The organism is Kitasatospora misakiensis, from assembly GCF_042656005.1.
In the GTDB taxonomy this organism is placed as follows: Bacteria; Actinomycetota; Actinomycetes; order Streptomycetales; family Streptomycetaceae; genus Kitasatospora; species Kitasatospora misakiensis.
This window is the reverse complement of sequence record NZ_JBHSOF010000008.1, coordinates 111370-168576: the sequence shown is the minus strand read 5'-3', so window position 1 is coordinate 168576 and position 57207 is coordinate 111370. Positions and strand designations below refer to the sequence as shown.

Here is a 57207-nt window from a genome sequence, read left to right as displayed (position 1 = left end):
CGGCCGTGCTGACGGCGGCGGTCAGTATCGCGCTCAGCGCGGCGGGAGTGGCCGTGGCCGGCCTGCGGGCCTACCGCCGGCGCTTCCTCTCCGCGACCCGCTGGTTCGCCGTCGCGCTGCTGCCCGTCGGCCTCTACCTGACCGGCCTGTTCCCGGTGGCCCGGACCATCGGCGACGAGCTCGCCGACTGGGCGACCAAGCTCGTCCTCGATCCCCGGGTGTGGACCGGCATCGTGCTGCTGGCCGTCTCGGCCGGTCTGCTGGTCACCACCCGCTGGGTGGGCCGCCGCGGAGCGGTGACCGGCGGGAGCGGGGCCCGTCCGGCCGCCGGGCCCGCCCCGGCCCGTCCGGCCGTGGCTCCCGCCGCCGAACCGGCCCCGCAGCGCACCCGCGAGGCCGCGCAGGCCAAGCCGGCCGAGCAGGCCGCGGCGGGCAAGGCCGGGAAGGCAGGGAAGGGAGGCAAGGGAGGCAAGGGCGGCGACGGTCTCGACGAGTTCGCCGACATCGAGGAGATCCTGCGCCGGCGCGGCATCTGAGCGCCCCGCCCCGGCCCCCGTCCCCGGCGGCTCAGGCCGGTCAGGCCGGGGTCACCGCGTCCGCCGAGCGCTGGCGGGCCCGGTACGCGGCCACGTGCAGCCGGTTCCCGCAGGTCCGGCTGTCGCAGTAGCGGCGTGAACGGTTGCGCGAGAGGTCGACGAAGATCCGCGCGCAGTCCGGTGCCTCGCAGCGGCGCAGCCGCTCGCGCTCGCCCGCGGTGAGGATGAACGCCAGCGCCATGCCCAGTTCGGCGGCCAGGTGGTCGCCGAGGGCGGCGTGCGGCGCGAAGTAGTGGATGTGCCACCCGTGGTGGTCGTGGTTGGTCAGCCGGGGTGTCGTCCCGGCCGCCGCGACCAGGGCGTTCACCAGCTCGGCGGCCTCCTCGGTGGAATCGGTGCCGAAGACCTCGCGCAGCCGGGAGCGCAGTTCCTGCACCTGGCGCAGGTCGTCGTCGGTGAGCGAGTCGACCTCGCTGATCTCCTGCCGGACCACGAAGGCGTCGAGCGCGGCGGTGTCGGGCAGCAGCTCGGTGCCGCACACCTCGGGTGCGGTGTTGAGCAGCTCGACGAGGATGCTGAGGGCGCACTCGGTGTCATGGGTGATCAGCACCTGGAGGCTCCTCGTGCGGAGGCGTAGGGGGCCGTGGGCACCCCGCGACTACGGGTCATTCCCAGACCCTACCGGGGCGGCGAGGGGTCCGGTGGTGGCTTGCTTCGAAGATACGTACGGATTTCGTCAGTTCGTACGGAGCTTCCTCCAGGATGCCGTGCTCCGGTGCCGTCCGCCCGGGAAAGCGGTCGAGTCCGGCAAAGGTCGAGCCCGGCAAAGGTCGAGCCCGGTAAAAACGGTCGCGCCCGGCAGCGAGGCCGGCCACCCGTGGGATGGCCGGCTCCGATGCCGGGCGCGTGCGGTGCTGCGGGCCCACCCCGGTACGGGTGAACCGTTTCATCACCGGCCCCGAGACCGCGTCGTACGCGGCTGAGTCTGCTGCCGTGCCCCCGAGTAGGACGGCTGCGGTGACGGCAGGGGCTACGACCCCGCCGACAAGCGGGGCGTGACCGCCTCCCTGGCGGGGTCAGCTTTCGGCGAGGATGTGGGACAGCTCCCGGTCGAGGTCGAAGTGACGGTGTTCGGTGCCGGGGGGCACGGCGGCGTCCGTCCGCTTGAGGAACGACTCAAGCGCCCGGGCCGGGGCCTCCAGCAGGGCTTCTCCTTCCGGAGAGCTCAGGGCGATGCAGACCACCCCTTGCCCGTGGCTGCGCGACGGCCAGACCCGGACGTCGCCGGTACCGGTGGGTCGGTGCAGCCCCTCCGCAAGGAGATCTCGGGCGAACACCCACTCCACGGTCTCGTCGGCGCCGGTGTGGAACGTGGCGTGCACGGCATAGGGGTCGGCGGTGTCGTAGCGCAGGCCCGCGGGGACGGGCAGTGAGGACTCGCTGGACACGATGAGGCGCAGGTGCAGCTCGCAGCTGACCGTGGTGTTCATAAGCGCCATGGCCTTTCGCTCAGTGTGCGCTCGGGGAATCGCACGTCGGCGAACGGACCATCCCACCTCTACGACCGATGTAAACCCCTCTGTCCCGATTCGGGCGCGAGTCGTACCCCTTACGGCGCATTGCGGAATCGCCACAGACCGGCCGCCGGGCGATTACCTGGGCCCTTCTCGGTTAGTTTCCTGGCATGACTGTGCGAAGCGACAAGGCACGCGGTGACGCGGCCGGGAACACCGGAACGGAGGACGGGATCGTGCCGGACGACACGGGGGTGCCGACGGGGGCGGACGACGGGGGCGGGGAGCCCGGCGGGGAGGGGGCGGACGGCGGCAAGCCGCTCGGCTCGCGGGCCCCGCTCTTCATCCGCCGCTCCCGCCCGCTGCACCTGAGCTGGCAGGTGGCCGTCTTCCTGGTCGGCCTCGCGGTCGTGGTGCTCGGCGTGATCATGCTGCCGCTGCCCGGCCCCGGCTGGGTGGTCATCTTCCTCGGCATGGGCGTCTGGGCCACCGAGTTCGTCTGGGCCCAGCTGGCGCTGCGCTGGACCCGCCGCAAGGTGGCCGAGGCCGCCCAGAAGGCCCTGGACCCGAAGGTCCGGCGCCGCAACCTGACCCTCACCGCGATCGGCCTGGCGCTGATCGCGGCGCTCGGCGGCTGGTACCTGTGGAAGTACGGGCTGGTCATGCCCTGGAAGATCCACGAGGACTGAGCCGTCCGCCGGTCCTCCGGGCGGGGCCGTCCGGGTGACGGCGTCGCCGGGGGAGCGGGTGCGGTGCCGGGGGCGGAGCGGGTTCGGAGCACCCTCCGGGATGCGGTAATGTTTTCCCTGCACCCGGGCGATTAGCTCAGCGGGAGAGCACTTCGTTCACACCGAAGGGGTCACTGGTTCGATCCCAGTATCGCCCACCGGAATGCATTGTGATATGTGAGGCCCAGCCGATTATCGGCTGGGCCTCACATGTATTTCCGCAATCCGGTGAAACAGTGTCGGGGAATACGCTGAGGCTCAGTCACCTTCCGTGCGGAGCGCGAGTTCTGCGGATGCGTCGGGTGGCGCTCCCCGAACGAGTTGTACGACACCCCCCGAATGGTGCTACAGTTCTTCTCGTTGCCCGGGCGATTAGCTCAGCGGGAGAGCACTTCGTTCACACCGAAGGGGTCACTGGTTCGATCCCAGTATCGCCCACCGGACAGCACGCAGGCCCTGATCGGGATACCGGTCAGGGCCTGCGGCGTTCGTGGACGTCGAGGCCGCGTCGGACCCCGGACCGCCTACGCCGCCACCTCGCACTCGTGGTCCGGCGACAGCCGACGCCCGCAACCGCACCGGGCCGGCCGCATCGGCCAGGACAGGTCCACCCGCTCGTCCGCCCCCGACCGGTCGAACCAGGCCTGCAACCCCCGCGCCTGCGCCGCGTGCCAGACCGCCTGCCGCAGATGCAGCTCCGCCGCCGTCAGCCCGCCCAGCGCCCCCGGGTACCGGGCGCCGATCGTCCGCACCACCTCCAGGGCCGCCGTCGCGTCCGCCGCCGCGTCGTGCGCCCCGGTCAGCTCCACCCCGTAGTGCCCGCACAGGTCGGTCAGCGTCCGCCGGCCCCGGCGGTAGCGGTCCACGTGCTTGTCCAGCACCCGCGGGTCCAGCACCAGCAGCGCCGCCGGGCCGGTCACCTCGGCCAGCGACGTCCCCCGGTGCCGGCGCAGCTCGCGGTCCAGCAGCGTCAGGTCGTACGGCGCGTTCATCACCACCACCGGCCGCCCGGCCCGGGCCTGTTCGGCCAGCGCGGCGGCCACCTCGGCCACCACCGCCGGCGCCGGGCGTCCGAACGCCCGCACCCTCGCGTCGTCGATGCCGTGCACCGCGCGGGCGCCGTCGGGTATCGGCACGCCCGGGTCGGCGAGCCAGCTGGTCGCCATCGGGGCGGCGCCCGGGGCGGGTTGGACGACCAGGGCGGCCGAGACGATGCGATCGGTCTCGACGTCCACGCCGGTGGTCTCGGTGTCGAAGGAGGCGAGCGGGCCGGTGAACCAGTGCTGCTGCATGACTGCCCCTCGAAAACAGCGCGTTCCCGACCGGGTGATACCCGCCCCTGACGCCCCCTCAACCGTTTGGCGCGACACCGGCCGGGCACCCTGCCCACGGGTGCCGTGTTCGAGTCCGGACCGGCCCGGGGGACGGGGGAGGACGGACGGTCATGGCGCTGACGCAGCCGCAGCCCGAGGGGGCGGCGGCCGTCCTGCGGGGCGATCTGGCGGTGACGGCCTGCATGGAGACGCTCCAGGTCGGCTATCTGCACGCGGTCGCCGCCGCGGCCGGCTGCTCGCTCTCCCAGCCGTTCCCCGACAACGGCATCGACTGGCACGTCAGCCACGGCTCGCGCAGCCACGAGGTCGACGACGAGGTCACCGTCAAGATCCAGCTGAAGGCCACCCAGCAGATCGCGCCCGATCCGCGCGGCGTGTTCTTCTCCTTCACCCTGGACAACGACCACCTGCGCAAGCTCGCCCGCCCCCGGGTCGCCGTGCCCCGGATCCTGGTCGTGATGCTGCTGCCCCGCCGGGTCGACCGCTGGCTCGCCGCCCGGCCCGACGCCCTGGAACTGCGGCACTGCTGCTACTGGGTCAACCTGGCCGGCCACCCCGTCACCGGGCAGCGCCGGACCAACGTCCGTGTCCCCACCGCGAAGGTCTTCGACGACCGCGCCCTGTGCGACATCATGGCCCGGGTCGGCGCGGGCGGCAGCCCGTGACGGCCCGGCCCCCGGCCGGGAGGAGCCCCGCCCCATGACACTGCCCCACCGGCCGCCGCCGGTCCCCGCGCTCAGCGGACCGCTGCCCGACCCGGCCGCCGTCGACCCGGCGGTGCTCGCCACCCTGCTCGCCCGGCACGGCTGGGTCCGGCGCGGCGGACCCTCCGCCCGCTACGGGCGCTGGACGCCCCCCGAGGGCACCGACCCGGGCGTCAGCCTGCTCGTCCCGGCCGGCGACGGCTTCGACGACGCGGTCGACCTGCTCACCGACGCCGTCACCGCGCTCTCCCGCTCCGCCAGCCCGTCCGCCCGCGCCATCCTGCTCGCCCTCGCCGTCCCCGGCGACGAGCTCCAGTGGCGCCGCGACCCGGCCGGACCGCCCGGGGCCGCCGCCTCCGGCGCCACGCCCTGGGAGGACGCCGAACGGCTCCGGCTCGCCGCCCGTGCCATGCTCGCCGCCGGCGCCAAGGCCGGCCGCACCCGGGCCGCCTACTTCGGCGCCCGCCTGGACGCCTGGGCCGGCGACTTCCTCGACCGCGTCCTGGTCGTCGCCGACGGCCCCGGCCTCACCGCGTACAGCCCCGCCCCCGAGGGCCGGGCGGCGATCACCACCCTGGTCCGCGCCCTGGAGGCGCTGCGCGACGCCGTCGACTACCGCCGGGTGAGCGGCGGCGCCGAGGCCTTCGAGAACGCCGTCCTGTCCGGCGTCAGCCGCGAGCTGGTCGACGCCGTCCGGGAGCTCGTGCGCGGCGCCACCGCCGGCCGGTTCGCCGTCGCCTGGTCGGCCGCCGCCGGCACCCCGGGCGGCTTCGGCGACCGCCGGATCGCGGTCGAGTTCTCGCCCGGCGACCTGCCCGCCCTCGCCGAGGCCGCCGAGCTGCTCGAACGCCTCGAACCCGCCGTCGCCGTCACCGTCGTCGGCCTCGTCGTCCGCCTCAAGCGCGCCGACCTTGCCGGGCCCGGCAGCGTGCGCCTGCGGGTGCTCGGCGGCGCCGAGGTCGACGAGGTCAGGGTCCGACTGCCCGACGCCGCCTACCGGCTGGCCGCCGAGGCCCACCTGGCCGGCAGCCCCGTGCGGGTCAGCGGTCGGCTGGAACGGCGCGGCGGCTTCCGCAGGCTCACCCGGCCCACCGGTCTGGAGCCCTGCGGACTGGAGGACGCCGAGCGGGAGCGGCTGCTGAAGTCGCTGGGGGAGGGGCGGGAGGCGTAGTCGGGGTACGGAGGTGACGGTGGGGCCACCGGTCTCGGTACCATCGTCAGGCGCAGCGCAGTGCTGCGTCCTCTGAATCCAGCACGTCAGGAGAGACCGGTGACGGACGTCCGGGTAATCATCAACCGCGAACCCGATCGGGAAGAGCGCGTGGTGACCACGGGCACTACGGCCGCCGAGCTCTTCGCCGACGACCGCTCGATCATCGCCGCCCGGGTCGGCGGTCAGCTCAAGGACCTCGCCCACGTCGTCCAGGACGGCGAGGAGGTCGAGGCGGTCGCGATCGGCAGCCCCGACGGTCTGGACATCCTGCGCCACTCCACCGCGCACGTCATGGCCCAGGCCGTGCAGCAGCTCTTCCCGGAGGCCAAGCTCGGCATCGGCCCGCCGGTCAAGGACGGCTTCTACTACGACTTCGACGTCGAGAAGCCGTTCCACCCCGATGACCTCAAGGCCATCGAGAAGAAGATGCAGGAGATCATCAAGCGGGGGCAGAAGTTCTCCCGCCGGGTGGTCACCGACGAGGCCGCCCGCGAGGAGCTCGCCGGCGAGCCGTACAAGCTGGAGCTGATCGGCCTCAAGGGCTCCGCCGCCACCGCCGGCGAGGGCGCCGACGTCGAGGTGGGCGCCGGCGAGCTCACCATCTACGACAACCTGGACCCGAAGTCCGGCGAGCTGTGCTGGGGCGACCTCTGCCGCGGCCCGCACCTGCCGAGCACCCGGATGATCCCGGCGTTCAAGATCATGCGCTCGGCCGCCGCCTACTGGCGCGGCAGCGAGCGCAACCCGATGCTCCAGCGCCTCTACGGCACCGCGTGGCCGAGCAAGGACGAGCTCAAGGCGCACCTGGAGTTCCTGGAGGAGGCCGCCAAGCGCGACCACCGCAAGCTCGGCAACGAGCTCGACCTCTTCTCCATCCCCGAGGAGATCGGCTCCGGCCTCGCCGTCTTCCACCCCCGGGGCGGCATCATCCGCCGCGCCATGGAGGACTACTCGCGCCGCCGGCACGAGGAGGAGGGCTACGAGTTCGTCTACACCCCGCACGCCACCAAGGGGAAGCTCTTCGAGAAGAGCGGCCACCTGGACTGGTACGCGGACGGTATGTACCCGCCCATGCAGCTCGACGAGGGCGTGGACTACTACCTCAAGCCGATGAACTGCCCGATGCACAACCTGATCTTCGACGCGCGCGGCCGCTCGTACCGTGAACTGCCGCTGCGTCTGTTCGAGTTCGGCACGGTGTACCGGTACGAGAAGTCCGGTGTGGTGCACGGTCTGACCCGCGCCCGCGGCTTCACCCAGGACGACGCGCACATCTACTGCACCCGCGAGCAGATGGCGGACGAGCTCGACTCGACCCTCACCTTCGTGCTCAACCTGCTGCGCGACTACGGCCTGACCGACTTCTTCCTGGAGCTGTCCACCAAGGACCCGGAGAAGTTCGTCGGTGACGACGAGACGTGGGAGGAGGCCACCGCCGTCCTCGCCGCCGTGGCCGAGAAGCAGGGCCTGCCGCTGGTCCCGGACCCGGGCGGCGCGGCCTTCTACGGCCCGAAGATCTCGGTGCAGGCGCGGGACGCCATCGGCCGCACCTGGCAGATGTCGACCATCCAGCTGGACTTCAACCTGCCGGTCCGTTTCGACCTGGAGTACACGGCGGCGGACGGCTCGCGCCAGCGGCCGGTCATGATCCACCGTGCGCTGTTCGGCTCGATCGAGCGGTTCTTCGCGGTGCTGCTGGAGCACTACGCCGGCGCCATGCCGCCGTGGCTGGCCCCGGTCACCGTGACCGGCATCCCGATCACCGACGAGCACGTGCCGTACCTGCTGGAGGTCGCGGCCGAGCTGAAGAAGCGCGGGATCCGGGTCGAGGTGGACACCTCGGACGACCGGATGCAGAAGAAGATCCGCAACGCGCAGCGCAGCAAGGTGCCGTTCATGCTGATCGCGGGCAACGACGACGTCGAGGCGGGCGCGGTCTCCTTCCGCTACCGCAACGGCGAGCAGAAGAACGGTGTCCCGCTGGCCGCCGCGGTCGCCGAGATCGTGGACGCGGTGGAGCGCCGGATCCAGGTCTGACGCCGTCGCCGGTGCGCGGTTCGCGGGGTGGGCTCCTTCGGGAGTCCGCCCCGCGCGGCTTTGCATCCACGGTCGGGCGAATATGCTGATCAGCATGACGACTGAGCCGGAACTGCAGCGGGGCGTCGGGGAGCCGGACGGCTTCCGCCGCCTGTGGACCCCCCATCGGATGGCCTACATCCAGGGCGAGAACAAGCCCACCGGCCCGGCTCCCGACGACTGTCCGTTCTGCTCGATCCCGTCGCTGAGCGACGAGGACGGGCTGGTCGTCGCGCGCGGGAGCGCCGTGTACGCGGTGCTCAACCTGTACCCGTACAACGGCGGCCACCTCATGGTGGTCCCGTACCGGCACGCGGCGGACTACACCGAGCTGGACGAGGCGGAGACGGCCGAGCTGGCGGTGTTCACCAAGAAGGCGATGACGGCGCTGCGCGCGGCCTCGGGTGCGCACGGCTTCAACATCGGCATGAACCAGGGGACGGCGGCCGGGGCCGGTATCGCGGCGCACCTGCACCAGCACGTGGTGCCGCGCTGGGGCGGGGACACCAACTTCATGCCGGTGGTCGGCCACACCAAGGTGCTGCCGCAGTTGCTGGCGGACACCCGGAAGATGCTGTCCGAGGCCTGGCCGGCGGGCTGACCGGGTGGGCTGACCGGAAGGACGCCGAAGGGCCCCCGTCGACGCGAGTCGGCGGGGGCCCTTCCGTCTGTCGCGGGCCGGTCGGGCGCGGTCAGGCACGGTCAGGCGTCGTACTGGTCGACCTTGAACGGCCGGCTGCCCTGGGCCTCGGCCTTGAGGCCGGCGGCGCGGCCCTTGAAGGCGCGCTCGGTGTCGAGGTCGTGCTCGGCGAGGAACTCCATCGTCGCGGTGTGGACGGCGCCGATCACCGGGTGCGAGACGTTGAGCGCGTTGTCGGCCATGCTGCGGGTGCCCCAGGGCGGGCCGGCCCAGATGTGCCGGAGGCCGAAGGGCTCGGGCAGGCCGAGGCCGCCGCCGAGCCAGGAGAGCAGGCCGGGCATCCGGTAGAAGGGGGCGCGGACGGCCTGCCGGACGACCTCGTCGTTGTCGATCAGCGGGAGCTTGACCGTGCGCTCCTCCCAGAACCGCACGGTCTTGGCGACCGACTTCTCCTTGTCCTTGGGCTTGTCGAAGAAGTAGCCGTTGATCGGGCCGAGGGCGTAGCCGGCGACGGTGATGTTGAGGGTGTTGGCGAGCAGTATCACGGTGACGGTGAAGGTCAGCACGAGCTTGCCGTCGTGGGTGATGAACTGGGTGGCGAGGTAGTGCCGGGGGCCGCCGGTGAAGGTCTGCTTGTCGGCGATGGCCTGGACGGCGAAGTCGCGCATGTGGTCGCCGTCCATGTCGGCGCTGCCGGGGCGGCTGATCTCGTCGGCGCTCTCGCCGACCTCGAAGACCACCCACTGCTTGACCCGGACGTCGGGGATGCCGCTGGCGGCGACCTCGCTGATGCCGAGGGCCTTGAGGTGGCCGGAGATCTTGCGGACGAGGTCCCAGGGGTGGAACTGGCGGAAGTCGATCTGGCCCTCGGCGGGGCGCAGGGTGTCGATGAGCTTCCACTCGCCCCAGCGGCGGCCGGCGCCGAGGATGCCCTTGGGGCCGGCGTAGTGCTGGACGTTGGTCTCCTGCTCGGATTCCAGTCGGCCGAGTTTGGCCCGCAGGTCGGCGGCCTTCTTGTCGAGGTCGTCGCGGGGGACGGCCATCGGGACGGTCGCGGCGACGGCGTTGCCCTCGACGAGTTGCAGCCAGCGGGCGCGCAGGTCGACGGCGGTGCGGACGACGATGCGCTTCGCGAGGTACCAGCCGATGACCGGGGCGAGCATGACGACCCGCAGGTAGAGGCCGAGGATGCCGCCGGCCGGGGGCTTGATCGCGAGCAGGACGGCGAGGGCGGCGGCGAGGGCGAGGACGACGGCCCCGTACGCGCCGGCGTTCTTGGGGTTGTCGCGCTTGAGCCAGGCGCGGAGCTGGAAGGCGCCGAGCCAGATCAGGGTGCCGGGCAGGCAGAGCAGGCCGGTGACGACGGAGATGGTGGACAGCTGCCGGTCGCGGCCCTTGCGGACCTCCTCGGCGGCGAGGCAGTGCTCGACGACCTGGCGGGTGTCGACGCCGAAGGAGGGCACCAGGGGCTTGCGGTCGCCGCCGAGCGCGCGGGAGATGAGCGCCTTGCTGAAGGCCTCGCCGAAGTTGGGGGCGAAGAGGGCGAAGCGGCCCTTCTTCGCGGTGGCTCCGTCGAGCTTGCCGGCGTCCTCGGTGAGTTTGCCGTCCCGGTACGCGGCCGAGGAGAGCGCCTGGGTGCCGGCGGTCTGCGGGCCGGCGTCGGTCCGGGGTATCTGCGCACCCGGGGTCATGTCGAGTGTGGTCACGGTGGCGTCCCCTCCTCCCCTTGTCCTGCGGCAGGGTACCGCGCCGGGGTACCGGTGCGGGCATGATCGTCTGAAGTGCCGTCACGAACGGGCCACGCCGGGCCCGTGGGGCATGATGCCCACGTTTCGGCTGTTCGACGCGCCCCGGGGGCCGCCGGCCGGGCCGGATGGGGCACGATGGGCGGCATGGAGAGCGATGCGCTGACGGATCCGGTTCTGGTCTTCGACGGGGACTGCGCGTTCTGTACGACGTGCGCGACCTGGGCGGAGCGCTATCTGCGGCAGACGCTGGCCTCGGGCGGCTGGGAGGCGGTGCCGTTCCAGTTCGCGGACCTGGCGGGGCTGGACGCCGTCGCCGGGGGGCGCGGGGAGGTGTCCTGGGAGCGCGCGGAGCGCGAAGTGCTGTGGGTGACACCGGCGGGCCGGGTGTACGGCGGGGCGCAGGCGGTGGCCCGGCTGTTGATGCGGTCGGGCGGCGCGTGGGCGTACCTGGGCGGGGTGCTGGCGCTGGCGCCGGTGCGGCCGGTGGCGGCGTTGGCCTACCGGTGGGTGGCGCGGAACCGGCACCGGATGCCGGGCGGGACGCCGGCCTGCGCGCTGCCGCGGCGCTGACGGCCCGCGCGCCGAAAAGGCCCTAGTCCTGGTCGGCGTACCGGGCGGCGACTGCGGCGGGCATCGGTTCGTGGCGCAGGTGGGCGCGGCTGAACTCGGCGGTGCCGTGGGTGAGCGAGCGCAGGTCGACGGGGTAGCGGGCGAGTTCGAGTTCGGGGACCTCGGCGCGCAGCAGGGTGAGGCCGGTGCCGGCGGTCTCGGTGCCGAGGACGCGGCCGCGGCGGGCGGAGAGGTCGCCGAGGACGGCGCCGAGGTAGTCGTCGGGGAGCAGGACGCTGACGGCGGCGACGGGTTCGAGCAGCCGGATGACGGCGTGTCCGGCGGCGTCGCGCAGGGCGAGGGCGGCGGCGTTCTGGAAGGCGGAGTCGGAGGAGTCGACGGAGTGCGCCTTGCCGTCGGTGAGGGTGACCCGGATGTCGACGAGCGGGTGGCCGGTGGCGACGCCCTTGGCGAGTTGGGCGCGGACGCCCTTCTCGACGGAGGGGATGAAGTGCTTGGGGACGGCGCCGCCGACGACGTGCTCCTGGAACTCGAAGCCGGAGCCGGCGGGGAGGGGTTCGACCTCCAACTCGCAGATGGCGTACTGGCCGTGGCCGCCGGACTGCTTGACGAGGCGTCCGTGGCCGGCGGCGGCGGTGCCGAAGGTCTCGCGCAGGGCGACCTTGTGCGGCACGGTGTCGACGTGGACGCCGTGCCGGTTGCGGAGCCGGTCGAGGACGGCGTCGGCGTGGGCCTCGCCGGTGCACCAGAGGACGAGCTGGTGGGTGTCGGCGTTCTGTTCGAGGCGCAGGGCCGGGTCCTCGGCGGCGAGCCGGGCGAGGGCCTGGGAGAGCTTGTCGTCGTCGGCCTTGCTGTGGGCCTCGACGGCGATCGGCAGGAGGGGGTCGGGGAGGGTCCAGGTGTCGAGTTCGACGGTGTGGCCGGGTTCCTGGACGGTGTCGCCGGCGCGGGCGGTGGTGAGTTTGGCGGCGCAGACGAGATCGCCGGCGACGGCGTGCGGGACGGGGCGCTGGAGTTTGCCGAAGGGGCTGGTGAGGGCGGTGACGCGTTCCTCGGCGTCCTGGTCGGCGGGGTGCTCGGGGCCGGTGAGGCGGATGCGGGTGTCGGGGCGCAGGGTGCCGGCGTAGACGCGCAGCAGGCTGACCCGGCCGACGTAGGCGTCGCCGGTGACGCGGACGACCTGGGCGGCGAGGGGGGCGTCGGGGTCGCAGACGGGGGCGGGGCGGGTGCGTTCGGTGGGGTCGGGGAAGGCCGTGGTGATGAGGTCGAGGAGTTCGGTGGCGCCGAGGCCGTGCTCGCTGGTGGGGACGGCGGGGTGGAGGGTGCAGGCGAGGACTTCGCGGCGCATGCCGGCTTCGAGGGAGTCGGTGTCGGGGGCCTCGCCGGCCAGGTACTGCTCCATGAGGCTGTCGTCCTGGCCGGAGATGGCTTCGACGAGGCTCTCGCGGGCGGGCCCGGTGTCGGGGAGGGGCTCGGCCCGGCCGTAGGTGTGGCCGGTGAGGAGGTCGACGCTGCCGTCGGGGTGCCCGTCGTGGTGGACGGGGAGGAAGAGCGGCCGGAGGGTGTCGGGGCCCAGGTCGAAGGCGTCGTGGCAGGCGGTGAGGATGTCGTCGAGGCTGCCGCGGGCGATGTCGAGCTTGGCGACGGCGATGGCGCGCGGGATGTTCTCGGCGGCGCACTCGCGCCACAGGGCCCGGGTGGGGGCGGTGACGGGGTCGGTGGCGGAGACCACGAAGACGGCGGCGTCGGCGGCGTGCAGGGCGGCGCGCAGGTCGGCGGCGAAGTCGGGGTGGCCGGGCGGGTCGATCAGGTTGATCTTGACGCCGTGCCATTCGAGGGGGAGCACGGACAGCTGGACGGAGCGCTGCTGCTGGTGCTCGACGGCCTCGTGGTCGGAGACGGTGGTGCCGTCGGCGACCTTGCCGGGGCGGCCGACGGCGCCGGCGGCGAAGGCGAGGGACTCGGCGAGGGTGGTCTTCCCCACGCCGGCGCAGCCGATCAGGACGACGTTGCGCAGGTCGTGCGGTCCGGCGACGGCGGGGGCCTGGCCGGCCCGTGCGGTGCTGCGGTCGGGCATCGGGGTCTCCTCCCGTGGCGCCGAGGCTGTCGGTAAGAGTCTAGGTGCGGGGGATCGAGGGGGCGCGCGAGCCACGGCCGGGTGGTGCGTGGGCGAGGAGTGTCGGCGGGCGTGGCTACCATGGGTGCGCCGGATCGGCTGATCCGTCCGGTGGTCTGCCGCGCTCCGCGCCGCAGGCGGGTACCAGGGAGATCGGAGCGGTCAGGAAGGCCATGCTCAACAAATACGCGCGTGCCTTCTTCACACGTGTCCTGACCCCGTTCGCCGCGTTCCTGATCCGGCTGGGTGTGAGCCCGGACACCGTGACGCTGGTCGGCACGGCCGGTTCGGTGACGGGCGCACTGGTGTTCTTCCCGCGCGGGGAGTTCTTCTGGGGCACCATCACGATCACGCTGTTCATCTTCTCGGACCTGGTGGACGGGAACATGGCGCGGCAGCTGGGGCGGTCCAGCAGGTGGGGCGCGTTCCTGGACTCGACGCTGGACCGGGTCGCGGACGCGGCGATCTTCGGCGGCATGGCGATGTGGTACGCGGGCAAGGGTGACAACGACCTGCTGTGCGCCGTGGCGGTGTTCTGCCTGGCGAGCGGCCTGGTGGTGTCGTACACCAAGGCGCGGGCCGAGAGCCAGGGGCTGCCGTGCGACGTGTCGGGGCTGGTGGAGCGGGCCGAGCGGCTGGTGATCAGCCTGGTGGCGGCCGGTGTGGCGGGTCTGGCCACGTTCGGCGTGCCGTACGTGGAGTGGCTGCTGCCGGTGGCGCTGTGGCTGGTGGCGGTCGGAAGTCTGGTGACGGTGGTCCAGCGGATGGTGACCGTGCGCCGTGAGGCGTTCGAGGCGGACCGCGTGGCGGCCGGGAGCTGAAGGGGGCGGTTCCGCAGGTGAAGGACCGACTGGTGGATCGGCTGGTGGACCGGCTGGTGTATTCGGCGTACGCGGCGGGCTGGGCGGTGCTCAAGCACCTGCCCGAGTCCGCGGCGCGGGCGCTGTTCGACCGGCTGGCGGACTCGGCGTGGCGGCGGCGCGGCAAGCGGGTGCTGCAACTGGAGGCGAATCTGCTGCGGGTGTGCCCGGAGGCGGACGAGGCCCGGCTGCGGGAGCTGTCGCGGGCCGGCATGCGCTCGTACATGCGGTACTGGCAGGAGTCGTTCCGGCTGCCGGTGTGGGGTCGCGAGCGGGTGCTGCGGGACGTCCGGGTGGACGGCTTCGAGCAGCTGAAGGAGGCGCTGGACTCCGGTCGGGGCGCGGTGATAGCGCTGCCGCACATGGGCAACTGGGACCTCGCGGGGGCCTGGGTGGCCTCCCTGGGATACCCGTTCACGACGGTGGCGGAGCGGTTGGAGCCGGAGCGGCTGTTCGACCGGTTCGTGGCGTTCCGCGAGGGCCTGGGCATGGAGGTGCTGGCGCTGACCGGCGGCTCGGTGAACGTGGTGGGCACGCTGGCGCGGCGGCTGCGGGCGGGGAAGCTGGTCTGCCTGGTGGGGGACCGGGACCTCTCGGAGGCGGGCATCGGGGTGACGTTCTTCGGTGAGGCGACGCGGATGCCGGCCGGTCCGGCGGCGCTCTGCCAGCGGACCGGGGCGGCGCTGATGCCGGTGTCCCTCTGGTACGAGGGCCGGGTGCTGCGGGGCCGGATCCATCCTGAGGTGCCGGTGCCGGCGGAGGGCGACCGGGCGGAGAAGACCAGGGCGATGACGCAGGCGATGGCCTCGGTCTGGGAGGAGGCGATCCGGGAGCACCCGGAGGACTGGCACATGCTGCAGCGGTTCTGGCTTTCCGACCTTCCGGTCCGTGAGACGGTGGAGGCGGGGCGGGCCAAGTCCGGGAGCGCCGCCGGGCCGGTCGCGGGGGAGGCCGCCGCCCGGTCGGCGGAGGTGGCCGGCGAGCCGGCGGCCGAGGCCTCGGGGGCCTGAGCCCGGTCCGGCCCGTACCGCCGCACATGCCGTACGTACCGCCCGTAGCGGCGTCCGCACCGTCCGCAGGATTTCGAGGAGACCCGTGAAGATCGGCATCGTCTGCCCGTACGACTGGGACGTCCCCGGCGGCGTGCAGTTCCACATCCGGGACCTCGCCGAGCACCTGATCGGCCTGGGCCACACGGTGTCGGTGCTGGCGCCGGCCGAGGACGACGAGGCGCTGCCGCCGTACGTGGTCTCGGCGGGCCGGGCGGTGGCGGTGCCGTACAACGGCTCGGTGGCGCGGCTGAGCTTCGGGATCCTGTCGGCGGCCCGGGTGCGGCGGTGGCTGAACGACGGGCGCTTCGACATCCTGCACGTGCACGAGCCGGCCTCGCCGAGCCTGTCGATGCTGGCGGCCTGGTCGGCCTCGGGGCCGATGGTGGGCACCTTCCACACCTCGAACCCGCGCTCGCGGGCGATGATCGCGGCCTCGCCGATCCTCCAGCCGGGGCTGGAGAAGATGCGGGCGCGGATCGCCGTGAGCGAGTACGCCCGGCGCACCCTGGTGGAGCACCTGGGCGGCGACGCGGTGGTGATCCCGAACGGCGTGGACGTGGGCTTCTTCGCGGAGGCCGAGGCGGACGAGCGCTGGACCGGCGGCGCGGCCGAGGGCCGGCCGGGGACGATCGGCTTCATCGGGCGGATCAACGAGCCGCGCAAGGGGCTGCCGACGCTGCTGGCGGCGCTGCCGCGGATCCTGGCGGAGCGCCCCGGGGTGCGGCTGCTGGTGGCGGGCAAGGGCGACGAGGAGGAGGCGGTCGCCGGGCTGGCGCCGGAGGTCCGCGCGCAGGTGGAGTTCCTCGGCATGGTGAGCGACCGGGAGAAGGCCCGGCTGCTGCGCAGCGTGGACCTGTACGTGGCGCCCAACACCGGGGGCGAGAGCTTCGGGATCATCCTGGTCGAGGCGATGTCGGCGGGCGCGCCGGTGCTGGCGAGCGACCTGGACGCGTTCAAGCAGGTGCTGGACGGCGGGGACGCGGGGGAGCTGTTCCCGGTGGAGGACGCGGACGCGCTGGCGCGGACGGCGCTGCGGCTGCTGGGGGACCCGGCGCGGCTGGAGGAGCTGCGGAAGGCGGCGTCCCGGCACGTGCGGCGGTTCGACTGGTCGACGGTGGGCGCGGACATCCTGGCCGTGTACGAGACGGTGACGGCGGGCACGGCCGCGGTGGTCGAGGAGGACGAGCGCAGCCGCCGGCGGGGGCGCTTCGGGCTGGCCCGGGACTGAACGGCGGGGCGGCGCGGTTAGGGCCCGGCTAGGGTCGTACGGCTTTCCCGTTCGACCTCGACCTCGACGTCGTTCGACGCCCCGTGTCCCGACCGTGCCACCTGGAGGCCCCGATGCCGCAGATCTCCGTCGACTACTCGCCGAGCCTGGTCGGCTCCTTCGACCGCCGTGAGCTGGGCGTGGCGATCAACCGGCTCGCGGTGGAGACCATCAACGCCTCGCCCCAGGGCTGCAAGACGGTCTTCCGGCAGACCGATCCGGAGGTCGTGGTGGGCTTCGGCGAGCGCTCCGAGGCGCAGCTGTTCGTCCAGTTCCAGATCTTCCCGGGGCGGACCCCGGAGGCGAAGGCGGCGCTCACCGACGGGGTGCTGGCGCTGCTGGCCGAGCGGGTGAAGCCGGTCCCGGGGGAGCGGCTGCAGCTGGCGGTGGACGTCCGCGACATCGACCGTGAGGCGTACCGGACCACGGCGATCGTGGGGTGACCCGCGGGCACCCGGTAGCGTAGCGCCCCGTGACTACGTGGATCTGGGCCGGCGTGGCCGTGGTGCTGTTCGGTATGTACCTGAGCTGGACGGCCGGAAGGCTGGACCGGCTGCACGCCCGGATCGACGCCGCCCGGGCGGCGCTGGACGCGCAACTGGTCCGCCGGGCGTCGGTGGCGATGGAGCTGGCGACCTCCTCGCTGCTGGACCCGGCGGCCTCGCTGCTGCTGCTGGACGCGGCGCACGCGGCGCGGCAGGCGGAGGACGAGCAGCGCGAGGTGGCCGAGAGCCAGCTGAGCCTGGCGCTGCGGGCGGTGTTCGCGGAGCCGGAGCAGGTGGCGGTGCTGGTGGCGGAGCCGGGCGGCGAGGAGGCGGTGCGGGACCTCACGGCGGCGGTCCGGCGGGTGCCGATGGCGCGGCGGTTCCACAACGACGCGGTGCGGGCGGCGCGGGCGGTGCGGGAGCACCGGCTGGTGCGGTACTTCCGGCTGGCGGGCAAGGCGCCGTTCCCGATGGCCTTCGAGATGGACGACGCGCCGCCGCCGGCGCTCACTCCGGAGGGCGCGCCCGCGTAGCGTGGGCGTGCGTCCCGGGGCGGCACGTGTGCCCGTGGCGGGTGGGTCCCGATCCGGCCTGTTTGTCGTATCCCGTCACACGGGCTGGACTTGATGGCGCATGGATGGGCCGTTTCTTCCGCCTACCATAGGGCGATAGCACTGGTTCATCTTCGAGTGAGGTCTCACGTGTCCACCACCCCCACCACCGCAGACCAGCCGCAGATCGGTACCGCCCGGGTCAAGCGCGGCATGGCCGAGCAGCTCAAGGGCGGTGTGATCATGGACGTGGTCAACGCCGAGCAGGCGAAGATCGCCGAGGACGCCGGCGCTGTGGCCGTCATGGCCCTGGAGCGCGTGCCGGCCGACATCCGCAAGGACGGCGGCGTGGCCCGTATGTCGGACCCGAACATGATCGAGGAGATCATCGCCGCGGTCTCGATCCCGGTCATGGCGAAGTCCCGGATCGGCCACTTCGTCGAGGCGCAGGTCCTGCAGTCGCTGGGCGTCGACTACATCGACGAGTCCGAGGTGCTGACCCCGGCCGACGAGGTCAACCACTCCGACAAGTGGGCGTTCACCACCCCCTTCGTCTGCGGTGCCACCAACCTGGGCGAGGCGCTGCGCCGCATCGCCGAGGGCGCGGCCATGATCCGTTCCAAGGGTGAGGCCGGCACCGGCAACGTCGTCGAGGCGGTCCGCCACCTGCGCCAGATCAAGAACGAGATCGCCAAGCTGCGCGGCTTCGACAACAACGAGCTGTACGCGGCCGCCAAGGAGCTGCGCGCTCCGTACGAGCTGGTCAAGGAGGTCGCCGAGCTCGGCAAGCTGCCGGTCGTGCTGTTCTCCGCCGGTGGCGTGGCCACCCCGGCCGACGCCGCGCTGATGCGTCAGCTGGGTGCCGAGGGCGTCTTCGTCGGCTCGGGCATCTTCAAGTCGGGCGACCCGGCCAAGCGCGCCGCCGCGATCGTCAAGGCCACCACCTTCTTCGACGACCCGAAGATCATCGCCGACGCCTCCCGCAACCTGGGCGAGGCCATGGTCGGCATCAACTGCGACACCCTGCCGGAGACCGAGCGCTACGCCAACCGCGGCTGGTAATACGCGTCCGACGGCCCGCCGCGCGGTGTGATCATCGACGCGGCGGGCCGCTGCGCGTCGTCCGTTCGAGAGTCAAGAGGTACGAGAAGTGTCCACTCCAGTCATCGGCGTCCTGGCCCTGCAGGGCGATGTCCGCGAGCACCTGGTCGCGCTGGCCGAGGCCGACGCGCTGGCCCGTCCGGTCCGCCGGGTGGAGGAGCTGGCCGAGGTCGACGCGCTGGTGATCCCCGGCGGGGAGTCCACCACGATGTCCAAGCTGGCGCTGCTGTTCGGCGTGATGGACCCGCTGCGCGCGCGCGTGGCGGCCGGCATGCCGGTGTACGGGACCTGCGCCGGCATGATCATGCTGGCCGACAAGATCCTGGACGGGCGCGAGGACCAGGAGACGGTGGGCGGCATCGACATGACCGTGCGCCGTAACGCCTTCGGCCGGCAGAACGAGTCCTTCGAGTCCGGCATCGCCTTCGCCGGTCTGGACGACGCGCCGGTGCACGGCGTGTTCATCCGCGCCCCGTGGGTGGAGGCGGTCGGCGCGGGCGTCGAGGTGCTGGCCGAGCTGCCGGCCGCCGACGGCCCGGAGAGCCGGATCGTCGCGGTGCGCCAGGGCAACCTGCTGGCCACCTCCTTCCACCCGGAGCTCACCGGCGACCACCGGGTGCACGCCTACTTCGTGCGGATGGTCGAGGAGCACCTCGCCGCCGCGTGACGGTGCGCGAACGACCGTGTGCGGGCGAGCGTCGGCCGCACCGGTAAGATCTCATCTGTTCATTTCCCATTGGCGACGTAAAGGAGCTGGCGATGTCCGGCCACTCTAAGTGGGCTACCACCAAGCACAAGAAGGCCGTGATCGACGCCAAGCGCGGCAAGCTCTTCGCCAAGATGATCAAGAACATCGAGGTGGCGGCGCGCACCGGCGGTCCGGACCTGGGCGGCAACCCGACGCTGTACGACGCCGTGCAGAAGGCCAAGAAGGCCTCCGTCCCGATCGACAACATCAACCGCGCCGTCAAGCGCGGTGGCGGCCTGGAGGCCGGCGGCGCCGACTACCAGACGATCATGTACGAGGGCTACGGCCCGAACGGCGTCGCGGTGCTCATCGAGTGCCTCACCGACAACCGCAACCGCGCCGCCTCCGACGTGCGCGTGGCGATGACCCGCAACGGCGGCTCGATGGCCGACCCGGGCTCGGTCTCGTACCTGTTCAACCGCCGCGGTGTCGTGATCGTCCCCAAGGCGGACGGCGTGGACGAGGAGAAGCTCCTGGAGATCGTCCTCGACCACGGCGCCGAGGAGGTCAACGACCTCGGCGAGGCGTTCGAGATCGTCTCCGAGCCGAGCGACATGGTCGCCGTGCGCACCGCGCTGGTCGACGGCGGCGTGGACTACGACTCGGCCGACGCCAACTTCGTCCCGAGCATGCAGGTCGAGCTGGACGTCGACGGCGCCCGCAAGATCTTCAAGCTGATCGACGCCCTGGAGGACAGCGACGACGTGCAGAACGTCTTCGCCAACTTCGACATCAGCGACGAGGTCGGTGCGCAGCTCGACGCCGAGTGATCGTGCCGCTTCCCCGGCCCGGCGGTCCCCAGGACCGCCGGGCCGGTGTCGTTGGCGGCGCTGTCGGAGGCGGGCGGTAGCCTTCGCAGGTCGGATGCCAGGTCGGATGCCAGGTCGGACGGCTGGTCGGTTGACCGGTCGGATGGCTGGTCGCGGGTGATGGAGGGGTGGGAGCCGTGGTGCGGGTGCTGGGGGTCGACCCGGGGCTGACCAGGTGCGGGGTCGGCGTGGTCGACGGCGCGCCGGGCCGGCCGCTGCGGATGGCCGGGGTCGGCGTGGTGCGCACCCCCGCCGAGGCGGAGATCGGGCAGCGGCTGCTGCTGGTCGAGCAGGGCATCGAGGCCTGGCTGGACGAGCACCGGCCCGACCTGGTCGCCGTCGAGCGGGTCTTCGCCCAGCACAACGTGCGCACCGTGATGGGCACCGCGCAGGCCAGCGCGGTCGCGATGCTCTGCGCGACCCGGCGCGGCATACCGGTCACCCTGCACACGCCCAGCGAGGTCAAGGCCGCCGTCACCGGCTCGGGCCGGGCCGACAAGGCACAGGTCACCGCCATGGTGCAGCGGCTGTTGCGGCTCGACGCGCCGCCGAAGCCGGCCGACGCGGCCGACGCGCTGGCGCTGGCCATCTGCCACATCTGGCGCGGCGGCGCCACCAACCGCCTGGAGGCCGCGGTCAAGGCGGCCGCCGCCCGCACCATCTCCCCGCCCCGCACCATCTCCCCGCCCGGCTCGAAAGGAACCCTCCGATGATCGCCTTCGTGCAAGGACCCGTGGCGGCGCTCTCCGCCGGCCTGGCGGTCGTCGAGGTCGGCGGGGTCGGCATGGCCGTCCAGTGCACGCCGACCACGCTGGCCGGTCTGCGGCTGGGGGAGCCGACCAGGCTGGCCACCTCGCTGGTGGTCCGGGAGGACTCGCTGACCCTGTTCGGCTTCGCGGACGACGACGAGCGCGCCGTCTTCGAGATCCTCCAGGCCGCGCCCGGGGTCGGGCCGAAGCTGGCGCAGGCGATCCTCGGGGTCCACAGCCCGGACGCGCTGCGCGCCGCGGTGGCGAACGGCGACGAGAAGGCGCTGGTGGCGGTGCCCGGCATCGGCAAGGCCAAGGCGGCCAAGCTGCTGCTGGAGTACAAGGACAAGCTGGGCGCGCCGCACGGCGCCGTGCCGGCGCAGAAGCCGGTCGCGGCCGGGCCGGCGCCGTGGGGCGAGCAGCTGCACGCCGCGCTGGTCGGTCTCGGCTACGCGCCCCGCGAGGCGGATGAGGCGGTCGCCACCGTCACTCCGGAGGCGCAGGCCCAGACGACGCCGGACGTCGGCGCGCTGCTGCGGCTCGCGCTGCGCAGCCTCAACCGTTCTCGCTGAAGCCGCCTGTCTCGCCGAAGCCACCTGACGACCTGTCACTTTGTCGACACCGATGTGGGAGCCGCCTCCGATGAGCCCGTACGACTCCGAGCCCGCCGACCGGCTGGTGACCGCCGCCGCCGACGGCGAGGACCAGGCCGTCGAGGCGGCGCTGCGCCCCCGGCTGCTCGACGAGTTCATCGGCCAGGAGCGGGTGCGCGAGCAGTTGTCCCTGGTGCTCCAGGCGGCCCGTCAGCGCGGCACCGCCCCGGACCACGTGCTGCTCAGCGGACCGCCCGGGCTCGGCAAGACCACCCTGTCGATGATCATCGCGGCCGAGCTGGGCGCCCCGATCCGGATCACCTCCGGCCCGGCGATCCAGCACGCGGGCGACCTCGCGGCGATCCTCTCCTCGCTCGCCGAGGGCGAGGTGCTCTTCCTCGACGAGATCCACCGGATGTCCCGGCCCGCCGAGGAGATGCTCTACATGGCGATGGAGGACTTCCGGGTCGACGTGATCGTCGGCAAGGGGCCCGGCGCGACCGCCATCCCGCTGGAGCTGCCGCCGTTCACCCTGGTCGGCGCGACCACCCGGGCCGGTCTGCTGCCGCCGCCGCTGCGCGACCGGTTCGGGTTCACCGGCCACATGGAGTTCTACGCCCCCGCCGAGCTGGAGCGGGTGGTGCACCGCTCGGCCGCGCTGCTGGACGTGCGGATCGACCCGGCCGCCGCCGCCGAGATCGCCGGCCGCTCCCGGGGGACGCCGCGCATCGCCAACCGGCTGCTGCGCCGGGTCCGCGACTACGCGCAGGTCCGGCACGACGGCGCGGTCACCGCCGAGATCGCCGCCCGGGCGCTGGACGTCTACGAGGTGGACGCCCGTGGTCTGGACCGGCTGGACCGCGCGGTGCTGGACGCCCTGCTGAGGCTGTTCGGCGGCGGCCCGGTCGGGCTGTCGACCCTGGCGGTCGCGGTGGGCGAGGAGGCCGAGACGGTCGAGGAGGTCGCCGAGCCGTTCCTGGTCCGCGAGGGCCTGCTGGCCCGTACCCCGCGCGGGCGGATCGCGACCGCCGCGGCCTGGCGGCACCTCGGCCTCGTCCCCCCGGCGCAGCCCGGTCGCGGCGGGGTGCCCGCCCAGCCGGAGCTCTTCGCTCCCGACGGGGGCGTGGCCCCGGAGGCCTGACCGGTTCCCGGGCACGGGGCCGAACGGGTGGGGGCGGAGCGTGTGCGGAGGATGTGCGCCCGGGGTGGGGGCGGCCGGAGGAGCCGGGGGAGAAGTCCCGCGAAACTGTGCAGGCGGAGGGTCGCCACTTTCGGCGGCAGGATGCGATGCTTGGCGTTGTCCGATCAGTTCGGGGTCGCCTAGACTCCGCCGGACCGCCCCTCTCACCCGACGGGACGACCATTACCACACAGGCCGCCGGCCGGCGGCCCGTAAAGGACCCTGGCTGCAGTGAACCTCATCATCCTTCTCCTCCCGATCCTCGCGATCGTGCTCATGTTCCGGTCGCAGAAGAAGCGCCAGCAGCAGATGCAGCAGATGCAGACGGCGCTGGAGCCCGGGGCGGGTGTGCGGACCATCGGCGGTCTGTACGCGCAGGTGAAGGCGGTCAATGACGAGACCGTCGAGCTGGAGATCGCGCCGGGCGTGGTCGGCTACTTCACCAAGAGCGCGATCGCCGCGGTGCTGGAGCCCGCGGAGTACGACGCGATCATCAACGGCCGCCCCGCCGAGGACGAGCCGGTCGACGCCGAGGCCGTCGAGACCGCCGAGGCCGCGGACACCGACGCCGACGCCGAGACGACCGACGCCAAGCCGCTGTCGTTCAGCAAGGACGACGCCGACAAGGGCGATGCGAAGGCCGAGGACGGCGCTCCCGCGAGCAAGTAGTACGGTCGGGCATCCGCACGGCCGCGCGGCGTACCGCCGCGAGCCCCCAACAGGACTCAGGGCCGCAGTTCCGCCACACCCCGTCCAGCCACGAGCCGGACGGGGTCCGGTGGGGGAAGTGGCATGGACAGGGAGAAACGAGCAAGGTGGCAACACCCAAGTCGCGCCCGCGCGACGGCTACCCAGGGCGGGCGCTGGCCCTCATCCTGGTCGTGACCGTCGGACTGGTCGCCCTCATGTTCGGGACGGGCAACACCAAGCCCCGCCTCGGGATCGACCTCGCCGGCGGCACCAGCATCACGCTGAGCGCGAAGTCGAGCGACCCCAAGGCGATCAACAAGTCCAGCATGGGGATCGCCACCGGGATCATCGAGCAGCGGGTCAACGGAATGGGCGTCTCCGAGGCGGAGGTCCAGACCCAGGGCGACCGCAACATCATCGTGAACATCCCCAAGGGCGGTGACAAGCAGAGCGCGGCCGACCAGGTCGGCACCACCGCGAAGCTGTACTTCCGCCCGGTCCTCGCCCTCGCCCCGAGCGGCATCCAGGCCCCGGCCCCGGCCCCGAGCGCGACCCCGTCGGCGGGCGCGACCGGCACCCCGGGCGCCACCGGTACCCCGAGCGCCGCCGCCACGGCCGCCGCGACCGGCACGCCGAGCGCCACCGGCACGGCCGCCGCGACCGGCACCCCGAGCCCGACCGGCACCAAGCAGGGCCGGCCGGCCGGTGAGGCCCTCGCGGCCGACACCACCCCGTCGCCGGCCGCCACCACCGGCGCCGCCGCCTCCGGCACCCCGAGCGCCGCGGCCACGGCCGCCGCGACCGGCGCGCCGTCCGCCGCCGCCACCGCCCCGGTCACCCCGGACCTCTCCGCCGCGATGACCTCGGGCACCGTGCCGCCGGAGCTGGCCGCCCAGTTCGCCTCGCTGGACTGCAGCAAGCCGGACCAGCGGAACAAGAACTACCAGGGCGCCGACGGCGCGCCGACCGTCGCCTGCACGCAGAAGGACGAGAACGGCGCGTTCTACAAGCTCGCCCTCGGCCCGGTCGCGGTCTTCGGCTCGAACGTCTCCAAGGCGCAGGCCAGCATCGACACCCAGCAGGGCGCCGGCTGGCAGGTCCAGCTCCAGTTCGACAACAAGGGCACCGACGCCTTCACCGCCGTCACCGGCAAGCTGGCCGCCCAGCCCGACCCGACCAACCAGTTCGCCATCGTGCTGGACGGCCAGGTCGTCTCCCACCCGTCCGTCCGCCAGGCCATCCCCGGCGGCTCGGCCGTGATCACCGGCAACTTCGGCCAGACCGAGGCGCAGAACCTCGCGAACGTGCTGAGCTTCGGCGCGTTGCCGCTGGAGTTCACCACCAGCGACGTCACCACCGTCTCCCCGCAGCTCGGCGGCGACCAGCTGAAGGCCGGCCTGGTCGCCGGTCTGATCGGCATGGTCCTGGTGGTCCTCTACTCGCTGATCTACTACCGCGGCCTGGGCCTGGTCTCGATCGCCGGTCTGCTCGTCTCGGCGGCGCTGACCTACTCGATCATGAGCCTGCTCGGCGGCGGGATCGGCTTCGCGCTGAACCTGCCGGCGGTCTGCGGCGCCATCGTCGCGATCGGTATCACCGCCGACTCCTTCATCGTGTACTTCGAGCGCATCCGTGACGAGGTCCGCGAGGGCGCCCCGCTGCGCCCGGCCGTCCAGCGCGCCTGGCCGCGGGCCCGGCGCACCATCCTGGTGTCGGACTTCGTCTCCTTCCTCTGTGCCGCCGTGCTCTACGTGGTCTCGGTCGGCAAGGTGCAGGGCTTCGCGTTCACGCTGGGTCTGACCACGGCGCTCGACGTCGTGGTGATCTTCCTCTTCACCAAGCCGCTGATCACGCTGCTGGCCCGCCGGAAGTTCTTCTCCGACGGCCACCCGTGGTCCGGCCTGGACCCGAAGCGCCTGGGCGCCCGCCCGCCGCTGCGCAGCAGCCGTCGCCGTACCCCTTCGTCCTCCGCCGCTGTGAAGGGGGCCTGACACCGTGTCGCGCTTCTCCAATCTGGGCCACAAGCTCTACCGGGGCGAGGTCAGCTTCGACTTCGTCGGCCGCCGCAAGCTCTGGTACAGCATCTCCGGGGCGATCGTCCTGGTCGCCGCGATCGGCCTGGCGATGGGCCTGCACCTGGGCATCGAGTTCAAGGGCGGCTCGGTCTACACCGTGGCCAAGCCGGGGCTGTCGGTGTCGCAGGCCCAGGACGCGGTCGACAAGATCGTCTCCTCGCACCCGCTGGTGCAGTCGACCGACAACGGCAAGATCCGCATCCAGGTCTCCTCGGAGGACAAGACCACCTCCTCGGAGTTCACCGGCAAGCTGTCCCAGGAGATCGGCGTCCCGGTCGCGGACATCGACACCCAGGTGATCGGCCCCAGCTGGGGTGAGCAGATCTCCAACAAGGCGCTCACCGGCCTGATCATCTTCATGATCCTGGTGACGATCTACCTGGCGATCGCCTTCGAGTGGCGGATGGCGGTGGCCGCCCTGGTCGCCCTCATCCACGACCTCCTGATCACCATCGGCGTCTACGCGCTGGTGGGCTTCGAGGTCACCCCGGGTACCGTGATCGGCTTCCTGACCATCCTCGGCTACTCCCTCTACGACACGGTCGTCGTCTTCGACACCGTGAAGGAGAACGCCAAGGACCTCACCAAGCAGAACCGGCTCACCTACAGCGACGCGGCCAACGCGGGCCTCAACCAGACCCTGGTCCGCTCGCTCAACACCACGGTGGTCGCCCTGCTCCCGGTGGCGGCGCTGCTGTTCATCGGTGGCGGTCTGCTCGGTGCCGGCACCCTGAACGACATCTCGCTGGCCCTGTTCATCGGTCTCGCCGCCGGTGCCTACTCCTCGATCTGCGTCGCCACCCCGCTGCTCGCGCAGCTGAAGGAGGAGCAGCCGGAGATGAAGGCGCTGGCCAAGCGGGTCGCCCTGCGCAAGGCCGCCGACGCCAAGGCCGCCGCGGCCAGGGAGGCCGGCGAGTCCGGCGAGGATGAGGAGATCGCGGACGAGGACCTGCCGGCGGGTATGGTCGCTCCGCGCGGCCGAGCGGCCGGCACCACGCGTGCCAAGGGCCGTCCCTCGACCAAGCGCTGATCCCCACCGACCGTAAGGACCTTTCGTGACCACCGCCGACATCGCACTGGCCGAGCTGCTCACCAGCCGGATCCGGGACGTCCCGGACTACCCGAAGCCGGGCGTGCTGTTCAAGGACATCGCGCCGCTGCTCGCCGACGCCGAGGCCTTCGCCGCGCTCACCCGGGCGCTGGCGGAGCGGGCGCGGGCGCTCGGGGCGACCAAGGTGGTGGGCCTGGAGGCGCGCGGGTTCGTGCTGGCCGCCCCGGCGGCCTTCGCGGCCGGGCTCGGCTTCGTCCCGATCCGCAAGCAGGGCAAGCTGCCCGGCGAGGTGTTCCGCCGCTCGTACGAGCTGGAGTACGGCTCGGCGACGCTGGAGGTGCAGTGCGACGCCTTCGCGCCCGGTGAGCGGGTGCTGGTGGTGGACGACGTGCTGGCCACCGGCGGGACCATCGGTGCCTCGCTGGACCTCGTGAAGGAGGCCGGCGCCGAGCTGGCGGGCGTCGTGGTGCTGATGGAGCTGGGCTTCCTGCCCGGGCGCGAGCGGCTGGCCCCGCACCTGGGTGCGGCCCCGCTGGAGACGCTGGTCACGGTCTAGGTCCCGGCTGAATACGGGCCCGGGCGGGCGGCGGTCGGAGTGATCCGGCCGCCGCCCGTCGGCGTTCCGGGACGGGTTCGCGGTGTGTCCGGGGTGTGTCCGCCCGGTGTGCGGGCCCGGCCGACCGAACGCCCCGGCGCCGGGCTCGGTACCATGAAGATTCATCCCCTCCCGGTTGCACGAGGCGCGGCCCCCGCCGCGTGGTGCCCGCGAGGGGCAGGCCGAGCGCCCTGAGGAGTGTCCTTGCCCGACGAGGTTGTGCCCACGGCCGCTGCGGCCGCCCCCGAGAACCGGCCCGCGCCCTCGGGGGCCACCCCGGCACGTCCGGCGCAGACCCCGTCCCGCCCGCCCGCCGCGAGCGGCCGGGCCTCCACCGCCGGCGGCATGCGCGCCCGGCTCGCCCGCCTGGGCGGCCAGCGCTCCAGCGTCCTCAACCCGGTGCTGGAGCCGCTGTTCCGGTCCATCCGGGCCAACGACCCCAAGGCCGACCCGGCGCTGCTGCGGGACATCGAGAAGGCCTACGCGGTCGCCGAGAAGTGGCACCGCGGGCAGAAGCGCAAGAGCGGCGACCCGTACATCACCCACCCGCTGGCGGTCTCGACCATCCTGGCCGAGCTGGGCATGGACGCCCCGACCCTGATGGCCGGGCTGCTGCACGACACCGTCGAGGACACCGACTACGGCCTGGAGACCCTGCGCAAGGACTTCGGCGACTCGGTGGCCCTGCTGGTGGACGGCGTCACCAAGCTGGACCGGGTCAAGTTCGGCGAGGCCGCGCAGGCCGAGACGGTCCGCAAGATGGTCGTCGCGATGGCCAAGGACCCGCGGGTCCTGGTGATCAAGCTGGCCGACCGCCTGCACAACATGCGCACCATGCGCTACCTCAAGCGGGAGAAGCAGGAGAAGAAGGCCCGCGAGACGCTGGAGATCTACGCCCCGCTGGCGCACCGGCTGGGCATGAACACCATCAAGTGGGAGCTGGAGGACCTCGCCTTCGCGATCCTCTACCCCAAGATGTACGACGAGATCGTCCGGCTGGTCGCCGAGCGCGCCCCCAAGCGGGACGAGTACCTGGCGACCGTCATCGACCAGGTCCAGGGCGACCTGCGCGGCGCCCGGATCACCGCCTCCGTCACCGGCCGGCCGAAGCACTACTACTCGGTCTACCAGAAGATGATCGTCCGGGGCCGGGACTTCGCCGAGATCTACGACCTGGTGGGCATCCGGGTCCTGGTCGACACGGTCCGCGACTGCTACGCGGCGCTGGGCACCATCCACGCGCGGTGGAACCCGGTGCCGGGGCGGTTCAAGGACTACATCGCGATGCCCAAGTTCAACATGTACCAGTCGCTGCACACCACGGTGATCGGTCCCGGGGGCAAGCCCGTCGAGCTGCAGATCCGCACCTTCGACATGCACCGCCGGGCCGAGTACGGGATCGCCGCGCACTGGAAGTACAAGCAGCGCGCGGTGGCCGGCGCCTCCAAGGTGCGCACCGACACCCCGACCCAGACCCGCAAGGACGACAAGGCCGGCGCCGTCAACGAGATGGCCTGGCTGCGGCAGTTGCTCGACTGGCAGAAGGAGACCGCCGACCCCAGCGAGTTCCTGGAGTCGCTCCGCTTCGACCTGGCCAGCAACGAGGTCTTCGTCTTCACGCCCAAGGGCGACGTCATAGCACTCCCGGCCGGCGCCACCCCGGTGGACTTCGCCTTCGCGGTGCACACCGAGGTCGGCTACCGCACCATAGGGGCCCGGGTGAACGGGCGGCTGGTGCCGCTGGAGTCGACCCTGGAGAACGGCGACGCCGTCGAGGTCTTCACCTCCAAGGCGGAGAACGCCGGACCGTCCCGGGACTGGCTGGGCTTCGTCAAGTCGCCCCGCGCCCGCAACAAGATCCGTGCCTGGTTCTCCAAGGAGCGCCGCGAGGAGGCGATCGAGCAGGGCAAGGAGGCCATCGCCCGGGCGATGCGCAAGCAGGGCCTGCCGATCCAGCGGATCCTCACCGGCGACTCGCTGGTCACCCTGGCCCACGAGATGCGCTACCCGGACATCTCCTCGCTGTACGCGGCGATCGGCGAGGGCCATGTCGCGGCGCAGAACATCGTCCAGAAGCTGGTGCAGGCGCTGGGCGGCGAGGAGGGCGCCACCGAGGACCTCGCCGAGACGGCCACGCCCACCCACGACAACCGCCGGGCGGTGCGCCGCCGGGCCAAGGGCGACCCGGGCGTGATCGTCAAGGGCGTCGAGGACGTCTGGGTGAAGCTCTCCCGCTGCTGCACCCCGGTGCCGGGCGACGGCATCGTCGGCTTCATCACCCGCGGCAACGGCGTCTCGGTGCACCGCGCCGACTGCGTCAACGTCGAGGCGCTCAACCAGCAGCCCGAGCGGATGATCGACGTCGAGTGGGCGGCCACCCAGTCCTCGGTCTTCCTGGTGGCCATCCAGGTCGAGGCGCTGGACCGCTCCCGGCTGCTCTCGGACGTCACCCGGGTGCTGTCGGACCAGCACGTCAACATCCTGTCGGCGGCGGTGCAGACCTCCCGCGACCGGGTGGCGATGAGCCGGTTCACCTTCGAGATGGGCGACCCCAAGCACCTCGGCCACGTGCTCAAGGCGGTGCGCGGCGTCGAGGGCGTCTACGACGTCTACCGCGTCACCTCGGCCCGCAAGTAGGGCCCGCGAGTAGCGGCCGCCGGCAGCGTGAAGGGCCCCCGGGGAGTGATCCCCGGGGGCCCTTCACCGTCGTGCGGGGCGGCGGTCAGCCGCTGAACGGGCCGGTCAGCCGCTGAACTCCTCCTGGCTGCGGTGCGCCTGCTCCAGCAGCTCCTCGACGCCGGCCAGCTCGGACTCCAGCTTCGCCGTCCTGGACGCGTTGCCGGCCGCGCGGGCCTTGTCGAGGTCGGCGCGCAGCTTCTCGGCCTTGGCCTGGAACAGGCCGACCATGCCGGCCGCGCGGGCCTTCGCCTCCGGGTTGGAGCGCTTCCACTCGCTGTCCTCGGCCTCGCGGATCGCCCGCTCGACCGCGTTCAGCCGGCCGTCCAGCTTCGGACGGGCGTCGCGCGGCACGTGGCCGATGGCCTCCCAGCGCTCGTTGATCTCGCGCAGCGCGGCCTTGGCCGCCTTGAGGTCGGTGATCGGCAGGATCGTCTCGGCCTCGGCCGCCAGCTGCTCCTTGAGCTTCTGGTTGGCGACCTGCTCGGCGTCACGCTCGCTGAACACCGCGGAGCGGGCCTGGAAGAAGACGTCCTGGGCGCCGCGGAACCGCGCCCACAGCTCGTCCTCGATGTCGCGCTGGGCGCGGCCGGCGGCCTTCCAGCGCGCCATCAGGTCGCGGTAGCTCGCCGCGGTGTCGCCCCACTCGGTCGACGAGGAGAGCGCCTCGGCCTCGGCGACCAGCTGCTCCTTGGTGAGCCGGGCCTGCTCGCGCTCGGCGTCCAGCGCCGCGAAGTGCGACTTGCGGTGCTTGGAGAAGACCGAGCGGGCGTGCGAGAAGCGGTGCCACAGCTCGTCGTCGCTCTTGCGGTCCAGCCGGGGCAGGCCCTTCCAGGTGTCCACCAGGGCGCGCAGCCGGTCGCCGGCCTCCCGCCACTGGGTGGACTCGGCGAGCTGCTCGGCCTCGGCGACCAGCGCCTCCTTGGCGGAGCGGGTCTCGTCCTGGGCCTTGGCCCGGGCGGCCTTGCGCTCCTCACGGCGGCTGTCGATCTCTCCGGCGAGCGTCTCCAGGCGCTTGGCCAGCGCCGCCAGGTCGCCCACCGCGTGCGCCTCGGTGACCTGCTCGCGCAGGTGCTCCAGCGCGGTCTGGGCGTCCTTGGCGGCCAGGTCGGTGGTGCGCACCCGCTTCTCCAGCAGGCCGATCTCCACCTCGATGCCCTGGTACTTGCGCTCGAAGTAGGCGAGCGCCTCCTCGGGCGAGCCGGCCTGCCAGGAGCCGACGACGCGTTCGCCGTCGGCGGTCCTGACGTAGACCGTGCCCTGCTCGTCGACACGGCCCCACGGGTCGCTGCTCATAGCGCGTCCTCCACATGACGTCGCGCCCGCGCCGGGGCGGTACGCGTTCGTCGTCCACAGTTGATGTGCGGCGGACCGATGAGTCCGCCGTCCCCGTCCGCCGTGTGCTGCTGCCGAGGGTGACGGCCGGCGGGTCTGGGCACCCTATACAACGCCAACATAGGCGACCAGGCCCGGTGCTGTCCGCATCCGGGCCGGGCGATTTCGGGCCGGGGCCGCCCGGTGCGCCGTGACCGGCGGTACCGAGCGGCCCCGGAACAACCCCGGGGTGGCCCCGGGGTGGGTCAACCCTTGGCGGCGGTCACCGAGTTCAGGGTGACGTCGGCCATCGGGTGGCCGTCGCCGCCGCCCTCCAGGGTGCCCGCGGCGGCGATCTTCTGGAGTGCGTCCAGGCCGCCGGTGATCTTGCCGAAGGGGGTGTAGCTCGGCGGCAGCTTGGTGTCCTTGTAGACCAGGAAGAACTGGCTGCCGTTGGTGTTCGGGCCGGAGTTGGCCATCGCCAGGGTGCCGGCCGGGTAGGTCGCGCCGGTGAGGTTCTCGTCGGCGAACTTGTAGCCGGGGCCGCCGGTGCCGCCGGGGGCGGTGGCGCTGGCGGTCGGGTCGCCGCACTGGAGCACGAAGATGCCGTCGGTGGTGAGGCGGTGGCACTTGGTGTGGTCGAAGTACTTCTCGCCGGCCAGGAACGCGAAGGAGTTCACCGTGTGCGGGGCCTTGGCGGCGTCCAGCGCGACCGTCACCTTGCCGCAGTTGGTGTCCAGGGTCGCCGTGTAGGCGGCCTTGGGGTCGATGGTCATGGCCGGCTCGGCGGGCCACTGCTTGCCGTTCGGGGCGCCCGGGGCGGGGTCGACGCAGCCCTCGACGGCCTTGCGGACCGGCGCGGTCGGCTCGGCCTGGGTGGGGGCGTCCTGGGTGGGCGCGGCCTGGGCGGCGCTGTCCTTCTTCTTGTCGTCCGAGTCGAAGGCCCCGGTGGCGAACAGGCTGCCGCCGCCGGCCAGGACGACCACCGCGAGGGCGGCGCCGAGGACCGTGTTGCGGCGCTTGCGCGCCGTGGCGGCGGCGGCCCGGCGCTCGGCCTGGCGCTCGTACTTCTCCCGGGCGAGCTGACGCCGCCGCTGTTCGCTGCTGACCACCGGCTGTGTCTCCTACGGATGTGCTGGTCGCGGATGTCTGGGTTTCGTGGGGCTGGGCTTCGTGTGTGTGCGATGCCGATGCGGATCATCGCATCCATCGGCGGCCAAGTGTAGGGACCGCGACCGTAAGAACGGGGTGAACCTGTCAGGTCGAGGTGAACCTGTCACGTGGATCTGGTTCGCAACCGGACCCGGACCGCCGGTAGGCTGCCCCTACATTCACCGTTCCTAGCAGCAGCCGAAGCCGCCCGGGCGACCGACGGCCACGACCCGCAGACCGACCCCGAAGGACGCGCGTGTTCATCGCCGGATTCCCCGCAGGAGCCTGGGGCACCAACTGCTACCTGGTCGCACCGGGGCCGGGCGAGGAGTGCGTCATCGTCGATCCGGGCCACCAGGCCGCGGCCGGCGTCGAGGAACTGGTCCGCGAGCACCGGCTGAAGCCGGTCGCCGTGCTGCTCACCCACGGCCACATCGACCACGTCGCCTCGGTGGTCCCGGTCTGCGGCGCCAAGGGCGTCCCGGCCTGGATCCACCCCGAGGACCGCTACATGATGAGCGACCCGGAGAAGGCGCTCGGCCGCTCGCTGGGCACCCAGCTGATGGGCGAGCTGACCGTCGGCGAGCCCGACGACGTCCGTGAACTCACCGACGGCGCCCTGCTGGAGCTGGCCGGCCTCTCGCTCACCGTCGACCACGCCCCCGGCCATACCAGGGGGTCGGTGACCTTCCGGACGCCCGGTGCCGAGGACCTCCCCCCGGTGCTCTTCTCGGGCGACCTGCTGTTCGCCGGCTCCATAGGGCGAACCGACCTCCCGGGCGGGGACGGCGAGGCGATCATGAGCTCGCTGGCCCGGGTGTGCCTGCCCCTCGACGACGCCACCGTGGTCCTCTCCGGCCACGGCGGACAGACCACCATCGGCCGCGAGCGCGCCACCAACCCCTACCTCCGACAGGCAGCGGGGGCGGTCGGCGCCCCGGCTTTCCCGCGACGAGGAATGTGACGGAAGAGAAGTTGAGCACCTTCACCGCCCCCAAGGGCACCTACGACCTGCTGCCGCCCGGCTCCGCGACCTTCCTGGCGATCCGCGAGGCGATCGCCGCCCCCGCCCGCCGGGCCGGCTACGGGTACATCGAGACCCCGGTCTTCGAGGACGTCAAGCTGTTCTCCCGGGGTGTCGGCGAGTCCACCGACATCGTCTCCAAGGAGATGTACACCCTCACCACCAAGGGCGGCGACGAGCTCGCGCTGCGCCCCGAGGGCACCGCCTCCGTGCTGCGCGCCGCGCTCCAGGCCAACCTGCACAAGCAGGGCAACCTGCCGGTCAAGCTCTGGTACTCCGGCTCGTACTACCGCTACGAGCGCGCCCAGAAGGGCCGCTACCGCCAGTTCTCGCAGGTCGGCGCCGAGGCGATCGGCGCGGAGGACCCGGCGCTGGACGCCGAGCTGATCATCCTGGCCGACGACGCCTTCCGTACCCTCGGCCTGCGCGACTACAGCCTGCTGCTCAACAGCCTCGGCGACAAGCAGTGCCGCCCGGTCTACCGCGCCGCCCTGGTCGAGTTCCTGGCCGGCCTGGACCTCGACGAGGACACCCGCCGCCGCGCCGAGATCAACCCGCTGCGCGTCCTGGACGACAAGCGCGAGGCGGTGCAGGCCCAGCTCGGCGGCGCCCCGATGCTGCGCGACTACCTCTGCGAGGACTGCAAGGCCTACGACGAGAAGGTCCGCGAGCTGCTCACCGCGAACGGCGTCGCCTTCGTCGACGACCCCAAGCTGGTCCGCGGGCTGGACTACTACACCCGCACCACCTTCGAGTTCGTGCACAACGGCCTCGGCGCCCAGTCCGCGATCGGCGGCGGCGGCCGCTACGACGGCCTCTCCGAGATGATCGGCGGCCCGGCGCTGCCCTCGGTCGGCTGGGCGCTCGGCGTGGACCGCACCTTCCTGGCCCTGGAGGCCGAGGGCGTCACCCTCGACCTGCCGGGCGCCACCTCCGTCTACGCCGTCGCGCTCGGCGAGGAGGCCAAGAACGTCCTGTTCGCCAAGGTGGTCGAGCTGCGCCGGGCCGGCGTCGCCACCGACCTCGCCTTCGGCGTCAAGAGCATCAAGAACGCCATGAAGTCCGCCGACCGGTCCGGCGCCCGCTTCGCCCTCGTCGCCGGGGACCGGGACCTCGCCGAAGGCGTCGTCCAGCTCAAGGACCTCACCACCGGCGAGCAGAACCCCGTCGCCCTCGACGCACTCGTCACCACCCTGAAGGAGAAGCAGCTGTGATCCGCACGCACGACGCGGGCACGCTCCGCCCGGAGCACGCAGGCACCACCGTCACCCTGGCCGGCTGGGTCGCCCGCCGCCGCGACCACGGCGGCGTGGCGTTCATCGACCTGCGCGACGCCTCCGGCACCGTGCAGATCGTGGTCCGCGACCTCGACTCCGTTCACGGCCTGCGCGCCGAGTACTGCGTCAAGGTGGTCGGCGACGTCCGGGTGCGGCCCGAGGGCAACGAGAACCCGGACATCCCGACCGGCGCCGTCGAGGTCGTGGTCAGCGCGATCGAGGTCCTCTCCGAGGCCGCGCCGCTGCCGTTCCCGGTCGCCGAGTACGAGCCCGGCACGGTGAACGAGGAGGTCCGCCTCCGCTACCGCTACCTCGACCTGCGCCGCGAGGGCCCGGCCAAGGGCCTGCGCCTGCGCTCCAAGGTCAACAACATCATCCGCCGGGTGATGGAGGAGAACGACTTCCTCGACATCGAGACGCCGTACCTCACCCGCTCCACCCCCGAGGGCGCCCGCGACTTCCTCGTCCCGGTCCGCCTGCAGCCCGGCCACTGGTACGCCCTGCCGCAGTCGCCCCAGCTGTTCAAGCAGCTGCTGATGGTGGCCGGCATGGAGCGCTACTACCAGATCGCCCGCTGCTTCCGCGACGAGGACTTCCGCGCCGACCGGCAGCCGGAGTTCACCCAGCTGGACATCGAGGCCTCCTTCGTCGACCAGGAGGACATCCTGGCGCTCGGCGAGAAGATCATCGGTGCCGTCTGGCGCGAGGTCCACGGCTACGAGATCCCGAACCCGCTGCCGCGGATGACCTACGCGGACGCCATGGGCCGCTACGGCTCGGACAAGCCGGACGTCCGCTTCGGCCAGGAGCTCACCGAGCTCACCGAGTACTTCAAGGGCACCGAGTTCCGGGTCTTCCAGGCCCCGTACGTCGGCGCCGTGGTCATGCCCGGCGGTGCCTCGCAGCCGCGCAAGCAGCTCGACGCCTGGCAGGACTGGGCCAAGGCGCGCGGCGCCAAGGGCCTCGCCTACGTGCTCATCGACGCCGAGACCGGCGAGCTGCGCGGCCCGGTCGCCAAGAACCTCTCCGCGGAGCACCTGGCCGGCCTCGCCGCCGCCGCCGGCGCCAAGAACGGCGACGCGATCTTCTTCGCGGCCGGCAAGGAGCGCCCCTCCCAGGAGCTGCTGGGCGCCGCCCGCCTGGAGATCGGCCGCCGCTGCGAGCTCATCGACGAGTCCCGCTGGGCCTTCCTCTGGGTCGTCGACTTCCCGATGTTCGAGCCGATCGAGGACGACAAGGGCGCGTTCCAGGGCTGGCACGCCGTGCACCACCCCTTCACCGCCCCCACCGCCGAGTCGCTGGCGACCTTCGACACCGACCCGGGCAGCGCCCTGTCCAACGCCTACGACCTCGTGCTCAACGGTTCGGAGCTGGGCGGCGGTTCGATCCGTATCCACCAGCGGGACGTGCAGAAGCGGGCGTTCGACGCGATCGGCCTCTCCGAGGAGGAGGCCGCCTCGCAGTTCGGCTTCCTGCTGGACGCCTTCAACTACGGCCCGCCGCCGCACGGCGGTGTCGCCTTCGGCCTCGACCGGATCGTCACCCTGCTCGGCGGGTACGACACCATCCGGGACGTCATCGCCTTCCCGAAGACGTCCACCGGTGGCGACCCGCTGACCGGTGCCCCGACCCCGATCACCCCGGCGCAGCGCCGCGAGGCCGGCGTGGACGCCCAGCCGAAGGTCCGCGAGGACGCCAAGTCCGAGGCCCAGCCGAAGGCCTGACGGTCCGTCGGCCGACATCGGCCGGTATCGGCCAACCTTTCACGGCCCCGGACGGCACCTCGCCGTCCGGGGCCGGTCCACAACGGCGTGCGACAGAGAGAGGGTTCCTCCCGTGAAGGTGCGTACCAGAATCGAGTGTCCCGAGGACGCTCCCGCCACCAGGCGCGTCCACATGGCCGCCTTCCCCGGCCCCGACGAGGCCGATCTGGTCGACGCGCTGCGCCGCGACCCGGCCTGGCTGCCGGAGCTGTCGGTGGTCGCCGTGGACGACGGGGGGCTGGTGGTCGGCCACGCGCTGCTCACCCGGCTGCGGGTCGGCGAGGGCACCGCGCTGGCGCTCGCGCCGGTCGCCGTCGCGCCCGAGTGGCAGCGCAAGGGGGTCGGCGAACTGGTGGTCCGGGCCGCGCTGACGGCCGCCGAGGAGGCCGGCGAGAAGCTCGTCGTCGTGCTCGGCGACCCGGACTACTACCGCCGCTTCGGCTTCATCCCGGCCCAACGGCACGAGGTGAGCGGCCCGTTCGAGGTGCCGGACGGGTACTTCCAGACGCTCGCGCTGTCCGCGTACGACGGCTCCCCGCGGGGCGTGTGCCAGTACCCGGACCCCTTCGAGGCCGTTTAGGTCCTGTCTTGGGGCCTGTCTCCTGGATCCGCGCCGGGGGCCCCGGCGTGCTCCAGGACCCGCTTCCCGAGACCTACCGTGGCCCGGCAGCTGAGCACGAACGCGGCCATGGCAGGTGTCGGCGTCCGGTCCTTCGGCCAGTACAGCCCGACCTGGCTCGGGCTCAACCCCCGCACCGGCCGGTACGCGACATCCTCGCGCGGTGCCAGCCGGCTCATCGTCTCCGGGGCGAAACCGACGCCCTGGCCGCACACCACGGCGGCCAGCCACTCGTCGGTGTTGTGCGCCACCGCGCCGATCCGCACCGGTCGCCCGCCCCGCTCCCGGACCGCCAGCCAGTAGTCCCGCCAGTGCCCGGACTCGTGCGGGATCGCCACGAAGGGCTCGTCGAGCAGCTCCTCGAAGTCGATCACCGCACGGCCGGCCAGCCGGTGCCCGGCCGGCAGCGCCACGCAGCGCGGCTCCTCGCCCAGCGCGGCCACGCCGTACCGCCGGGCCAGCGAGGGCGGCGCGTGCCAGAGCGTCAGGTCGATCTCCCCGGTGGCCAGGCCCGAGGTCGGGTCGAACCAGTTGTTCTGCCGCAGCTCCACCTGCCAGCCCGGCATCCGCCGGGCGAAGTCCGCCACCGTGCGCTGGGTCATCACGTTGATGATGCCGCCCTCGAACCCCACCCGCAGCGTCGAGCCGTGCTCCGCCGCGGCCGCCCGGGTGGCGCGCAGCGCCTCCTCCCAGCCGGCCATCAGCGCGTCGGCGTGCGCGGCCAGCGCCAGGCCGGCCCGGGTCGGCGTCATGCCGTACCGCGAGCGTTCGAACAGCTCGACCCCGAGCAGGGTCTCCAGCTGGCGGATCTGCTTGGTCAGCGTCGGTTGGGAGACGAACAGCCGGGCCGCCGCCGCGGTCAGCTGCCCCTCCTCGCAGACCGCGGCGAAGCTGCGCAGCAGACGGGTGTCGACATCCATGCCGCAAGGTTATGGAACAGTAAATTGGACCGGCTCGGCAGGTCTGCGCCATGGTTGATCGTTCGGTCCTCGGACCGTCCCACGGGGGAGCCGGACAGCGGCGGTTCAGGGGGCTGCCGCTGTCCGGCCGGACCGCCTCCGGCCTGCGGAAACCGGGTCCGGGGCGTACGGTGAGGGGGCATCAGCACCCGCCGAACCCCGCCGAACGGAGGCACCAGGTGGCAGCCGAGGCCCAGCGCGAGCAGAGCGCCCCGGACGGGCGGAGCGGTCCGGCCGAGCGGCTGGCGAGGAAGCCCTACGAGCGCGAGCTGCTCCGGCTCCAGTACGAACTGGTGAAGCTCCAGGAGTGGGTGCGCGCCGAGGGCGCCCGGCTGGTGGTGGTCTTCGAGGGGCGCGACGCGGCCGGCAAGGGTGGCGCGATCAAGCGGGTGACGGAGTATCTGAACCCGCGCATCGCCCGGGTGGCCGCCCTGCCCGCGCCCACCGAGCGGCAGCGCACCCAGTGGTACTTCCAGCGGTACGTCGAGCACCTGCCGGCCGCGGGGGAGATCGTGCTCTTCGACCGGAGCTGGTACAACCGCGCCGGGGTGGAGAAGGTGATGGGCTTCTGCACCGAGGAGGAGTACTGGCAGTTCCTGCAGCAGTGCCCGACCTTCGAGCGGATGCTCACCGAAGCCGGCCTGCTGCTGCGCAAGTACTGGTTCTCGGTCAGCGACACCGAGCAGGAGCGGCGCTTCCGGGGCCGGCTGGAGGATCCGATGAAGCGCTGGAAGCTGTCGCCGATGGACGTCGAGTCGATCACCCGCTGGGAGGACTACTCGCGGGCCAAGGACGAGATGTTCCTCCACACCGACACCCCGGACTCGCCCTGGCACGTGGTGGAGAGCGACGACAAGCGGCGGGCCCGGATCAACATGATCGCCCACCTGCTCTCCACCGTCCCGTACCGCGAGGTGGGCCCGCGGCGGATCGAGCTGCCGGAGCGCCCGGCCTCCCGGGGCTACCGGCGGTCGCCGAAGGACCTCCAGAAGTACGTCCCGGACCACGCCGCGGGCCTCTGAGCCGCGTCCTCCGGATGGCCCTGCGGCGTTGCCGGAGCCGCCGCCGCGCCGTCCGATGGACGTGCTCGGCAAGGTACCGGCGGCCCGCAGGCGGCCGGACGACGTCAGGAGACCGGCCATGTTCGTTCGCACCGGCTATTTCACCGGCGATCCCGACCTCATCGGCGGGGCCCTCGACGGGCTGAGCGCCGAGGCGGTGGGGCTGCTGTCCGCGCAGCCCGGCTACCGGGGCTTCGGGCTGTTCGCCAACCGGGAGCTCGGCATCATCACGATGGGCTCGTGGTGGGACAGCCGGCAGGCCGAACGGGACAGCGACGCGGCGCTGCGCGGGCGGCGCGGCGAACTGCTGACGCCGTTCGCCGGCACGGTGACCGTCGACGTCTGGGAGGCCGTGGTGGCCGCCCGGCCCGCCGAGCCGGTGCCCGGTTCGTGGTTCCGGCTCGCCAAGTTCGACTTCGAGCGCTCGCAGGCGGAGCGGATCGTCACCGCCTTCCGGGACCAGGCGCTGCCCGCGCTGCAGCGGATCCCCGGCTTCCTCGGCGGCTCGATGCTGCTCAACGTCGAGGACGAGCGCGGCGCGGTCGGCGGCCTGTTCAACAGCCGGGAGACCCTGGACGCCTCGCGCGGCCCGGTCGCCGAGGCCCGGGCCAGGGCGGTGGCCGCCGGCGGGTCGACACTGCGCTCGCTGGAGGAGTTCGAGGTCGTCCTGCTGGACCTCCCGCGGCAGCCCTGAGCGACCGGCGGCGGGCTGGCGGCGGGCAGTCGGCGGGCTGTCGGTGGGCTGTCGGTGCGCTCGCATAGGCTTCCGGTGTGGACGAACCGGACCTCTTCACCGCCGCCGCCGAGGAACGCCAGGCCAAGGAGCCCGGCCGGGCGCCGCTCGCCGTGCGGATGCGCCCGCGCACCCTCGACGAGGTGGCCGGCCAGCGGAAGCTGCTCAAGGACGGCTCCCCGCTGCGCCGGCTGGTCACGGGGTCGCGCGGCCCGGCGGCGACCAGCTCGGTGATCCTCTGGGGCCCGCCCGGCACCGGGAAGACCACGCTCGCGCATGTCATCAGCCAGGCCGTCGAGGGCCGCTTCGTCGAGCTGTCCGCGATCACCGCCGGTGTCAAGGAGGTCCGCGCGGTCATCGACGGCGCCCGGCGCGCGGTCGGCATGACCGGCCGCGAGACGGTGCTCTTCCTCGACGAGATCCACCGCTTCTCCAAGGCCCAGCAGGACTCCCTGCTCCCCGCCGTGGAGAACCGCTGGGTCACCCTGATCGCGGCGACCACCGAGAACCCGTACTTCTCGGTGATCTCCCCGCTGCTCTCCCGCTCGCTGCTGCTCACCCTGGAGTCGCTGACCGACGAGGACGTCCGGGCGCTGCTGCGCCGCGCGGTGGCCGACGAGCGCGGCCTGGAGGGGGCGGTGGAGCTGACCGCCGAGGCCGAGGACCACCTGGTCCGGCTGGCCGGCGGCGACGCCCGCAAGGCGCTCACCACGCTGGAGGCGGCGGCCGGCGCGGCGCTGGAGCAGGGCGAGCCGAGCATCACGCTGGCCACCACCGAGACCGCCGTCAACCAGGCCGCCGTCCGCTACGACCGGGACGGCGACCAGCACTACGACGTGGCCAGCGCGCTGATCAAGTCGATCCGGGGCAGCGACGTGGACGCCACGCTGCACTACCTGGCCCGGATGATCGAGGCGGGGGAGGACCCGCGGTTCATCGCCCGCCGGCTGATGATCTCGGCCAGCGAGGACATCGGCCTGGCCGACCCGACGGCGCTGTCGACGGCGGTGGCGGCGGCCCAGGCCGTCGCGCTGATCGGCTTCCCGGAGGCGCGGATCATCCTCTCCCAGGCGGCCATCGCGCTGGCCCTGGCGCCCAAGTCCAACGCCGCCTACCTGGCGATCGACGCGGCGCTCGCGGACGTCCGGCAGGGGCTGGCCGGGCCGGTCCCGCCGCACCTGCGGGACGCGCACTACGGCGGCGCGGGCAAGCTGGGGCACGGCAAGGGCTACCAGTACCCGCACGACCTGCCGGAGGGCATCGCCACCCAGCAGTACGCGCCGGACGCGGTGCACGGCAGGGCGTACTACCGGCCGACCCGGCGCGGCGGCGAGGCCCGCTACGCCGACGTCGTGGAGTGGACCAGGGGGCGGCTGCGCGGCGAGCCGAAGGGCGGGGCCAAGGCCGGGACCGAAGGGGAGCGGAAGGGCGCGCCGCAGGGCGGGGCCGAGGGGGAGCGCGGGGGCGCGTCGGAGGCGGAGTGATCTGCCGGTATACTCGATCGGAGTGCCATGTCCCGGGACGGCGGCGGGGGAGACCCAACCGACCGGCCTCACCAGCGGGACCGTGGCCGTAGGCCTCCTTCGGGAGGTCCGCACCAGGAGCGTCGTGCACCGTTTCGGTGTCGCGGGCGACCGGTTTCCCGGTTCGACCGTGTGACCAGCACTTTCGTGCCCGGCCCCGGAGAGCGGCTGATCGCACTGCCCACGGGCGGTGGGGTTTTCTCCGGGCCGCGACATGCGACCTCCGTCAACACCTGGTGAAGCCGTATTCGTGAGCAAGGAAGGTTTGGTTCATGGCGAACCAGAAGCGCCCCAAGGTCAAGATCGCGCGTGCGCTCGGCGTGCCGCTGACCCCGAAGTCCGTCAAGTACTTCGAGGCCCGCCCGTACCCGCCCGGCCAGCACGGCCGTGGCCGCAAGCAGAACTCGGACTACAAGGTCCGTCTGGTCGAGAAGCAGCGTCTGCGCGCTCAGTACGACCTGAGCGAGAAGCAGATGGCGCGTGCGTTCGACCGCGCGAAGAAGGCCGAGGGCAAGACCGGTGAGGCGCTCGTCGCCGAGCTGGAGACCCGCCTCGACGCCCTGGTCCTGCGTTCGGGCATCGCCCGCACCATCTACCAGGCCCGTCAGATGGTCGTCCACGGCCACATCGAGGTCAACGGCGGCAAGGTCAACAAGCCGTCGTTCCAGATGAAGCCGGGCTTCGTCGTGACCGTTCGCGAGCGTAGCAAGGAGAAGGTCCCGTTCCAGGTCGCCCGTGAGGGTGGCAACGCGGGCGAGGGCCAGACCCCGAAGTACCTCGAGGTCAACCTGAAGGCCCTGGCCTTCCGCCTGGACCGTGCGCCGCAGCGCAAGGAGGTCCCGGTGATCTGTGACGAGCAGCTCGTGGTCGAGTACTACTCGCGCTGACCCGCGAGCGGTACGCCTGCGGTACCCAGCGAGCCCCCGTCGCCCTTGTGGCGACGGGGGCTCGCCCCTTTTTGCGCTTCCCTATCGGGGTGTCAGAGCTCCTCGCCGGTCATCGCGGCGGCCAGCCGCAGGTGCGGGCGGGCCTCCTCGGCGCGGCCCTGGCGCTCCAGGGTGCGGCCGAGCATCAGCCGGGCGTAGTCCTCGGCCGGGTCGGCGTCCAGCACCCGGCGCAGCTCGGCCTCGGCCTTGGACAGCTGCGCGGAGTGGAAGTAGCTGCGGGCCAGCAGCAGCCGGACGGAGAGGTTGGCCGGCTCCTCGGCGAGCACGCCTTCGAGCAGCTTGGCGGCGTCGCTGTACGCCTTGGACTCGAAGTAGAAGTTCGCCATGCGGTACTCGTCCGCGATGTTGATGGCCACGGGGTGCTCCTTCCGTACGGGCCGGGTGGTTCTGACCCCTCCAGCAAAGGAGAATCTTCAACTATTCCCCACCCACGAGGGGCGCGGAGCCGGCGGCAGCGGGCCAGGCCCGGGCCGCGGTCCAGGACCCTCCGGATGCTCGCCGCCGCCCAGGGCCCGGTGCACGGCGGCGTCCAGGTCGAGCCGGGTGCCGGTGGTGAAGAAGTCGGCGTACTCCTGCTCGGTCAGTCCGGCGACGGCGCGCTCCGCGCAGGCCCGGTGCGGGCCGTTGAAGGTGCGCGAGCCGAAGAACGGCTTGCCGACCGTCCGCCAGATCCGGTGCGCGGCGCCCTGCAGCACCCGGGCCTCGCGCAGGTCGCCCGGCTCGCCGGGGCCGGCCGGCTCGGTCGCCAGCAGCGCCAGCAGGTCGATCGCCAGCACGATGCCCAGCAGGTCGTGGAAGAGGTGGTTGAGCCGCACGCTCTCCCGGGCCAGCGTCCTGGCCGGCCGGACCTCGCCGTTCAGCCAGTGCGAGTACGCCAGCGCGTAGAGCCCGTACGCGTACGCCCACTGCTCGCCGTGCTCCTCGCACAGCTCGCGGACCTGGCCGAGCCACAGCTCGCCGCTCTCCTGGTCGCCCTGGAACAGGTAGGCGATGCCCAGCTCGAACATCGCCATCAGCACGTTGCTGTTGAGCTCGCCGATGGTCCGGTAGTGCCAGAGCGCCTCCTCGAACAGCTCGGCGGCGCGGGCCGGCTCGTCGCCGATCAGCGCCGCGCAGCCCTGCCGGTGCACGGCGTAGGCGAGCGCCCGGTCGTCCCCGGTGGCGAGCGCCTGGCGGCGGCACTCCTCCAGCGCGGGCCGGGCGGCCACCAGGTCGCCCTGGAGGGTGGCCATGTAGCCGGTCACCCAGAGCGCCTTGGCCCGGGCCTCGGTGGGCTCCGGGTCGAGGGCGAGCGCCCGGTCCAGCCAGTGCCGGCCCTCGCCGAGGTGGCCGCAGCCGACCCAGTAGAACCAGAGCGTGCCGGCCATCAGCAGGCCGATCTGCTCCTCGCCCGGTTCGGCCAGGCAGAACTCCAGGGCGGCCCGCAGATTGGCGTGCGCCAGCTCGGTGCGCTCGGCCGTCTCCGCCTGCCGGGGGCCGAACCACTCGACCTCGCCCCAGGTGGCCACGCCCAGGTACCAGTCGCGGTGCCGGCAGAGCAGCCGGTGCTCCTCGCCGGCCGCGCGCAGCCACTGCCGGCCGTACTCGCGCAGGGTGTCCAGCAGCCGGAAGCGGACGCCGAACGGGCTGTCCTCGCGCAGCACCACGGACTTGGCGACCAGCTCGGTGAGCAGGTCGAGCAGCTCGTCCGGATCGACGCCCTCGCCGGCGCACACGTACTCGGCGGCGTCCAGGTCGAAGCCGCCCGCGAAGACCGAGAGGCGGGCCCAGAGTAAACGTTCCTGCACCGTGCAGAGCTCATGACTCCAGCCGATCGTCGTCCGCAGCGTCCGATGCCGCGGCAGGGCCGCCGGGTCACCGCCGGTGAGCAGTCGGAACCGGTCGTCCAGCCGGGCGCCGAGCTGCTCCACCGACAGCGCCCGCAGCCGCCCGGCGGCCAGCTCCACCGCGAGCGGGATGCCGTCCAGCCGGCGGCAGAGCTGGGCGATCCCCTCGGCGTTCCCGGCGGTGACCGCGAACGACGGCAGCACCGCCCGGGCGCGGTCGGCGAACAGCACCACCGCGTCCGGCGGCGCCCCCGGGAGGATCGCGCCGGCCGTGCCGACCGGCAGCGGCGCCAGGTTCAGCAGGTGCTCCCCGGCCGTCCGCAGCGCCACCCGGCTGGTCGTCAGCACCCGCAGGCCGGGCAGCGCCCGCAGCAGCGCCACGGCCAGCTCGGCGCAGTCCGCCGCGAGGTGCTCGCAGCCGTCCAGGACGAGCAGCAGCCGCCGCCCGGCGAGGTACTCGGTCAGCACCTCCAGCGGGGCCCGCGCGGTGCCGTCGGTCAGCCGCAGCGCCTCCAGCACGGCGTGCCCGAGCAGCCGGCCGTCCTGCACCGGGGCCACCTCGACCAGCCAGATGCCGTCCGGGAACGCGCCGCCCGCCCGCGCCGCGCCCCGCAGCGCCAGCCGGCTCTTGCCGACCCCGCCCGGGCCGGTGACCGTCACCAGCCGCCGTTCGGCCAGCAGCAGCGCCAGCTCGGTCAGCTCGCCCCGCCGGCCGACGAAGCTGGTGACCTCCGCCGGGAGTCGGCCCGGCACCGGCCGGTCCGGCCGTGGTGTGGAATCCCGATCCAACGCCCTGCTCCCCGCTCCGAGGCCCGGGCGTGGTCGGCCCGGGCGTCCGTACTGAGACCGCGTGGGTGGCGGCACTCGGCCGCGTGGGTGGCGGCCCGCCTGGCAGAACGAGGTGACCGGCGGGTAGGTTACGCGCGCCGGTCGCACACCCGGTCGGTTCGCCGCGCGCCCCGCAGGGGAAACCCGGTCCGGAAACCCGGTGCGGTCGCGATAGGGTTCCCCCTGGGAAACAGCAAGGCGAGGGAGCGCGCAAAGGTGTCCGTGGGAGAGCTGGCCGGTCTGCTCGTCGCCGTGTTCTGGGCGGTCCTGGTCACCCTGCTCGCCGTCGTCCTGGTCCGGCTCTCGCGGGTGCTCAAGGAGGCCACCGTCCTGGTCTCCGCCGTCACCGAGCAGGCCGTGCCGCTGCTGACCGACGCCGGAGCCGCCGTGCGCAGCGCCAACGAGCAGCTGGAGCGGGTGGACGAGATCACCGCCAACGTGCAGGACGCGGCGGCCAACGCCAACGCGCTCTCCTCCACCGTCGCGGCCACCCTCGGCGGCCCGCTGGTCAAGGTCGCGGCGTTCAGCTACGGCGTGCGCAAGGCGGTCGCCAAGCAGCAGGGCGCCCTGACGGTGCCCACCCAGCCGACCGAGCGCGAGGAGCTGGCCCGGCTGATCCGGGCCGAGGTGCGCGCCGCGACCGCGCCCAAGGGCGGCCTGCTCGGCAGGGTCCGGCGCGCGGTGAGGGGCTGACGGCATGGTGCGACGCATCTTCTGGATGGCGGTCGGCGCCGGCGCCACCGTCTGGGCCATGAACAAGGCCAACGAGACGGTGCACCGGCTCACCCCGGACAGCCTCTCCGGCACCGCCGCGCGCGGCGCGCTGCACCTGGGCGACCTCGCCAAGCAGTTCGCCCAGGACGTGCGGGCCGGCATGACCGAGCGCGAGGACCAGCTGCGCGAGGACCTCGGACTGGACGGCACCGCCGTCGTCGAGCCCCGCCGCCGCAGGGTGACGCGGGGCGAGCCCCAGTACCGAGCTATCTCGGCGGCGCCCGGGAGTCCGGCCGCCGCCCTGCCTCCGCCCAGCCGTGCCCGCGCCTCGTCCGACGGCGCCGGCACCACCCCCCAAGCCATCGAGAAAACGCCCCGGCGCGCGCTTCCGCCGCGGGGCGGTACCAACCGGAAGGACCACTAATGGAGTCGGCAGAGATCCGCCGCCGCTGGCTGCGCTTCTTCGAGGAGCGCGGCCACTCCGTCGTTCCGTCGGCGTCCCTGGTCGCCGACGACCCCACCCTGCTGCTGGTCAACGCCGGCATGGTGCCCTTCAAGCCGTACTTCCTGGGCGAGGTGAAGCCGCAGTTCTCGCGCGCCACCAGCGTCCAGAAGTGCGTGCGCACCCTGGACATCGAGGAGGTCGGGAAGACCACCCGGCACGGCTCCTTCTTCCAGATGTGCGGCAACTTCTCCTTCGGTGACTACTTCAAGGAAGGAGCCATCAAGTTCGCCTGGGAGCTGCTCACCACTCCCGTCGCGGACGGCGGCTACGGCCTGGAGAAGGAGAAGCTCTGGATCACCGTCTACAAGGACGACGACGAGGCCGAGCAGATCTGGCGCGACGTCATCGGCGTCCCGGCGGAGCGCATCCAGCGCCTGGGCATGAAGGACAACTTCTGGTCGATGGGCGTGCCCGGCCCGTGCGGCCCGTGCTCGGAGATCAACTACGACCGCGGCCCCGCCTACGGCGAGGAGGGCGGCCCGGCCGTCAACGGCGAGCGCTACCTGGAGATCTGGAACCTGGTCTTCATGCAGTACGAGCGCGGCCACGGCGACGGCAAGGACGGGTTCGAGATCCTCGGCGACCTGCCGAGCAAGAACATCGACACCGGCCTCGGCCTGGAGCGGCTCGCCGCCATCCTGCAGGGCGTCGACAACCTCTTCGAGATCGACACCAGCCGGATGATCCTGGACCGGGCCGCCGAGCTCACCGGCCACAGCTACGGCGCCGACCACCGGTCGGACGTCTCGCTGCGCGTGGTCACCGACCACATCCGCACCGCGCTGATGCTGATCGGCGACGGCGTCACCCCGGGCAACGAGGGCCGCGGCTACGTGCTGCGCCGCATCCTGCGCCGCGCCATTCGCAACATGCGCCTGCTGGGCGCGACCGGCGTGGTGGCCAAGGACCTCACCGATGTCGCGATCAAGGCGATGGCCCCGCAGTACCCGGAGCTGGAGAGCGACCGCAAGCGCATCGAGACGGTCGTCGTCGGCGAGGAGGCGGCCTTCCTGCAGACCCTGAAGGCCGGCACCAGCCTGCTCGACGCCGCGGTCACCGAGACCAAGCAGGCCGGCGGCGCGGTGCTCTCCGGCGACCAGGCGTTCAAGCTGCACGACACGTACGGCTTCCCGATCGACCTGACCCTGGAGATGGCCGAGGAGCAGGGTCTCCAGGTCGACGAGTCCGGCTTCCGCCGCCTGATGCAGGAGCAGCGGGACCGCGCCAAGGCCGACGCCAAGGCCAAGAAGATGGGCCACGCCGACGTCGCCGCGTACCGCGAGGTCGCCGACAAGTCCGGCGCGAGCAAGTTCACCGGCTACACCCTCACCGAGGGCGAGGCCACCGTGGTCGGCCTGCTGGTGGACGGCGTCCCGGCGCCGGCCGCCTCCGAGGGCGACGAGGTCGAGATCATCCTCGACCGCACCCCGTTCTACGCCGAGGGCGGCGGCCAGCTCGCCGACCACGGCCGGATCCGGCTGGACTCCGGCGCGGTCGTCGAGATCCGCGACGTGCAGCAGCCGGTCCCGGGTGTCATCGTGCACTCCGGCGGGGTGCTGTTCGGCGAGGTCGTGCTCGGCGCCGCCGCCTACGCCACCATCGACGTGGACCGCCGCCGGGCGATCGCCCGCGCCCACTCGGCCACCCACCTGACCCACCAGGCGCTGCGCGACGCGCTCGGCCCGACGGCCGCCCAGGCCGGTTCGGAGAACGCCCCGGGCCGCTTCCGCTTCGACTTCGGCTCGCCCGCCGCCGTGCCCGGCAGCGTGCTGACCGACGTCGAGCAGAAGATCAACGACGTGCTGACCCGCGAGCTGGAGGTCACCGCCGAGGTCATGACGATGGACCAGGCCCGCAAGGCCGGCGCCATCGCGATGTTCGGCGAGAAGTACGGCGACGAGGTCCGCGTCGTCACCATCGGCGACTTCTCCAAGGAGCTGTGCGGTGGCACGCACGTCGGCAACACCGCCCAGCTGGGCCTGGTGAAGCTGCTCGGCGAGTCCTCGATCGGCTCCGGCGTGCGCCGGGTGGAGGCGCTGGTCGGCGCCGACGCGTACCGCTTCCTGGCCCGTGAGCACACCGTGGTCGCCCAGCTGACCGAGCTGGTCAAGGGCCGTCCGGAGGAGCTGCCGGAGAAGATCTCCGGGATGCTCGGCAAGCTCAAGGACGCCGAGAAGGAGATCGAGCGCTTCCGCGCCGAGAAGGTGCTCGCGGCCGCCGCGGGTCTCGTCGACTCGGCCGAGGACGTGCACGGCATCGCCGTGGTCGCCGCCCGGGTCGCCGACGGCGTCGGCGCGGACGAGCTGCGCAAGCTGGTCCTGGACGTGCGCGGCCGGCTGGGCTCGCGCCCGGCCGTGGTCGCCGCCTTCACCGTGGCCAACGACCGCCCGCTGACCGTGATCGCCACCAACGAGGACGCCCGCGGCCGCGGTATCAAGGCCGGCGAGCTGGTCCGCACCGCGGCCAAGACCCTCGGCGGCGGCGGTGGCGGCAAGGACGACGTCGCCCAGGGCGGCGGCACCAACCCGGCCGCGATCGACGAGGCCGTCGCCGCGGTGCGCGGCCTGGTCGCGGAGCGCGCCAGCTGATGGAGCCCGTCCAGGAGGAGCGCCCCTTCCGGCGTGGCCGGCGGATCGCCGTCGACGTCGGGGACGCCCGGATCGGGGTCGCGTCCTGCGACCCCGACGGGGTGCTCGCCACCCCGGTGGAGACCGTGCCGGCCGGGGTGAAGTCGCAGGCCAGGATCGCCGCGATCGTCGAGGAGTACGACGCGATCGAGGTGATCGTCGGGCTGCCCCGCTCGCTCAGCGGCAAGGAGGGCCCGGCGGCGGAGAAGGTCCGCGGCTACGCGACGCGGCTGGCCAACCGGCTCTACCCGGTGCCGGTCCGGCTGGTCGACGAGCGGATGTCGACGGTCACCGCGACCCACGGGCTGCGCGCCTCGGGGGTCAAGGCCAAGAAGGGCCGCTCGGTGGTCGACCAGGCCGCCGCGGTGGTGATCCTGCAGACCGCCCTTGAGTCCGAACGGGTGAGCGGACGCCCGCCCGGCGAGAGCGTCGAGGCGGCGGGCTGACCGGCCTGATCTAACGTCCCGGTGAGGGGTCCGTGCGGACGCGTCCGCACGGACCCCTCTGCCGTTGCCGTCGTGCCGCGAGCCGTGCGGACCGCCGAGGGGGCGTTGTGACCGACCTGGACCTCACACCGGGCCTCAGCCCCGGCCACCTCGGTGCGCCGGTGATCGAACCGGCGGGTCGACCGCCGGGCGCGCCCTCCCCTCGCCCCGGTGCGCCGGACCCGCACCCGCGGCGCACCGGACTGGCCTGTCTGCTGACCGCCCTGTCGCTGGTCGTCGTCTTCGGCGGGATCGGGCTGGCCGGGTTCAGCTGGATCCAGGGCCAGCGCAAGCCGCCGGCCGCCGCCGACTACGCGGGCGGCGGGTCCGGTTCGGTGCAGGTCTCGGTACCGGAGGGCGCCGGCCTCAGCCAGATCGCCTCGGCCCTGGTGCGCAACGGCGTGGTCGCCAGTTCGCTGGCCTTCACCCGGGCCGCCAAGGGCAGCGCGGCGGCGGCCGGGCGGATCCAGCCCGGCACGTACACGATGCGGCAGCGGATGTCGGCGGCCGCGGCGCTCGCCGTGCTGATCGACCCGGCCAACGCCAACGGCCTGACCATCCCCGAGGGCTGGCGCGGCAGCCAGATCTACGCGGCGATCGACAAGAAGCTCCAGCTGGCCGAGGGCACCACCGAGCAGACGGTCAAGGACCAGGCCGCCGAACTGGGCCTGCCGGAGACCGCCAACGGCAGCCCCGAGGGCTACCTGTTCCCCGCGACGTACAGCGTCACCGCCGACACCACCGCCTCCGACCTGCTGAAGCAGATGGTCGACCGGGCCGGGAAGGAGTTCGCCCGGGACGACGCGGAGGTCGTCGCGACCAACCTCGGGCAGAGCCTGTACGGGCTGGTGACCATCGCCAGCATGGTCCAGGGCGAGGCCGACAACACCGAGGACATGGCCAAGGTCGCGCGGGTGATCTACAACCGGCTGGCCAGGAACATGCCGCTCCAGCTGGACTCGACGATCAACTACGCGCTCGGCCGCTCCACGCTGAACACCAGCGTCACGGACACCCGGCTCGACTCGCCGTACAACACCTACAAGCACGCCGGGCTGCCGCCGACGCCGATCTCCAACCCGGGCCGGCAGGCGATCATGGCGGCGGTGGACCCGGCGCCGGGGGACTGGCTCTACTTCGTGACAGTCAAGCCCGGGGACACCCGGTTCACCGACAGCTTCGACGTGCAGCAGAAGAACGTCGCCGAGTTCAACGCCAACCGGGCGGCGAGCGCCTCCGCGTCGGCCTCCGCCGCGGCCTCGGCGTCCGCCTCGGCCTCCCCGACGGCGGGGGCGCCCTCGGTGGGGGCGGCCGGTCACTGACCGCAGTCGGCCGACGCCCGGGCCCTCGGCCGACTGCGGTACGGTAGCGTCTCCGTCCAGGTGTTGCGCTAGCACGCCGGTTCGACAAGCAGCCGGGACGCCGTCCCGGGCGACCGGGCCGATCCTCCGGTCGTCTCCGTCGGTATAAGGGGATCAATGACCGATCTGGGTCGGGGCTACGGCCCCCAGGGCTCCGAGCCGTGGCATCCGGGTGACCCCGGGTACGGCGGTCAGCAGCCGGTCCCCGGCCAGCAGGACGGGCAGTGGCAGCAGCACCCCCAGCAGCAGTACGGCGACGGCCAGCAGGGTTACCCGCAGCAGGGCATGGGTCAGCAGGGGATGGCCGGTCAGCAGGGTTATCCGCAGGGCGACCAGGGTCAGCAGCAGTACGGCGGCCAGCAGGGCTACCCGCAGGGCGACCAGAACCAGCAGCAATACGGCGGTCAGCAGGGCTACCCCCAGCAGCAGATGCCGCAGCAGGGGTACCCCCAGCAGCAGATGGGCTACCCGCAGCAGGGGATGGGCCAGCAGGGTTACCCGCAGCAGGGCATGGGTCAGCAGCAGGGGATGGGTCAGCAGCAGGGCTACCCGCAGGGCGACCAGAACCAGCAGCAGTACGGCGGTCAGCAGGGCTACCCCCAGCAGCAGCTGCCGCAGCAGGGCAGCCCCCAGCACGGCGGTCACCAGCAGGTCGGGCAGGGCGTCCCCGGCCAGGGTGCCCCCGCGCAGCAGCAGAAGCAGCCGCCGGTCGCCGCGCAGCCCGTCGGCCCCGGGCCGGACGGCATCGACTGGGAGGCGGAGGCCGCCGCGCTGGAGGCTGGCACGGACCTGGCCGGAGCCCATGACGCCGAGCCCGCCGAGGCCGAGTGGGACGTTCCCGAGGACGAGTACGCCGGGGACGAGCACCACGAGCACTCCGAGCACCACGCGGACGGCGTGGACGACGACGGGCAGGGAGGCTTCCTCGGTGAGGAGGACCAGTCCCGCGAGGCGAAGAAGAAGCGCAAGGAGAACGGCAAGAAGTCGGGCCGGCGCAACGGTGGCGCCTGCCTGGTGGTCGCCCTGGTGCTGCTCGGCGTCATGGGCGGCGCCGGCTGGTGGGGTTACGGCTTCTACAAGGACCACTTCGGCCCGCCGCCGGACTTCCCCGGCCCGGGCGCCGGCTCGGTCAAGGTGGAGATCAAGCAGGGTGCCGTCGGCAGCCAGATGGGTCTGGCGCTGAAGCAGGCCGGCGTGGTCAAGAGCGTCGACGCCTTCAACAACGCCTGCGAGAAGAACGTCAAGTGCACCACCATCCAGCCCGGCACCTACAGCATGCCGACGGAGATGTCCGCCGACGGGGCCGTGCAGTTCCTGGTGGACGCCAACGGCGGTGAGAAGCTGATCGTCCAGGAGGGCCTGACCGCCGCGGCCACCTACGTCAAGATCGACGAGAAGCTGAAGCTGCCCAAGGGCACCACCGCGGGCGTCGCCAAGGACCAGGTGGCAAGCCTCGGCCTGCCCCCGTACGCCAACGGCAACATCGAGGGCTTCCTCTGGCCGACCCGCTACTCGATCACCGAGGGCATGAAGCCCGAGGACCTGCTCAAGCAGATGGTCAAGAACGCCGTCGACCGCTACGCGAGCCTGGACGCGGACGCCTCGAAGATCGGTCTGAAGACCGGGTACGAGGTGGTCATCGAGGCCAGCATCCTGCAGGCCGAGGGCAACAACCCCGAGGACTTCGCCAAGATGGCCCGGACCATCCAGAACCGCCTGGCGGACAAGGGCAAGGTCAACGGCAAGCTCGGCATGGACACCACGCTGCAGTACGCGCTGGGCCGCAAGACGCTGGACAAGAAGGACATCAACGACGCGTCCAACAAGTACAACACCTACTACAACGCCGGCCTGCCGCCGACCCCGATCTCCAACCCCGGCGAGGCCGCGCTCAAGGCGACGCTGAACCCGGCGGACGGCAAGTGGCTGTACTTCATCGCGATGTCGCCGACCCAGACCCTGTTCGCCGAGACGGACGCGGAGCACGCCAAGAACGTCGAGTCGTACTGCACGGCGGCCGGCCAGAAGTTCGACGCGGCCTCCGTCCACTGCACCACCAAGTGACGGCCGCCAGGGCCTGAGGGAGAGCCACGTGACCAGCAAGCACCGGGCGGCCGTCCTCGGCTCGCCGATCGCCCACTCGCTGTCGCCCGCCCTGCACCGGGCCGCCTTCGCGGCGCTCGGTCTGGACGGCTGGCGCTACGACCGCTTCGAGGTCGACGAGGCCGGCCTGCCCGGCTTCGTCGCCGGGCTGGACGAGGCCGAGTGGGCGGGCTGCTCGCTGACCATGCCGCTCAAGCGCGCGATCCTGCCGCTGCTCGACGAGGTGAGCGACACCGCGCGGACCGTCGACGCGGTGAACACCCTGGTGTTCACCGCCGACGGGCGGCGCGAGGGCCACAACACGGACGTGCCCGGCCTGGTCAACGCGCTGCGCGAGCGCGGCATCACCGAGCTGCCGGCCGCCGCGGTGCTCGGCGCCGGGGCCACCGCCTCCTCGGCGCTGGCCGCGCTGGCCCGGCTCGGCGCCCGCGAGGTGACCGTCTACGTCCGCACCCCCGAGCGGGCCCGGGAGATGGCCGTGCTGGGCGAGCGGCTGGGCGTGGCGGTGCGGACCGCCGACTGGGCGCGCGGCGCCGAGGCGCTGACCCACCCGCTCACCGTGGCCACCACCCCGGCCGGGGCGACCGACACCTTCGCCGCGGAGCTGCCCGCCGAGCCCGGCGCGCTGTTCGACGTGCTGTACCACCCCTGGCCGACCGGGCTGGCCGCGGCCTGCGCGGAGCGTGGGGCGACCGTGCTCGGCGGGCTCGACCTGCTGGTGCACCAGGCGGTGCTGCAGAGCGAGCTCTTCACCGGGCGCGCCCCCGGGCCGCTCGCGGCGATCCGCGCCGCCGGCGAGGCCGCCCTCGCGGCGGTCTGACCTCCGGTCGCGGCGGGGGGCGCGACGGCGTCGCGACGCGGGTGGTGTACGGACGGTGTGCCTCCACGGTGCGCCCACCGTGCCCGTACGGTGCCCGGGGTGTGGCGGCGTCCCGTCGGCGGTCCCACGGCCGCGCGGGACCGGCCATTCCGGTCCGCCGGTCGGCCGAATGCTGTCCGGTGACCGGACTCCACGGCCGGTGGAGCGTCCGGCATGAAAGGATTCGGGGGAGAAGGCACGCCCGGACGGGTGCGGCAGCCCCGCACCGGTCCGCTGATGAAGGAGCTCCGTTGGGTACGTTGCGCTGGCTGACGGCGGGGGAGTCGCACGGCCCCGCACTCGTCGCGACGCTGGAGGGCCTGCCCGCCGGTGTACCGGTCACCACCGCCGTGGTGGCCGACGCGCTGGCGCGCCGACGGCTCGGTTACGGTCGCGGCGCACGGATGAGGTTCGAGCAGGACGAGGTGACCTTCCTCGGCGGTGTCCGGCACGGCCTCACCATGGGCAGCCCGGTCGCCGTCATGGTCGGCAACACCGAGTGGCCCAAGTGGGAGCAGGTCATGTCGGCTGACCCGGTCGACCCCGAGGTGCTGGCCGGTCTCGGCCGCAACGAGGCGCTGACCCGCCCCCGCCCCGGCCACGCCGACCTGGCCGGCATGCAGAAGTACTCGATCGACGAGGCCCGGCCGATCCTGGAGCGCGCCAGCGCCCGGGAGACCGCCGCCCGGGTCGCGCTCGGCGCCGTCGCCCGCTCCTACCTCAAGGAGACCTGCGGCATCGAGATCGTCAGCCACGTGGTCGAGCTGGCCGCCGCCAAGGCCCCCGCCGGTGTGCTGCCGCTGCCCTCCGACGAGGCCGCGCTGGACGCCGACCCGGTGCGCTGCCTGGACGCCGACGCGTCGAAGGCGATGGTCGCCGAGATCGACCAGGCCCACAAGGACGGCGACACCCTCGGCGGCGTCGTCGAGGTGCTCGCCTACGGCGTCCCGGTCGGCCTCGGTTCGCACGTCCACTGGGACCGCCGGCTGGACGCCCGGCTGGCCGCCGCGCTGATGGGCATCCAGGCGATCAAGGGCGTCGAGGTCGGCGACGGCTTCGAGCTGGCCCGGGTGCCCGGCTCGCAGGCGCACGACGAGATCGTGCCAAGCCCCGAGGGCGCCAAGCGCGTCTCCGGCCGCTCCGGCGGCACCGAGGGCGGCCTGTCCACCGGCGAGCTGCTGCGGGTGCGGGCCGCGATGAAGCCGATCGCGACCGTCCCGCGCGCGCTGCGCACCGTGGACGTGCGCACCGGCGAGGCGGCCAAGGCGCACCACCAGCGCTCCGACGTCTGCGCGGTGCCGGCGGCCGGCATCGTCGCCGAGGCGATGGTCGCCCTGGTGCTCGCCGACGCGGTGAGCGAGAAGTTCGGTGGCGACCACGTGTCGGAGACCAGGCGGAACGTGCGGAGCTACCTCGACCACCTGATCGTCCGATGACCACGCCGGTCGTCGTGCTGGTCGGCCCGCCCGGCAGTGGCAAGTCCACGGTCGGGCGGGCCCTCGCCGAGCGGCTCGGAGTCGGCTTCCGCGACACCGACGCGGACATCGAGGAAGGCGCCGGCAAGCCCATCCCGGAGATCTTCATCGACGAGGGCGAGCCGCACTTCCGCGCGCTGGAGGTGGCGGCCGTGCGGGCCGCCGCCGAGACCCACGGCGGCGTGCTCGCGCTCGGCGGCGGCGCGGTGCTGGCCGAGGCGACCCGCGCGCTGCTGCGGGACCTGCCGGTGGTGTTCCTGGAGGTCCCGCTGGCCGACGCGGTCAAGCGGGTCGGCCTGGACGCCCCGCGCCCGCTGCTGGCGGTCAACCCGCGGGCCCGCTGGCGCGAGCTGATGGAGGCCCGCCGCCCCCTCTACCTGGAGGTGGCCACCGCCGTCGTCGACACCGCCGGCCACACCCCCGAGCAGGTGGCCGACGCCGTACTGGAAGCACTGGAGCTGAAGACCCCCCATGACTGACAACGTCAGGATTCACGTCGGCGGCAGCGCCGGCCACGACCCGTACGACGTGCTGATCGGCCACCAGCTGCTCGGCGAACTGGCACCGCTGATCGGCCCCCGGGCCAAGCGGGTGGCGATCATCCACCCGGAGGCGCTCTCCGCCACCGCCGACGCGATCCGCGAGGACCTGGTCGGCGAGGGCTACGAGGCGATCGCCCTCCAGGTGCCCAACGCCGAGGAGGCGAAGAGCGCCGAGGTCGCCGCGTACTGCTGGTCGGTGCTCGGGCAGACCGGTTTCACCCGCAGCGACGTGGTGGTCGGCCTCGGCGGCGGGGCCACCACCGACCTGGCCGGCTTCGTGGCCGCCACCTGGCTGCGCGGCGTGCGCTGGGTCTCCATGCCCACCACGCTGCTCGGCATGGTCGACGCGGCGGTCGGCGGCAAGACCGGCATCAACATCGCCGAGGGCAAGAACATGGTCGGCGCCTTCCACCCGCCGGTGGGCGTGCTGGCCGACCTCTCGACCCTGGAGACCGTGCCCCTGCACGACTACGTCTCCGGTCTCGCCGAGGTGATCAAGTGCGGCTTCATCGCCGACCCGGTGATCCTCGACCTGGTCGAGGCCGACCCGGAGGCCGCCAGGACCCCGGCCGGGCCGCACACCGTCGAGCTGATCCGCCGGGCCATCCAGGTCAAGGCCGACGTCGTCTCCGGCGACCTCAAGGAGGACGGCCGGCGGGAGATCCTCAACTACGGCCACACCCTGGGCCACGCCATCGAGCGCAACGAGCGCTACAAGTGGCGGCACGGCGCGGCGATCTCGATCGGCATGGTGTTCGCCGCCGAGCTGGGCCGCCTCGCCGGGCGGCTGGACGACGAGACCGCCGACCGGCACCGCGCGGTGCTCGCCTCGGTCGGCCTGCCGCTCAGCTACCGGGCGGACGCCTGGCCCAAGCTGCTGGACGCCATGAAGATCGACAAGAAGTCGCGCGGCGACCTCATCCGCTTCATCGTGCTGGACGGCCTCGGCAAGACCTCCGTCCTGGAGGGCCCCGACCCGTCCCTGCTGGTGGCCGCCTACGCGGAGGTGTCCTCGTGACCCGGGTGATGGTGCTCAACGGCCCCAACCTGGGCCGGCTCGGCAGCCGCGAGCCCGACGTCTACGGCTCCACCTCGTACGCCGGGCTGGTCGAGCGCTGCACCGCGCTCGGCAAGGAGCTGGGCTTCGAGGTCGAGGTCCACGAGACCAACTCCGAGCAGCGGATGGTCGAGTGGCTGCACGAGGCCGCCGACGGCCGGGTGCCGGTGGTGATCAACCCCGGGGCGTTCACCCACTACTCGTACGCGATGCGGGACGCCGCCGCGCAGCGCACCGCGCCGCTCGTCGAGGTGCACATCTCCAACCCGTACGCCCGGGAGACCTTCCGGCACACCTCGGTGATCTCCGCGGTGGCCTCCGGCACGATCGCCGGGTTCGGGATCGGCTCGTACGAGCTGGCGCTGCGCGCGCTCGCCGAGCAGCTCGCGACGGGCTGACGGGGCTTCGGGGCCGGGCCCGGGGCGGACCGGGCCGGTGACCAGCGGCGGTGCGGCGGTGGACTGTGTCCACCGCCGCACCGCCGTGTAGTGTCCCCGCTGAAGGAAGTGGTCGGGAGGTGACCGTGACGCAGTACGCCGGGGGTGGAGCCGTCCCCCCTCGTCCCGTCGCCCCGCCGGTTCCGGGGTATCCGGGTGGCGCGACCGGTTCCGGTCCTGCTCCCGGTCCTGTGCAGGCACCCGTCTCCGCGCCCGCGCCCGTCGCCTCGTCCGGGCCGCCGACCGTCCCGGTGCCGGTGGTCCCGCCCGGTCCGCCGGCCCCGGCGCCCGGGCCGGCCCCCGTCCCGGTCGCGCCGCCCGTCCCGGTCGCGCCGCCCGTCCCGGTCGCGCCGCC

The 57207-nt window shown here is 72.8% G+C and carries 52 protein-coding genes and 2 tRNA genes; 44 read left to right on the top strand and 10 right to left on the bottom strand.

Going from position 1 to position 57207, the window contains the following annotated elements:
- Window positions 1-5: 5 nt before the first annotated feature.
- Window positions 6-536 carry a hypothetical protein gene (locus tag ACFP3U_RS09675; protein ID WP_380224894.1) on the top strand — a complete coding sequence of 177 codons (531 nt, stop codon included), beginning with the start codon at window positions 6-8 and terminating at the stop codon, window positions 534-536.
- Between the two features lie 40 nt (window positions 537-576).
- On the opposite strand, the gene ACFP3U_RS09670 is transcribed toward ACFP3U_RS09675, so the two are convergent.
- Together ACFP3U_RS09670 and ACFP3U_RS09665 are read right to left on the bottom strand one after the other, a co-directional pair.
- Window positions 577-1146, bottom strand: a complete 570-nt coding sequence (locus tag ACFP3U_RS09670; protein WP_380224893.1) for a CGNR zinc finger domain-containing protein — start codon at window positions 1144-1146, stop codon at window positions 577-579.
- A 466-nt stretch (window positions 1147-1612) separates the two neighbouring features.
- Window positions 1613-2026, bottom strand: coding sequence for an SsgA family sporulation/cell division regulator (locus tag ACFP3U_RS09665; protein ID WP_030056266.1), 414 nt, complete (start codon window positions 2024-2026; stop codon window positions 1613-1615).
- A gap of 194 nt (window positions 2027-2220) precedes the next feature.
- On the opposite strand from ACFP3U_RS09665, the gene ACFP3U_RS09660 reads away from it, so the two are divergent.
- The 3 genes from ACFP3U_RS09660 to ACFP3U_RS09650 all read left to right on the top strand — a co-directional run bounded on the left by ACFP3U_RS09660 (window position 2221) and on the right by ACFP3U_RS09650 (window position 3216).
- Window positions 2221-2739, top strand: a complete 519-nt coding sequence (locus ACFP3U_RS09660) for a TIGR02611 family protein (RefSeq protein WP_380224892.1) — start codon at window positions 2221-2223, stop codon at window positions 2737-2739.
- A 125-nt stretch (window positions 2740-2864) separates the two neighbouring features.
- A tRNA-Val gene (locus ACFP3U_RS09655) sits at window positions 2865-2936 on the top strand.
- 208 nt (window positions 2937-3144) lie between these two features.
- Window positions 3145-3216: transfer RNA gene (locus ACFP3U_RS09650), tRNA-Val, on the top strand.
- 86 nt (window positions 3217-3302) lie between these two features.
- Here ACFP3U_RS09650 and ACFP3U_RS09645 read toward each other — a convergent pair.
- Window positions 3303-4070 (bottom strand): exonuclease domain-containing protein, encoded by a 768-nt coding sequence (locus ACFP3U_RS09645; protein ID WP_380224891.1) that lies wholly within the window; start codon window positions 4068-4070, stop codon window positions 3303-3305.
- A gap of 152 nt (window positions 4071-4222) precedes the next feature.
- Here ACFP3U_RS09645 and ACFP3U_RS09640 point away from each other — a divergent pair, with 152 nt between their 5' ends.
- From ACFP3U_RS09640 to ACFP3U_RS09625, 4 genes are all read left to right on the top strand, one after another.
- Complete coding sequence (locus ACFP3U_RS09640; RefSeq protein ID WP_380224890.1) at window positions 4223-4777, top strand: DUF4365 domain-containing protein; 555 nt, start codon at window positions 4223-4225, stop codon at window positions 4775-4777.
- Between the two features lie 34 nt (window positions 4778-4811).
- Window positions 4812-5987, top strand: coding sequence for a hypothetical protein (locus ACFP3U_RS09635; RefSeq protein WP_380224888.1), 1176 nt, complete (start codon window positions 4812-4814; stop codon window positions 5985-5987).
- 99 nt (window positions 5988-6086) lie between these two features.
- Window positions 6087-8066: a threonine--tRNA ligase gene (gene thrS / locus ACFP3U_RS09630; protein ID WP_380224887.1), complete on the top strand. Its 1980-nt coding sequence runs from the start codon at window positions 6087-6089 to the stop codon at window positions 8064-8066.
- A gap of 82 nt (window positions 8067-8148) precedes the next feature.
- The gene (locus ACFP3U_RS09625; RefSeq protein WP_380224886.1) at window positions 8149-8706 is read left to right on the top strand and encodes an HIT family protein; all 558 of its coding nucleotides are present in this window, start codon (window positions 8149-8151) and stop codon (window positions 8704-8706) included.
- 101 nt (window positions 8707-8807) lie between these two features.
- Here ACFP3U_RS09625 and ACFP3U_RS09620 read toward each other — a convergent pair whose 3' ends face one another.
- Window positions 8808-10451, bottom strand: a complete 1644-nt coding sequence (locus ACFP3U_RS09620; protein WP_380224885.1) for a hypothetical protein — start codon at window positions 10449-10451, stop codon at window positions 8808-8810.
- Between the two features lie 186 nt (window positions 10452-10637).
- On the opposite strand from ACFP3U_RS09620, the gene ACFP3U_RS09615 reads away from it, so the two are divergent.
- Window positions 10638-11063, top strand: a complete 426-nt coding sequence (locus ACFP3U_RS09615) for a thiol-disulfide oxidoreductase DCC family protein (protein ID WP_380224884.1) — start codon at window positions 10638-10640, stop codon at window positions 11061-11063.
- Window positions 11064-11085: 22 nt separating this feature from the next.
- Here ACFP3U_RS09615 and ACFP3U_RS09610 read toward each other — a convergent pair whose 3' ends face one another.
- Window positions 11086-13140, bottom strand: a complete 2055-nt coding sequence (locus ACFP3U_RS09610; protein WP_380224883.1) for an elongation factor G-like protein EF-G2 — start codon at window positions 13138-13140, stop codon at window positions 11086-11088.
- Between the two features lie 212 nt (window positions 13141-13352).
- On the opposite strand from ACFP3U_RS09610, the gene pgsA reads away from it, so the two are divergent.
- The 16 genes from pgsA (at window position 13353) to ACFP3U_RS09530 (ending at window position 29622) form a co-directional block, all read left to right on the top strand.
- Window positions 13353-14000 (top strand): phosphatidylinositol phosphate synthase, encoded by a 648-nt coding sequence (gene pgsA / locus ACFP3U_RS09605; RefSeq protein WP_380224882.1) that lies wholly within the window; start codon window positions 13353-13355, stop codon window positions 13998-14000.
- A 41-nt stretch (window positions 14001-14041) separates the two neighbouring features.
- A complete protein-coding gene (locus tag ACFP3U_RS09600) occupies window positions 14042-15049 on the top strand; it encodes a phosphatidylinositol mannoside acyltransferase (RefSeq protein WP_380224911.1) in 1008 nt (335 codons plus the stop codon).
- A gap of 85 nt (window positions 15050-15134) precedes the next feature.
- Window positions 15135-16319 carry a glycosyltransferase family 4 protein gene (locus ACFP3U_RS09595; RefSeq protein ID WP_380224881.1) on the top strand — a complete coding sequence of 395 codons (1185 nt, stop codon included), beginning with the start codon at window positions 15135-15137 and terminating at the stop codon, window positions 16317-16319.
- A gap of 113 nt (window positions 16320-16432) precedes the next feature.
- Entirely contained in the window at window positions 16433-16801 is a 369-nt protein-coding gene (locus tag ACFP3U_RS09590) for a 5-carboxymethyl-2-hydroxymuconate Delta-isomerase (protein WP_380224880.1), read from the top strand.
- Window positions 16802-16875: 74 nt separating this feature from the next.
- The gene (locus ACFP3U_RS09585) at window positions 16876-17376 is read left to right on the top strand and encodes a hypothetical protein (RefSeq protein WP_051768364.1); all 501 of its coding nucleotides are present in this window, start codon (window positions 16876-16878) and stop codon (window positions 17374-17376) included.
- 168 nt (window positions 17377-17544) lie between these two features.
- A complete protein-coding gene (gene pdxS, locus ACFP3U_RS09580) occupies window positions 17545-18456 on the top strand; it encodes a pyridoxal 5'-phosphate synthase lyase subunit PdxS (RefSeq protein WP_030258885.1) in 912 nt (303 codons plus the stop codon).
- A gap of 88 nt (window positions 18457-18544) precedes the next feature.
- Complete coding sequence (gene pdxT, locus ACFP3U_RS09575) at window positions 18545-19162, top strand: pyridoxal 5'-phosphate synthase glutaminase subunit PdxT (protein ID WP_380224879.1); 618 nt, start codon at window positions 18545-18547, stop codon at window positions 19160-19162.
- Between the two features lie 92 nt (window positions 19163-19254).
- Window positions 19255-20013 carry a YebC/PmpR family DNA-binding transcriptional regulator gene (locus ACFP3U_RS09570; RefSeq protein ID WP_380224878.1) on the top strand — a complete coding sequence of 253 codons (759 nt, stop codon included), beginning with the start codon at window positions 19255-19257 and terminating at the stop codon, window positions 20011-20013.
- A gap of 179 nt (window positions 20014-20192) precedes the next feature.
- Window positions 20193-20765 (top strand): crossover junction endodeoxyribonuclease RuvC, encoded by a 573-nt coding sequence (gene ruvC, locus ACFP3U_RS09565; RefSeq protein WP_380224910.1) that lies wholly within the window; start codon window positions 20193-20195, stop codon window positions 20763-20765.
- Window positions 20762-21373, top strand: a complete 612-nt coding sequence (ruvA, locus tag ACFP3U_RS09560) for a Holliday junction branch migration protein RuvA (RefSeq protein ID WP_380224876.1) — start codon at window positions 20762-20764, stop codon at window positions 21371-21373. Before ruvC ends, ruvA begins: the two co-directional genes overlap by 4 nt.
- Window positions 21374-21443: 70 nt before the next feature.
- Window positions 21444-22535 (top strand): Holliday junction branch migration DNA helicase RuvB, encoded by a 1092-nt coding sequence (gene ruvB, locus ACFP3U_RS09555; protein WP_380224875.1) that lies wholly within the window; start codon window positions 21444-21446, stop codon window positions 22533-22535.
- A 270-nt stretch (window positions 22536-22805) separates the two neighbouring features.
- The gene (gene yajC, locus ACFP3U_RS09550; RefSeq protein ID WP_380224874.1) at window positions 22806-23243 is read left to right on the top strand and encodes a preprotein translocase subunit YajC; all 438 of its coding nucleotides are present in this window, start codon (window positions 22806-22808) and stop codon (window positions 23241-23243) included.
- A 146-nt stretch (window positions 23244-23389) separates the two neighbouring features.
- A complete protein-coding gene (gene secD, locus ACFP3U_RS09545; protein ID WP_380224873.1) occupies window positions 23390-25255 on the top strand; it encodes a protein translocase subunit SecD in 1866 nt (621 codons plus the stop codon).
- Window positions 25256-25259: 4 nt separating this feature from the next.
- The gene (secF, locus tag ACFP3U_RS09540) at window positions 25260-26369 is read left to right on the top strand and encodes a protein translocase subunit SecF (protein WP_380224871.1); all 1110 of its coding nucleotides are present in this window, start codon (window positions 25260-25262) and stop codon (window positions 26367-26369) included.
- 25 nt (window positions 26370-26394) lie between these two features.
- Complete coding sequence (locus ACFP3U_RS09535) at window positions 26395-26946, top strand: adenine phosphoribosyltransferase (RefSeq protein ID WP_380224870.1); 552 nt, start codon at window positions 26395-26397, stop codon at window positions 26944-26946.
- 243 nt (window positions 26947-27189) lie between these two features.
- Complete coding sequence (locus ACFP3U_RS09530) at window positions 27190-29622, top strand: RelA/SpoT family protein (protein WP_380224869.1); 2433 nt, start codon at window positions 27190-27192, stop codon at window positions 29620-29622.
- Window positions 29623-29727: 105 nt separating this feature from the next.
- Here the strand turns inward: ACFP3U_RS09530 and ACFP3U_RS09525 are convergent, their stop codons facing one another.
- Both ACFP3U_RS09525 and ACFP3U_RS09520 read right to left on the bottom strand, forming a co-directional pair.
- The gene (locus ACFP3U_RS09525; RefSeq protein ID WP_380224868.1) at window positions 29728-30957 is read right to left on the bottom strand and encodes a DUF349 domain-containing protein; all 1230 of its coding nucleotides are present in this window, start codon (window positions 30955-30957) and stop codon (window positions 29728-29730) included.
- A gap of 284 nt (window positions 30958-31241) precedes the next feature.
- A complete protein-coding gene (locus ACFP3U_RS09520; protein WP_380224867.1) occupies window positions 31242-32087 on the bottom strand; it encodes a peptidylprolyl isomerase in 846 nt (281 codons plus the stop codon).
- A 296-nt stretch (window positions 32088-32383) separates the two neighbouring features.
- Here ACFP3U_RS09520 and ACFP3U_RS09515 point away from each other — a divergent pair, with 296 nt between their 5' ends.
- From ACFP3U_RS09515 to ACFP3U_RS09500, 4 genes are all read left to right on the top strand, one after another.
- A complete protein-coding gene (locus ACFP3U_RS09515) occupies window positions 32384-33091 on the top strand; it encodes an MBL fold metallo-hydrolase (protein WP_380224866.1) in 708 nt (235 codons plus the stop codon).
- Window positions 33092-33102: 11 nt separating this feature from the next.
- Entirely contained in the window at window positions 33103-34365 is a 1263-nt protein-coding gene (gene hisS, locus ACFP3U_RS09510; protein ID WP_380224865.1) for a histidine--tRNA ligase, read from the top strand.
- Window positions 34362-36152, top strand: coding sequence for an aspartate--tRNA ligase (gene aspS, locus ACFP3U_RS09505; RefSeq protein ID WP_380224864.1), 1791 nt, complete (start codon window positions 34362-34364; stop codon window positions 36150-36152). Before hisS ends, aspS begins: the two co-directional genes overlap by 4 nt.
- Before the next feature lie 112 nt (window positions 36153-36264).
- Window positions 36265-36771 carry a GNAT family N-acetyltransferase gene (locus tag ACFP3U_RS09500; RefSeq protein ID WP_380224863.1) on the top strand — a complete coding sequence of 169 codons (507 nt, stop codon included), beginning with the start codon at window positions 36265-36267 and terminating at the stop codon, window positions 36769-36771.
- Here the strand turns inward: ACFP3U_RS09500 and ACFP3U_RS09495 are convergent.
- Window positions 36768-37730: a LysR family transcriptional regulator gene (locus tag ACFP3U_RS09495; protein WP_380224862.1), complete on the bottom strand. Its 963-nt coding sequence runs from the start codon at window positions 37728-37730 to the stop codon at window positions 36768-36770. The two genes, ACFP3U_RS09500 and ACFP3U_RS09495, sit on opposite strands and share 4 nt — an antisense overlap.
- A gap of 281 nt (window positions 37731-38011) precedes the next feature.
- Here ACFP3U_RS09495 and ppk2 point away from each other — a divergent pair, with 281 nt between their 5' ends.
- From ppk2 to rpsD, 4 genes are all read left to right on the top strand, one after another.
- The gene (ppk2, locus tag ACFP3U_RS09490) at window positions 38012-38791 is read left to right on the top strand and encodes a polyphosphate kinase 2 (RefSeq protein WP_380224909.1); all 780 of its coding nucleotides are present in this window, start codon (window positions 38012-38014) and stop codon (window positions 38789-38791) included.
- A gap of 118 nt (window positions 38792-38909) precedes the next feature.
- Window positions 38910-39524 carry a hypothetical protein gene (locus ACFP3U_RS09485; RefSeq protein ID WP_380224861.1) on the top strand — a complete coding sequence of 205 codons (615 nt, stop codon included), beginning with the start codon at window positions 38910-38912 and terminating at the stop codon, window positions 39522-39524.
- A 77-nt stretch (window positions 39525-39601) separates the two neighbouring features.
- Window positions 39602-41047, top strand: coding sequence for a replication-associated recombination protein A (locus tag ACFP3U_RS09480; RefSeq protein WP_380224860.1), 1446 nt, complete (start codon window positions 39602-39604; stop codon window positions 41045-41047).
- A 311-nt stretch (window positions 41048-41358) separates the two neighbouring features.
- A complete protein-coding gene (gene rpsD / locus ACFP3U_RS09475) occupies window positions 41359-41973 on the top strand; it encodes a 30S ribosomal protein S4 (RefSeq protein WP_376149976.1) in 615 nt (204 codons plus the stop codon).
- 92 nt (window positions 41974-42065) lie between these two features.
- Here the strand turns inward: rpsD and ACFP3U_RS09470 are convergent, their stop codons facing one another.
- Window positions 42066-42359 (bottom strand): tetratricopeptide repeat protein, encoded by a 294-nt coding sequence (locus ACFP3U_RS09470; protein ID WP_380224908.1) that lies wholly within the window; start codon window positions 42357-42359, stop codon window positions 42066-42068.
- A gap of 87 nt (window positions 42360-42446) precedes the next feature.
- The gene (locus ACFP3U_RS09465) at window positions 42447-44612 is read right to left on the bottom strand and encodes an ATP-binding protein (RefSeq protein WP_380224859.1); all 2166 of its coding nucleotides are present in this window, start codon (window positions 44610-44612) and stop codon (window positions 42447-42449) included.
- A gap of 291 nt (window positions 44613-44903) precedes the next feature.
- Between ACFP3U_RS09465 and ACFP3U_RS09460 the strand changes: the two genes are divergently transcribed.
- The 11 genes from ACFP3U_RS09460 (at window position 44904) to aroQ (ending at window position 56813) form a co-directional block, all read left to right on the top strand.
- Entirely contained in the window at window positions 44904-45380 is a 477-nt protein-coding gene (locus tag ACFP3U_RS09460; RefSeq protein WP_380224858.1) for a DUF948 domain-containing protein, read from the top strand.
- 4 nt (window positions 45381-45384) lie between these two features.
- Window positions 45385-45825, top strand: coding sequence for a DUF6167 family protein (locus ACFP3U_RS09455; protein ID WP_380224857.1), 441 nt, complete (start codon window positions 45385-45387; stop codon window positions 45823-45825).
- The gene (gene alaS, locus ACFP3U_RS09450; protein WP_380224856.1) at window positions 45825-48494 is read left to right on the top strand and encodes an alanine--tRNA ligase; all 2670 of its coding nucleotides are present in this window, start codon (window positions 45825-45827) and stop codon (window positions 48492-48494) included. Before ACFP3U_RS09455 ends, alaS begins: the two co-directional genes overlap by 1 nt.
- On the top strand, window positions 48494-48979 hold the full coding sequence (gene ruvX, locus ACFP3U_RS09445; RefSeq protein WP_380224855.1) for a Holliday junction resolvase RuvX: 486 nt from the start codon (window positions 48494-48496) through the stop codon (window positions 48977-48979). The genes alaS and ruvX overlap by 1 nt, the downstream gene beginning before the upstream one ends.
- 107 nt (window positions 48980-49086) lie before the next feature.
- A complete protein-coding gene (gene mltG, locus ACFP3U_RS09440) occupies window positions 49087-50340 on the top strand; it encodes an endolytic transglycosylase MltG (RefSeq protein WP_380224854.1) in 1254 nt (417 codons plus the stop codon).
- A 156-nt stretch (window positions 50341-50496) separates the two neighbouring features.
- Window positions 50497-52443, top strand: a complete 1947-nt coding sequence (gene mltG, locus ACFP3U_RS09435; RefSeq protein ID WP_380224853.1) for an endolytic transglycosylase MltG — start codon at window positions 50497-50499, stop codon at window positions 52441-52443.
- Window positions 52444-52471: 28 nt separating this feature from the next.
- Complete coding sequence (locus ACFP3U_RS09430) at window positions 52472-53302, top strand: shikimate dehydrogenase (protein WP_380224851.1); 831 nt, start codon at window positions 52472-52474, stop codon at window positions 53300-53302.
- Between the two features lie 290 nt (window positions 53303-53592).
- Window positions 53593-54777, top strand: a complete 1185-nt coding sequence (gene aroC, locus ACFP3U_RS09425) for a chorismate synthase (RefSeq protein ID WP_380224850.1) — start codon at window positions 53593-53595, stop codon at window positions 54775-54777.
- Window positions 54774-55295, top strand: a complete 522-nt coding sequence (locus tag ACFP3U_RS09420) for a shikimate kinase (protein ID WP_380224849.1) — start codon at window positions 54774-54776, stop codon at window positions 55293-55295. The genes aroC and ACFP3U_RS09420 overlap by 4 nt, the downstream gene beginning before the upstream one ends.
- A complete protein-coding gene (gene aroB / locus ACFP3U_RS09415) occupies window positions 55288-56376 on the top strand; it encodes a 3-dehydroquinate synthase (RefSeq protein ID WP_380224848.1) in 1089 nt (362 codons plus the stop codon). The genes ACFP3U_RS09420 and aroB overlap by 8 nt, the downstream gene beginning before the upstream one ends.
- Before the next feature lie 8 nt (window positions 56377-56384).
- On the top strand, window positions 56385-56813 hold the full coding sequence (gene aroQ / locus ACFP3U_RS09410; RefSeq protein WP_030300233.1) for a type II 3-dehydroquinate dehydratase: 429 nt from the start codon (window positions 56385-56387) through the stop codon (window positions 56811-56813).
- The last annotated feature ends 394 nt before the right edge of the window (window positions 56814-57207 follow it).

Coding starts and splice junctions, on each gene's coding strand:
- ACFP3U_RS09665 (WP_030056266.1), bottom strand. CDS start 2,026: ATGAACACCACGGTCAGCTGCGAGCTGCACCTGCGCCTCATCGTGTCC.
- ACFP3U_RS09660 (WP_380224892.1), top strand. CDS start 2,221: ATGACTGTGCGAAGCGACAAGGCACGCGGTGACGCGGCCGGGAACACC.
- ACFP3U_RS09645 (WP_380224891.1), bottom strand. CDS start 4,070: ATGCAGCAGCACTGGTTCACCGGCCCGCTCGCCTCCTTCGACACCGAG.
- ACFP3U_RS09640 (WP_380224890.1), top strand. CDS start 4,223: ATGGCGCTGACGCAGCCGCAGCCCGAGGGGGCGGCGGCCGTCCTGCGG.
- ACFP3U_RS09635 (WP_380224888.1), top strand. CDS start 4,812: ATGACACTGCCCCACCGGCCGCCGCCGGTCCCCGCGCTCAGCGGACCG.
- ACFP3U_RS09625 (WP_380224886.1), top strand. CDS start 8,149: ATGCTGATCAGCATGACGACTGAGCCGGAACTGCAGCGGGGCGTCGGG.
- ACFP3U_RS09615 (WP_380224884.1), top strand. CDS start 10,638: ATGGAGAGCGATGCGCTGACGGATCCGGTTCTGGTCTTCGACGGGGAC.
- ACFP3U_RS09610 (WP_380224883.1), bottom strand. CDS start 13,140: ATGCCCGACCGCAGCACCGCACGGGCCGGCCAGGCCCCCGCCGTCGCC.
- pgsA (WP_380224882.1), top strand. CDS start 13,353: ATGCTCAACAAATACGCGCGTGCCTTCTTCACACGTGTCCTGACCCCG.
- ACFP3U_RS09590 (WP_380224880.1), top strand. CDS start 16,433: ATGCCGCAGATCTCCGTCGACTACTCGCCGAGCCTGGTCGGCTCCTTC.
- ACFP3U_RS09585 (WP_051768364.1), top strand. CDS start 16,876: ATGTACCTGAGCTGGACGGCCGGAAGGCTGGACCGGCTGCACGCCCGG.
- ACFP3U_RS09570 (WP_380224878.1), top strand. CDS start 19,255: ATGTCCGGCCACTCTAAGTGGGCTACCACCAAGCACAAGAAGGCCGTG.
- ruvA (WP_380224876.1), top strand. CDS start 20,762: ATGATCGCCTTCGTGCAAGGACCCGTGGCGGCGCTCTCCGCCGGCCTG.
- ruvB (WP_380224875.1), top strand. CDS start 21,444: ATGAGCCCGTACGACTCCGAGCCCGCCGACCGGCTGGTGACCGCCGCC.
- ACFP3U_RS09525 (WP_380224868.1), bottom strand. CDS start 30,957: ATGAGCAGCGACCCGTGGGGCCGTGTCGACGAGCAGGGCACGGTCTAC.
- ACFP3U_RS09495 (WP_380224862.1), bottom strand. CDS start 37,730: ATGGATGTCGACACCCGTCTGCTGCGCAGCTTCGCCGCGGTCTGCGAG.
- ACFP3U_RS09485 (WP_380224861.1), top strand. CDS start 38,910: ATGTTCGTTCGCACCGGCTATTTCACCGGCGATCCCGACCTCATCGGC.
- rpsD (WP_376149976.1), top strand. CDS start 41,359: ATGGCGAACCAGAAGCGCCCCAAGGTCAAGATCGCGCGTGCGCTCGGC.
- ACFP3U_RS09470 (WP_380224908.1), bottom strand. CDS start 42,359: ATGGCGAACTTCTACTTCGAGTCCAAGGCGTACAGCGACGCCGCCAAG.
- ACFP3U_RS09455 (WP_380224857.1), top strand. CDS start 45,385: ATGGTGCGACGCATCTTCTGGATGGCGGTCGGCGCCGGCGCCACCGTC.
- alaS (WP_380224856.1), top strand. CDS start 45,825: ATGGAGTCGGCAGAGATCCGCCGCCGCTGGCTGCGCTTCTTCGAGGAG.
- ruvX (WP_380224855.1), top strand. CDS start 48,494: ATGGAGCCCGTCCAGGAGGAGCGCCCCTTCCGGCGTGGCCGGCGGATC.
- mltG (WP_380224853.1), top strand. CDS start 50,497: ATGACCGATCTGGGTCGGGGCTACGGCCCCCAGGGCTCCGAGCCGTGG.
- ACFP3U_RS09420 (WP_380224849.1), top strand. CDS start 54,774: ATGACCACGCCGGTCGTCGTGCTGGTCGGCCCGCCCGGCAGTGGCAAG.
- aroB (WP_380224848.1), top strand. CDS start 55,288: ATGACTGACAACGTCAGGATTCACGTCGGCGGCAGCGCCGGCCACGAC.
- aroQ (WP_030300233.1), top strand. CDS start 56,385: ATGGTGCTCAACGGCCCCAACCTGGGCCGGCTCGGCAGCCGCGAGCCC.